At 71.3% G+C, this 56570-nt stretch carries 53 protein-coding genes and 1 pseudogene (2 of these 54 cut by a window edge); 29 read left to right on the top strand and 25 right to left on the bottom strand.

Annotated features, from left to right (window positions below; genetic code table 11):
• Positions 1–450, top strand: partial view of a VWA domain-containing protein gene (locus IPI43_33915; GenBank protein MBK7779060.1) — the 3' end only. It extends 939 nt beyond the left edge of the window; the window shows 450 of its 1389 coding nt (coding positions 940–1389); its start codon lies beyond the left edge, outside the window; it ends in the stop codon at positions 448–450.
• Between the two features lie 33 nt (positions 451–483).
• Here the strand turns inward: IPI43_33915 and IPI43_33910 are convergent, their stop codons facing one another.
• The 9 genes from IPI43_33910 to IPI43_33870 form a co-directional block, all read right to left on the bottom strand.
• On the bottom strand, positions 484–1377 hold the full coding sequence (locus IPI43_33910) for a helix-turn-helix transcriptional regulator (protein ID MBK7779059.1): 894 nt from the start codon (positions 1375–1377) through the stop codon (positions 484–486).
• Positions 1374–2111, bottom strand: coding sequence for a class I SAM-dependent methyltransferase (locus IPI43_33905; protein ID MBK7779058.1), 738 nt, complete (start codon positions 2109–2111; stop codon positions 1374–1376). The genes IPI43_33910 and IPI43_33905 overlap by 4 nt, the downstream gene beginning before the upstream one ends.
• Positions 2112–2191: 80 nt before the next feature.
• Positions 2192–3535, bottom strand: coding sequence for a hypothetical protein (locus IPI43_33900; GenBank protein ID MBK7779057.1), 1344 nt, complete (start codon positions 3533–3535; stop codon positions 2192–2194).
• Positions 3522–4334: a methyltransferase domain-containing protein gene (locus IPI43_33895; protein MBK7779056.1), complete on the bottom strand. Its 813-nt coding sequence runs from the start codon at positions 4332–4334 to the stop codon at positions 3522–3524. Before IPI43_33895 ends, IPI43_33900 begins: the two co-directional genes overlap by 14 nt.
• Positions 4331–5233 carry a hypothetical protein gene (locus IPI43_33890; protein ID MBK7779055.1) on the bottom strand — a complete coding sequence of 301 codons (903 nt, stop codon included), beginning with the start codon at positions 5231–5233 and terminating at the stop codon, positions 4331–4333. Before IPI43_33890 ends, IPI43_33895 begins: the two co-directional genes overlap by 4 nt.
• Before the next feature lie 178 nt (positions 5234–5411).
• Complete coding sequence (locus tag IPI43_33885; GenBank protein MBK7779054.1) at positions 5412–5993, bottom strand: hypothetical protein; 582 nt, start codon at positions 5991–5993, stop codon at positions 5412–5414.
• A gap of 20 nt (positions 5994–6013) precedes the next feature.
• Positions 6014–7684 carry a 2,3-bisphosphoglycerate-independent phosphoglycerate mutase gene (locus IPI43_33880; GenBank protein ID MBK7779053.1) on the bottom strand — a complete coding sequence of 557 codons (1671 nt, stop codon included), beginning with the start codon at positions 7682–7684 and terminating at the stop codon, positions 6014–6016.
• The gene (locus tag IPI43_33875; protein ID MBK7779052.1) at positions 7681–9423 is read right to left on the bottom strand and encodes a radical SAM protein; all 1743 of its coding nucleotides are present in this window, start codon (positions 9421–9423) and stop codon (positions 7681–7683) included. Before IPI43_33875 ends, IPI43_33880 begins: the two co-directional genes overlap by 4 nt.
• 2 nt (positions 9424–9425) lie before the next feature.
• Positions 9426–10574: a glycosyltransferase gene (locus IPI43_33870; protein ID MBK7779051.1), complete on the bottom strand. Its 1149-nt coding sequence runs from the start codon at positions 10572–10574 to the stop codon at positions 9426–9428.
• 695 nt (positions 10575–11269) lie between these two features.
• Between IPI43_33870 and IPI43_33865 the strand changes: the two genes are divergently transcribed.
• Positions 11270–13225, top strand: coding sequence for a 3-isopropylmalate dehydratase (locus IPI43_33865; GenBank protein MBK7779050.1), 1956 nt, complete (start codon positions 11270–11272; stop codon positions 13223–13225).
• A gap of 11 nt (positions 13226–13236) precedes the next feature.
• On the opposite strand, the gene IPI43_33860 is transcribed toward IPI43_33865, so the two are convergent.
• The gene (locus IPI43_33860) at positions 13237–14589 is read right to left on the bottom strand and encodes a cytochrome P450 (GenBank protein ID MBK7779049.1); all 1353 of its coding nucleotides are present in this window, start codon (positions 14587–14589) and stop codon (positions 13237–13239) included.
• 75 nt (positions 14590–14664) lie between these two features.
• Positions 14665–14820, bottom strand: coding sequence for a hypothetical protein (locus IPI43_33855; protein MBK7779048.1), 156 nt, complete (start codon positions 14818–14820; stop codon positions 14665–14667).
• A 1208-nt stretch (positions 14821–16028) separates the two neighbouring features.
• Here IPI43_33855 and IPI43_33850 point away from each other — a divergent pair.
• Entirely contained in the window at positions 16029–16715 is a 687-nt protein-coding gene (locus tag IPI43_33850; GenBank protein ID MBK7779047.1) for a hypothetical protein, read from the top strand.
• A 4-nt stretch (positions 16716–16719) separates the two neighbouring features.
• Here IPI43_33850 and IPI43_33845 read toward each other — a convergent pair whose 3' ends face one another.
• A complete protein-coding gene (locus tag IPI43_33845; GenBank protein ID MBK7779046.1) occupies positions 16720–17130 on the bottom strand; it encodes a hypothetical protein in 411 nt (136 codons plus the stop codon).
• 142 nt (positions 17131–17272) lie between these two features.
• On the opposite strand from IPI43_33845, the gene IPI43_33840 reads away from it, so the two are divergent.
• From IPI43_33840 to IPI43_33805, 8 genes are all read left to right on the top strand, one after another.
• Complete coding sequence (locus tag IPI43_33840; protein ID MBK7779045.1) at positions 17273–17740, top strand: hypothetical protein; 468 nt, start codon at positions 17273–17275, stop codon at positions 17738–17740.
• A gap of 100 nt (positions 17741–17840) precedes the next feature.
• A complete protein-coding gene (locus IPI43_33835; protein ID MBK7779044.1) occupies positions 17841–19016 on the top strand; it encodes a pyridoxal phosphate-dependent aminotransferase in 1176 nt (391 codons plus the stop codon).
• 74 nt (positions 19017–19090) lie between these two features.
• Positions 19091–21094: a hypothetical protein gene (locus IPI43_33830; protein ID MBK7779043.1), complete on the top strand. Its 2004-nt coding sequence runs from the start codon at positions 19091–19093 to the stop codon at positions 21092–21094.
• Positions 21095–21106: 12 nt separating this feature from the next.
• Positions 21107–22639: a glucose-6-phosphate dehydrogenase gene (zwf, locus tag IPI43_33825; protein MBK7779042.1), complete on the top strand. Its 1533-nt coding sequence runs from the start codon at positions 21107–21109 to the stop codon at positions 22637–22639.
• Positions 22636–23301 carry a 6-phosphogluconolactonase gene (locus tag IPI43_33820; protein MBK7779041.1) on the top strand — a complete coding sequence of 222 codons (666 nt, stop codon included), beginning with the start codon at positions 22636–22638 and terminating at the stop codon, positions 23299–23301. Before zwf ends, IPI43_33820 begins: the two co-directional genes overlap by 4 nt.
• Positions 23298–24734 (top strand): NADP-dependent phosphogluconate dehydrogenase, encoded by a 1437-nt coding sequence (gene gndA, locus IPI43_33815; GenBank protein ID MBK7779040.1) that lies wholly within the window; start codon positions 23298–23300, stop codon positions 24732–24734. The genes IPI43_33820 and gndA overlap by 4 nt, the downstream gene beginning before the upstream one ends.
• A gap of 59 nt (positions 24735–24793) precedes the next feature.
• The gene (locus IPI43_33810; GenBank protein ID MBK7779039.1) at positions 24794–25024 is read left to right on the top strand and encodes an AbrB/MazE/SpoVT family DNA-binding domain-containing protein; all 231 of its coding nucleotides are present in this window, start codon (positions 24794–24796) and stop codon (positions 25022–25024) included.
• Positions 25025–25033: 9 nt separating this feature from the next.
• Entirely contained in the window at positions 25034–25441 is a 408-nt protein-coding gene (locus IPI43_33805) for a PIN domain-containing protein (protein ID MBK7779038.1), read from the top strand.
• Positions 25442–25443: 2 nt separating this feature from the next.
• Here IPI43_33805 and IPI43_33800 read toward each other — a convergent pair whose 3' ends face one another.
• Positions 25444–26475, bottom strand: coding sequence for an LLM class flavin-dependent oxidoreductase (locus tag IPI43_33800; protein ID MBK7779037.1), 1032 nt, complete (start codon positions 26473–26475; stop codon positions 25444–25446).
• A 312-nt stretch (positions 26476–26787) separates the two neighbouring features.
• Between IPI43_33800 and rdgB the strand changes: the two are divergent.
• A pseudogene (gene rdgB / locus IPI43_33795) lies at positions 26788–27424 on the top strand (RdgB/HAM1 family non-canonical purine NTP pyrophosphatase).
• A gap of 31 nt (positions 27425–27455) precedes the next feature.
• On the opposite strand, the gene IPI43_33790 reads toward rdgB, so the two are convergent.
• The 5 genes from IPI43_33790 to IPI43_33770 form a co-directional block, all read right to left on the bottom strand.
• Positions 27456–28523 carry a hypothetical protein gene (locus tag IPI43_33790; GenBank protein MBK7779036.1) on the bottom strand — a complete coding sequence of 356 codons (1068 nt, stop codon included), beginning with the start codon at positions 28521–28523 and terminating at the stop codon, positions 27456–27458.
• Entirely contained in the window at positions 28520–28921 is a 402-nt protein-coding gene (locus tag IPI43_33785; protein ID MBK7779035.1) for a hypothetical protein, read from the bottom strand. The genes IPI43_33790 and IPI43_33785 overlap by 4 nt, the downstream gene beginning before the upstream one ends.
• Positions 28922–28980: 59 nt before the next feature.
• Complete coding sequence (locus IPI43_33780; GenBank protein ID MBK7779034.1) at positions 28981–29412, bottom strand: hypothetical protein; 432 nt, start codon at positions 29410–29412, stop codon at positions 28981–28983.
• A 135-nt stretch (positions 29413–29547) separates the two neighbouring features.
• Entirely contained in the window at positions 29548–29976 is a 429-nt protein-coding gene (locus tag IPI43_33775) for a MerR family transcriptional regulator (protein MBK7779033.1), read from the bottom strand.
• Positions 29977–30142: 166 nt separating this feature from the next.
• Positions 30143–30829, bottom strand: a complete 687-nt coding sequence (locus IPI43_33770) for a molybdenum cofactor biosynthesis protein MoaE (GenBank protein ID MBK7779032.1) — start codon at positions 30827–30829, stop codon at positions 30143–30145.
• Positions 30830–30856: 27 nt separating this feature from the next.
• Between IPI43_33770 and IPI43_33765 the strand changes: the two genes are divergently transcribed.
• The gene (locus tag IPI43_33765; protein MBK7779031.1) at positions 30857–32167 is read left to right on the top strand and encodes a CPBP family intramembrane metalloprotease; all 1311 of its coding nucleotides are present in this window, start codon (positions 30857–30859) and stop codon (positions 32165–32167) included.
• A 3-nt stretch (positions 32168–32170) separates the two neighbouring features.
• Here the strand turns inward: IPI43_33765 and IPI43_33760 are convergent, their stop codons facing one another.
• The 3 genes from IPI43_33760 to IPI43_33750 form a co-directional block, all read right to left on the bottom strand.
• Complete coding sequence (locus tag IPI43_33760; GenBank protein MBK7779030.1) at positions 32171–32824, bottom strand: hypothetical protein; 654 nt, start codon at positions 32822–32824, stop codon at positions 32171–32173.
• A 7-nt stretch (positions 32825–32831) separates the two neighbouring features.
• On the bottom strand, positions 32832–33971 hold the full coding sequence (locus IPI43_33755) for a hypothetical protein (GenBank protein ID MBK7779029.1): 1140 nt from the start codon (positions 33969–33971) through the stop codon (positions 32832–32834).
• A gap of 133 nt (positions 33972–34104) precedes the next feature.
• Positions 34105–34866, bottom strand: a complete 762-nt coding sequence (locus IPI43_33750) for a hypothetical protein (protein MBK7779028.1) — start codon at positions 34864–34866, stop codon at positions 34105–34107.
• A 33-nt stretch (positions 34867–34899) separates the two neighbouring features.
• Here IPI43_33750 and IPI43_33745 point away from each other — a divergent pair, with 33 nt between their 5' ends.
• From IPI43_33745 to IPI43_33710, 8 genes are all read left to right on the top strand, one after another.
• Complete coding sequence (locus IPI43_33745; protein MBK7779027.1) at positions 34900–35190, top strand: BrnT family toxin; 291 nt, start codon at positions 34900–34902, stop codon at positions 35188–35190.
• On the top strand, positions 35187–35474 hold the full coding sequence (locus tag IPI43_33740) for a helix-turn-helix domain-containing protein (protein MBK7779026.1): 288 nt from the start codon (positions 35187–35189) through the stop codon (positions 35472–35474). Before IPI43_33745 ends, IPI43_33740 begins: the two co-directional genes overlap by 4 nt.
• A gap of 58 nt (positions 35475–35532) precedes the next feature.
• Positions 35533–36735 carry a glycosyltransferase gene (locus IPI43_33735; GenBank protein ID MBK7779025.1) on the top strand — a complete coding sequence of 401 codons (1203 nt, stop codon included), beginning with the start codon at positions 35533–35535 and terminating at the stop codon, positions 36733–36735.
• A gap of 6 nt (positions 36736–36741) precedes the next feature.
• Positions 36742–38250, top strand: a complete 1509-nt coding sequence (locus IPI43_33730) for a hypothetical protein (GenBank protein MBK7779024.1) — start codon at positions 36742–36744, stop codon at positions 38248–38250.
• Positions 38247–39758 carry an oligosaccharide flippase family protein gene (locus tag IPI43_33725; GenBank protein ID MBK7779023.1) on the top strand — a complete coding sequence of 504 codons (1512 nt, stop codon included), beginning with the start codon at positions 38247–38249 and terminating at the stop codon, positions 39756–39758. The genes IPI43_33730 and IPI43_33725 overlap by 4 nt, the downstream gene beginning before the upstream one ends.
• A 2-nt stretch (positions 39759–39760) precedes the next feature.
• Entirely contained in the window at positions 39761–41638 is a 1878-nt protein-coding gene (locus tag IPI43_33720) for a glycosyltransferase family 4 protein (GenBank protein MBK7779022.1), read from the top strand.
• Between the two features lie 83 nt (positions 41639–41721).
• The gene (locus IPI43_33715) at positions 41722–43884 is read left to right on the top strand and encodes a HAMP domain-containing protein (GenBank protein ID MBK7779021.1); all 2163 of its coding nucleotides are present in this window, start codon (positions 41722–41724) and stop codon (positions 43882–43884) included.
• The gene (locus IPI43_33710; GenBank protein MBK7779020.1) at positions 43881–44264 is read left to right on the top strand and encodes a response regulator; all 384 of its coding nucleotides are present in this window, start codon (positions 43881–43883) and stop codon (positions 44262–44264) included. Before IPI43_33715 ends, IPI43_33710 begins: the two co-directional genes overlap by 4 nt.
• 64 nt (positions 44265–44328) lie before the next feature.
• Here the strand turns inward: IPI43_33710 and IPI43_33705 are convergent, their stop codons facing one another.
• Positions 44329–45141 (bottom strand): 2OG-Fe(II) oxygenase, encoded by an 813-nt coding sequence (locus tag IPI43_33705; GenBank protein MBK7779019.1) that lies wholly within the window; start codon positions 45139–45141, stop codon positions 44329–44331.
• A 129-nt stretch (positions 45142–45270) separates the two neighbouring features.
• Here IPI43_33705 and IPI43_33700 point away from each other — a divergent pair, with 129 nt between their 5' ends.
• Entirely contained in the window at positions 45271–46416 is a 1146-nt protein-coding gene (locus IPI43_33700; protein MBK7779018.1) for a hypothetical protein, read from the top strand.
• Positions 46417–46427: 11 nt separating this feature from the next.
• Positions 46428–47324 (top strand): diiron oxygenase, encoded by an 897-nt coding sequence (locus IPI43_33695; protein MBK7779017.1) that lies wholly within the window; start codon positions 46428–46430, stop codon positions 47322–47324.
• Positions 47325–47329: 5 nt separating this feature from the next.
• On the opposite strand, the gene IPI43_33690 is transcribed toward IPI43_33695, so the two are convergent.
• The 3 genes from IPI43_33690 to IPI43_33680 all read right to left on the bottom strand — a co-directional run bounded on the left by IPI43_33690 (position 47330) and on the right by IPI43_33680 (position 51085).
• On the bottom strand, positions 47330–48379 hold the full coding sequence (locus IPI43_33690; GenBank protein MBK7779016.1) for an AraC family transcriptional regulator ligand-binding domain-containing protein: 1050 nt from the start codon (positions 48377–48379) through the stop codon (positions 47330–47332).
• Positions 48380–48425: 46 nt separating this feature from the next.
• Entirely contained in the window at positions 48426–49811 is a 1386-nt protein-coding gene (locus IPI43_33685; GenBank protein ID MBK7779015.1) for a hypothetical protein, read from the bottom strand.
• Positions 49812–49915: 104 nt separating this feature from the next.
• The gene (locus IPI43_33680; GenBank protein MBK7779014.1) at positions 49916–51085 is read right to left on the bottom strand and encodes a hypothetical protein; all 1170 of its coding nucleotides are present in this window, start codon (positions 51083–51085) and stop codon (positions 49916–49918) included.
• 257 nt (positions 51086–51342) lie between these two features.
• On the opposite strand from IPI43_33680, the gene IPI43_33675 reads away from it, so the two are divergent.
• The 6 genes from IPI43_33675 to IPI43_33650 form a co-directional block, all read left to right on the top strand.
• A complete protein-coding gene (locus tag IPI43_33675; protein ID MBK7779013.1) occupies positions 51343–52197 on the top strand; it encodes an SDR family oxidoreductase in 855 nt (284 codons plus the stop codon).
• Positions 52194–52739 (top strand): carboxymuconolactone decarboxylase family protein, encoded by a 546-nt coding sequence (locus IPI43_33670; protein MBK7779012.1) that lies wholly within the window; start codon positions 52194–52196, stop codon positions 52737–52739. Before IPI43_33675 ends, IPI43_33670 begins: the two co-directional genes overlap by 4 nt.
• Positions 52740–52933: 194 nt before the next feature.
• Positions 52934–53191, top strand: a complete 258-nt coding sequence (locus IPI43_33665) for a hypothetical protein (protein ID MBK7779011.1) — start codon at positions 52934–52936, stop codon at positions 53189–53191.
• 12 nt (positions 53192–53203) lie between these two features.
• The gene (locus tag IPI43_33660) at positions 53204–54940 is read left to right on the top strand and encodes an amino acid adenylation domain-containing protein (protein MBK7779010.1); all 1737 of its coding nucleotides are present in this window, start codon (positions 53204–53206) and stop codon (positions 54938–54940) included.
• Positions 54937–55791, top strand: coding sequence for a polysaccharide deacetylase family protein (locus IPI43_33655; GenBank protein ID MBK7779009.1), 855 nt, complete (start codon positions 54937–54939; stop codon positions 55789–55791). Before IPI43_33660 ends, IPI43_33655 begins: the two co-directional genes overlap by 4 nt.
• Positions 55788–56570 carry the 5' portion of a glycosyltransferase family 2 protein gene (locus IPI43_33650; GenBank protein MBK7779008.1) on the top strand. 222 nt of this gene lie beyond the right edge of the window, so only the first 783 of its 1005 coding nucleotides appear in the window; its start codon is at positions 55788–55790; the stop codon falls past the right edge of the window. Before IPI43_33655 ends, IPI43_33650 begins: the two co-directional genes overlap by 4 nt.

The following is a 56570-nucleotide window of genomic DNA, read 5'->3' as shown; positions in this document are numbered from 1 at the left end:
GGGCGCATCGCGGCGATGTATGGCGTCCCTGGTGTCACGCCAGGCGAGGGCCCCACCAAGCTCATCGAGATCGCGACTGCATTCCCTAGCGAGCGGAGCGGCGCCATCGCGCTGCGGCTCGACGCGCCATTCGAAGGATCTCTCACGCTCAGCTATCGCGCGGAGCCGAGCTTCGGGTTCGACGACGGCGCCGAGCAGGTCTCCGTGTCGCCCGGGGTCAGCGACGAGGCGCAGTTCAGCACCGCCGGTGTGCGCAAGATCGTGGCCTTGTCCCGCTTGGCCGAGGAGCTCCGAGCGGCCCTCCGGGAGGCCCTCGTCGACCGCGTGCGGGCGCTCGAGCGGCTCGACGTCCTCTCGACCTACCTCACGGCCGAGGCCGAGGCGCTGAACGACCCGGACCTGCGAGTCGAGGTCACCTTCGTGGGGGACATCGCGGCGCTGATTCGGTAGCTCGCACGTCCGTGACCAAGGCCCACGTCGGACTCACGACGCGGCGTGGCTGCCCTGCCGTCGCCACGCTGCCGGCGTGAGCCCGTGGGTGCGCCGGAACAGCCGGATGAAGTGGGTGACGTCCGCGTAGCCCACGCGCTCGGCGATGACCTCCACGCGCTCGTCGGTGCCCCGCAGCCGCCGCCGCGCTTCGGCCATGCGGTATTCGAGGATCCACTGGCCCACCGTGCGCCCCGTCTCCTTGCGCATGACGCTGGCCACGTGGGTGGGTGAGCGGTCCACGGCCTGGGCGACTTGCGCGAGCGAGAGCGACTCGAGCGCGTTGGCCTCGATGTACGTGAGCGCTTGGCGCGCGGTGCCCTGGCCAGCGGGGTCCGGGGCGGGCTCGGGGCTGCTCATGCGCACGAGCTCGATCAGCACCAGGCGGAGCAAGGCGCTCACCGCGTCGTCCCGCGAGGGCTGCGCCTCCTCGAGCTCATGCTCGAGGAGGCGCATCCACTCCTCGAGGCGCCGGCGCTGGGTGGCGTCCGGCCGGAGGACTGGGTGGCACCCGCTGCGCACGCGCAGGAGCGGGCCGAGCTTCAGCCCAGCGTGGCTGCCCCAGCTGGTGTCGTCCTGCGGAAAGGCCTCGGGGTGGAACGCGAGCGCCCAGCCCTCCATGTCGTCGAAGTGCGCGGCGCCATGGGCATCGCCCGGCGGAATGAGGTGCACGTCTCCGGCGCGCAGCACGAGATCGCCGGTGTGCCGGATGCGCGAGAGCCCGCGCGTGATCAAGACGATGACCGCGTAGGTATGGGCGAAGGTCCCCGGTTGGGCAGCGTGGGGCTCGTGCCCACGGAAGCGCTGCACCCACACGGGGGACTGGTGACGCTCGAAAGCCTCGCGCGAGCACGAGGGCGTAGCAGTCGGGGCTTTGGCCTTGGTCATGGTTGCGCGAGCGAGTCGGGATCCCAGCGCGTGAGGAACACCTTGAACTGTAGCGAGAGAAAGATCGCCCGGGGAGCCACGAACCCGGCCTGGGCCAGCATGGCGGCGAGGGCTGCGTCCGACTCCACGGGCTTCATCTGCGCGTAGAGCGGACGTCGACGCTCGATGTCCTCGCGGGGCGCACCGAGGGCCCGTTGCCGCCGCAGCTCCACGTCCACCAGCACGGGGTCCATGCCCACGCGACAGCCCACCACCAGAGGCGCGCCGGGCTTCAGCCTGCGAGCCACCTCGCGCAGCAGCCCGCACCGCGCCTCCTGACCTTCCACGTGGTGCAGCACGCCCATCATCTGCGCCCCGTCGAACGGCTGGCCCTCCGGCAGCGTGTGAAGCTCGCCCACGTGCAGCTGCGTGCGCGCGAGCAGGCTCTCGGTCTCGAGGCGCTGGCGAGCGACCGCGAGCATCGCCTCCGAAGGGTCCACGCCCGTGAAGCGCCAGCCGGGCACGTCGAAGCGCGTGTAGGGCAGCAGCTCCGCGCCCGTGCCCACGCCCACGAACAGCAGCGATGCCGCGTCTTGGCCATCGAGCTGCGCGGTCAACGCACTGACCCCCAGCTCGTAGAGCGCCGCGGCGCCAGCGAGCGCGATGGAGGCCTGGGCGTCGTAGTGCGCGGCGCGGTCGGCGCCGAAGCCGTGCATGGGGTGCTGGTGCGGGGAGTCCGTGTGCTCGTGCGACATGAGCCACAGCATGCGGCGCCGCACCGATCCGCGGGAGAGCAAGGACTCTCGCGCGATCGGCGGATCTTCCGCCTCGCCCGCTACTCGTTCCCGTCGCCCGCGTCGCTCTTGCCCACCGCCAGCTGCACCAGGTGTTCGCGGCGCACGCCCTTGCCGGTCCAGTCCGGCCGCTGCTGCGAGGCCACGGCCACCACCTCGAGGCGCGCGCGCGGGGCCAGGCCCTCGAGCTGCCGGTCGGCGGCCACGCGCTCGTCGCCCAGCTGCCCGTCGCCCACCAAGAGCACGATGTGGCTGCCCGGACGCACCACCTTGCGCATGCCCTTGAGCATGGCCACCACCTGATCGTCCCACAGGTCGGCGGGGTCCTGGCCGTGCATGCGGGATTGGTTCAGGTCGCGCCGCGCGCCCAGCTCGTTGCGCTCGAGCTGCGTGGGGTCGATGCCCAGCCACGGGTAGCGCCGCACGTGGTGGTGCACGTAGTCGTAGGTGCCGCCATAGGGAGGCGACGAGAGCACCAGGTCCACTGGCGCGGCGCCCACGTGGTCGCGCAGCTTGCGGGCGTCGCCCTGCACCAGGCGGGGGGCGAACACCTCGGCGGGCGCGCGCTCCGTGATCTGGGCCTCCAGCTCGACCCAGCGGTCCAGCCACTCCATGCCGCGGCGCACGAAGAACTCGGTGGGCAGGCCCTTGCGGATGCGCCGCTCGGCCACGCGCTCGGTGGTCTCGGCGCGCTGGATGCTGAACTTCACCACGATGGCGCTGAAGAGCATCTCCAACAGGCGCCGGTCGTCTTCGTTTTCGAGCGCCGCGATCTCGGCGTGCAGGCCGGCAAGCTCCTTGAGCGTGTGGCCCTCGTACCACTTGGCGTCTTCGGGCGTGAGCGGGGCCTGCGTGTGGGTGCGCGTGCGCACGCGCTCTTCGGAGCGCTCGCCCAGCCCTTCGATGGTCACGGCCAAGCGCTCGCGGCGCACGGCGTCCACGCGTGTGGTCTTCACCTCGGCGATGCGGATGGCCAGCGGGTTGAGGTCCACGCCCGCGCTGCGCCGCCCGAGGGTCATGGCCTCCACCAACACGGTGCCGCTGCCGCAGAAGGGGTCCACCACGCGCGCGCCGGGCTTGGTCAGGCGCTCTATGACGTGCGTGGCGATGGCCGCGTGCATGCGCGCGGGGTAGGCGTGCATGCCGTGCGTGGCCACGTCGGGCGGGCTGTGCTCCGCCGCCTGCATGGCCTCGCCGAGGGCCGCCGCGTGGGTGGCGTCGCCGCGCGTGGTGACCGCGCCGCCCACGTTGGCGAGGGCGCTGCGCACCACCGGCGTGCGCTGCGGCTCCGCGCTGCGCGGGCTCGGTGAGCGCGGGCCCTTCGGGCCGTTCGGGCGCGGGGCCGACGGGCGGCTGGGGCGGGGAGTGCGGTCACGTGGGGGCATGGTGGGAGCTCGGGGGCAGGTCGAAGAAGGCGCGCAGGGCGTGGTAGGCGGGGGTCCGCTGGCCCTCGCGATCACGCGCGACGAAGCGGTCCTCTGCGCACACGGTGTCGGCGACATCTTGCTGGCGCGCGCATGTCCATACACTGAAGAGGGCCTCCGCGCCCTCCCGCGGGATCGCGTCCAGCCGCCGAAGGGGCAAAAGGCCTGCCTCGGCCGCCCCGCGCAGCGCCCGCTCGGGGGTGCGCGCGTCGCAGCAGACCACCCCTCGGCCTCCGGGCGCCAGGAGCGCTCCTATGGCGGCCAAGTAGGCCTCCACGCCGCCGCGCAGCTCCACGCGCGCATAGCGGCGCTGCTCGTCCGGCGAGGGCGTGGACGTGCCCACGGGCATGTAGGGCGGCGTGCCGGAGATGAGCTGCGGCCCCTCCCCGCGACCGAGCGCCTGCAGCAGCGCCGCGCGCGGCTCGGGCTGCAGTAAGTCGCGCAGGTCGCCCCGCTGCACCGTGATGCGGTCCACCTGGCCGTTGCGCTCCACGTTCTGTTGCGCCAGCTGGAAGGACACGTCTTGCGCCTCTACCCCCACGACGCGCGCGCCCGGCAGCTTGTAGGCCACCATCAGCAGCACCGAGCCCAGCCCGCAGCCGAGGTCCACATAGTGCGTGGCGTCTGGCCGCGCGCGACACGCCTCGTGGGCGGTCAGCACGTCGTCGATGGAGTAGCGGTGGCCCTGCTTGCGCTGCAGGACGCGGTAGCCGCCCGTGAGCGCGTCGTCCGTGAGTGGGCCCAGCTGCGGCTCGGTCACGGCGTGGCGGGCTGGAGCGCGCTCACCCGCACCAGGCCGCGCACGGCCACGCTGTCGTCCACCGCGATGAACACGTCGGACTGCTCGTAGGCCGCGTAGCGCCGCAGCTCGCGTGCCCAGCCGGGCTGGTTGAGGCGCGCGATGACGCGCCCTTCGAAGATGACCTCGGTGCCGGCCGGTACGCGGAAGAGCGGGTGTGCATTCTCGTCGGAGATGCGCTGGGGCAATGCGGCACCACTGCGCCCCGCACCGGAGGGGGGCACGATGGTGGCTGCCGCAGGCACCAGATCACCCTGAACGAAGCCCACCAGGTAGGGGCCGGAGCCCACGCGCACGGCGTGCCAGGGGCCCTCGTCGCGCACCAGCTCCACCGTCAGGCCCGGGTTCAGGGCCGGAAGCGTGTAGACCAGCGCCCCGCCAGGTGCCTCGTAGAGCCCCACCTCGGTGGCGGGCAGGCGGCGCGTGCTGCCCTCGGGCAGCGACTCCGTGGCCGCGCTCGTGTCGGCGCCCAGGCCCACCACGGGGAAGCTGCCCTCCCAGGTGCCGAGCCCGTCGCGCAGGCGCGGATCCGCGACCAGCGGCGTGACCGCGATGCGCGTGCGGCGCTCTTCGCTGTCGGGGCCCAGCACGCGCACCAGGTTGCCCACGCCCACCGACACCGGGGTGCCGCGCACGCGGCCACCGCGCAGCACGCGCGCAGCCAAGCGGCTGGTGGTGAAGTACAGGCCCTCGACCGTCATGGCGCCGTTGATGCGCACCGCCACGCGCTCCCCGCCCAGCGGGCCAGCGACCTCGAAGGCAGCGTCTGGCGACAGATAGCCCACCGGCGCGTCGTTCGCGTTGGGGCCCAGGTAGAGCGCTGGGCCAGTGCCCGGCCCCGCCAAGAGCATGGGTGGCACGGCTCCCGGTAGATCCGCCGCGACGGCGCCTGCCACACCGAGGCCGCTCGTCGTGTCAGCCGTTTGGCTTCCCCCACGGTTACAGCCAGACAGAGCGGCGAGCGCACCCATCACCATAAGCCAGCGCAAACTCATGCCTCCCTGGTAGCCCACTCGGGGCTTCTTTTCCAGATCCCTCTCAGAGACCGCCCAGGATCTCGAGCTCGCGCCGCTGCTCGGGGGTGAGCTGGCGCCGGCTGACGTAGGCCAGCGACACCATGCGGCGGCCTCGGCCGGCGCTGGCGGTGAGGGTGATGCGCGCAGTCTGGTCGGGGCTCGCGCCCTCGCCCTGGCGCTCGAAGGTGACGGTGCGAAGGCCCACGCCCTCGCCGTCGGTCTGGGCCGGGGCGCCGTACTTGCGCTCGAGGCGCTGGCGGGTGGCCGTGGCCGTGGCCGTGGCCGCGTCGCCCTCCAGCTGGGCAATCACGACGATGCGGCACAGGTGGTCGCCGCAGAAGTTCAGCACCACCTCGGCCCCGCTCGGGAAGCCGATGTCCGTCAGCGGGGCGGAGCAACGCTCCACCACCGAGCCGCTCACGCGCTCGATGCTGTAGCTGTGCCCCTCGCGCTCACAGGCCTCGTGTGCCTCCGCGGCCGTCCAGCCAAAGCGGAATCCGGCGAGGCCGGGGCTCGCCTGGGCGGCGGCCGGTGTTGGGCCAGCGAGCCACGGTAGGGCGAGGGAGAGTGTGAGGAAGAGCAGCGAGCGGGAGGGCGTCGGCATCAGTCGGGCTCACGATACCATCAAGCGATGGTCAAGAGGGAAGGCTCGAAGCCCTCGGGGCGCTCGAGACCGAGCAAGAAGAGGCTGGTGGCCGCCACGCTGGCGAGGCCGGCAGCGTGGACGTCCGCCATGCGCAGGCCATTCACGCGCTCGAGCACGGGGGCGTACACGTGGCAGGGCACGGGGTTCAGGGTGTGGCTGGTCTTGGCCGCGCGCTGGCCCGCGGCGTTGGTCTTGAAGGTGCCGCTCTTCTTGTCGAACTCGTACATCTCGTCGGCGTTGCCGTGGTCGGCCGTGATGATGAGCGCGCCCTCGAGCTTGCGAATGACGGGCAGCAGCCGCGCGAGGCACAGGTCCACCACCTGCACCGCGGTGATGGCCGCGTCGCGGTGGCCGGTGTGCCCCACCATGTCGCCGTTGGCGTAGTTGATGCGGCCCGCCCGCAGCTTGCCCGAGGTGAGCGCGAGAAGCGTGGCGTCCGTGATCTCGGCGGCCTTCATCCACGGGCGCTGCTCGAACGGCAGGCGGTCGCTCGGCACCTCCACGTAGTGCTCGTACTGCTCGTCGAAGTAGCCGCTGCGGTTGCCGTTCCAGAAGTAGGTCACGTGCCCGAACTTCTGCGTCTCGCTGCACGCGAACTGCGCGATTCGGTTGCGCGCCAGGTACTCGCCGAGGGTGCGATCGATGGCCGGCGGGTCCACCAGGTAGCGCTCCGGCAGATGCAGGTCGCCGTCGTACTGCATCATGCCCGCGAAGAGCAGGTCGGGCAGCGGCCCGCGCGGGAACACGCTGAACGTGGGCTCGGTCAGGGCGCGCGTGATCTCGATGGCCCGGTCGCCGCGGAAGTTGAACAGCACCACGGCCGCGCCGTCGCGCATGCGGCCCACGGGCGCGCCATCCGCGTCCACCACCACGAAGCCGGGCAGGTTCTGGTCCGTGATCCCCGGCTGCTCGTCGCGCATGCTCAGCAACGCCCCGCGCGCGCTGCGGAAGCCGCGCCCCTCGCCCAGCACGTGCAGCTGATAGCCCCGCGCCACCATGTCCCAGTCCGCCTCGTAGCGGTCCATGGTCACCGTCATGCGACCGCCGCCGCTGGCCACGCGGTAGTCGCGCTCGGGCTGCGCCGAGAGCTCGCTCAGCAGCGCCTCGAGGGGGTCCAGGTAGTCGAGCGCGCTGGTCTCGGGCACGTCACGGCCGTCGAACAGCACGTGCACCCGCACCTGCTTCACGCCCTCGGCGTGGCAGCGCTTCAGCATGGCCGTCAGGTGGTCCTGGTGGCTGTGCACGTTGCCGTCGCTCAAGAGCCCGATGAAGTGCAGCGCCTCGCCGGTCTCGCGCACGCGGCCGGTCAGCTCGCGCCACACGGCGCCCTCGAAGATCTCGCCCGAGGCGATGGCCCGCTGCACCCGCTTCGCGCCCTGGTCGAAGACGCGCCCCGCGCCGAGCGCGTTGTGGCCCACCTCGCTGTTGCCCATGTCCTCGTCGCTGGGCAGGCCCACGCTCACGCCGTGCGCGCGCAGGGTGGTGGTCCACGGCCCCTTGCCGAGCGCGTCCAGCACGGGGGTGTGTGCCAGGTGCACCGCGTTGCCCTCGTCGGACCGTCCGAGGCCCACCCCGTCCATCACGACCGTGAGGACTGGGCCAGGCACGCCGGCGAACTGGGGATGGGGCTGTAGGGTGAAGTCGGTCATGGCGCGGGTGATAGCAGACCCGGGGGGCTGCGTCCGAGCAGCACGTCCACGAAGGTCTCGGCCGTGGACATCCGTGCCGCTTCGCGGGCGCCTTGCTCCAGCTTCGCCCGGAGCTCGTGGTCCCGCTCCAGTCGCTCGATGGCCTGGGCCAGGGCGTGCGGGTCTTCGGGCTCCACCAAGAGGGCGTTGACGCCGTCGTCCAGGTGATCGCGCATGGCTGGGGTGGCGGACGCCACGACCGCGCGCCCGGCTGCGAGCGCCATGGCGGCCACGGTGATTCCGGCCGCGCAGGTGGGGTCACGCGAGAGCGGCAGGACCACGAAGCGGCTGCCCGCCAACGCCTGACAGAAGGACCGAAAATCCGCCTCGCCGCGATAGTCGAGACCTGCCGCGGGCGGTCCCGCCGGACCGTAGTGGTAGAGATGGATGGGCAGCGTCTCGGGGCTGCGTCGCAGCGCGCTGGCTATGGCCAGCGTCTCGGTGTCACGCAGGTGCTGACCCCCCGAGAACGCATAGGGCTGACTCGGGGTACCTGTTCGAGCTTCGAAGTAGCGCGGATCCACTAGGTATGGGTGCAGCAAGAGCGCCTCGGAGGGAACGCCATACCAAGCGTAGAGAGCCGCGTACCCCGGAAAGCAGGAGATGATCGCGAGCCTCTCGCTCGGCCACCACCGCGTGGTGGCTCGTTGACGCGCATCAGGCATCCAGCGCGTCCGGAACGCTCCAAAGTCGGCCAGCATGTGGAAGTCCATCACCCTCACGTCGAAGGCCTCGGCACCCGGTTCGCGCTCGAACAGGGCCGTGGCGTCCGCGTAGCTCGTGCAAAGCACCAAGTCTCCTTGGGTGAGGTCGAAGGGTCCACTCCGCGACATGCGTGCAATCGGGATCCTTCGCTGCTCCAGCGCTTCGGCGACTGGAGTCATGGTGGAGCCCGCCGTCACCGGCTCGTTCGGCCCCAGAATCACCACGCGGGCGGGGGGTCTCGGGGGGGCGGGCGCTGCGGATGCGTTGGGCCATCTTGCGCCCACCGCGAACGCAGAGCGCCGGGTGTTCGTGGCGGTGCGTTCGAAGCCGATGGTGCGGAGGTGGACGTTGGCACGTTGCGCGCGTTCGGCGGCGTCTTCGAGGGCGCGCCGCGCCGTGTCGTCGGGGACCCGCAGCGCCACGTGGCGCTCGCGGTCCGCCGTTGGAAGCACGTCGCGGATCTCGAGTTCCTCGCACGCTGACCGCTTCATGAGGTCGAACAGCGCTGGAAGCTCTTCCACGTTGGCGTTGGTCAGCACGAAGGACACAGTCCTACGCACCGGGACGGTCGCCGCTAGCGCGAGCGCCGTCAGTGTCTGACGAAACGCTCCAGGGACTCCGACCATCGCGTCGTGGGTAGCGGGCGTCGCACCGTGCAGCGAGATGCGCACCGCAGCGAGACCCCGATCGACCAAGTGCGAGAGTCGTCCGGGCTTGGCCATGGCGCGCCCGTTGGTGACCAGCACAGGCGACAGTCCACGTCGCGCCACGCTCTCGATGATCGCCGGGAGGTGTGGGCTGAGCGTGGGCTCGCCCCCCGAGAGGCGAACCTCCACGGCGTCCAGATGCGGCCCCAGCTTGGCCAGGATGCCGTCCACCGCGGCTTCCAGCTCCTCCAGCGGGACCGGGACGCCGTCCAGTGCCGCGGACTCGGAGCAGAAGCTGCAGACGTTGTTGCAGGTCCGCGTGACGCGAATCCAGTGGACCAAGGGCATGGTTAGATCTTGCCCTCGTTCGCCGCCAATTCGGCGTGGATGGCAGCCATCATCGCAGCAGCCATCTGGCGAACGTCGAAGTCGCGGAGGGCACGTTCCCGCGCGGCGCGGCCGATCCGTTCTCGTTTCGCATGGTCGGTGTGGAGGTCGAGGAGAGCCGCTCGCAGCGCCAACGCATCGCCTTCGGGGACGAGCACCACGTGCTCCCCGTCGTTCGCGTAGTGCTCGATATGCGCGTTGCGCGTGGCCACCACGGCACGCCCCATCAGCATGGCCAGCGCGAGCACGGTGAGCCCGATGGAGCGCGTGTAGCCTACCAACGGAATCGCGACGATCTCGGCCTCGGCGATCGCGTCGCAGAAGCCCGTGAGCGGGAGCCTGCCCGTATGCGTCACGTTGGGGTGAGGCGGGCCCGGATTGGACGTCACGAGGACGAGCTGGAGCTCGGTTCCTTCTACGGCCTCGAGCAAGACCCCGTGGTCGCGGCCGCTGTCCCCTCCTCCGAACACCCGACCGCACACCACGCTGCGTTCGCGCGACAGCCGGTCGAGTTCCATGGGCCAGAATTGGTAGTGCACGTTTCGTGTGTACGACTCGAGGTCGTATCCGAAGGGTGTAGCCATCACCCACATGTGCAGGTGCTTCAGACTCACCGGGGGATAACTCAGCTGGCGGAGCGTCCACTCGAGGTGCCGCGCCCAAACCACCCATGGCAAGGTTGGCGCAGCGGTCGCCAGCCACATCCACTCGGGTGGCCGCAGGTTGCCGAACACCGCCGTTGCCGAACTCGCCAAGTCAGCCAACTCGCGCACCTCACCCACGTCGCGCAACCACCACTCCGTCCCCGCGAACTCCACGTCGGGCATCTCCCCGAGCTCGGCTTCGAGGCGCAGGCGGTCCGCCGGATGCGGTCGAATCCAATCGACCGCCCACCCCGCAGACGCGGCCTCTCGCACGAGGGCGCGCGACACGGCTTCGGAGTACACGAAGTCGTCGAAGTCGAGGTCGACGCAGAGTAGGCGTGGACGTGAGTCCTTGGTGGTGGCCGCATGCAGCGCATTCCAGTGGGCCTCACCGGCCGGTGTGGGCCGAGCGCCAATGGAAAGGTCGCTGAGCGCCGCGGCGGCCTCCGCGTGGCCCCGGTCGGTCACGGCAGCGACCACTGACAGCGCCGTGCAACGGGCGAGGGCACGTCCGACCTCGATCGGATGACCAGCGCGAATCCTTCCTCGAGCCCTGATGAGCGGAGTCATCGCGTGCAGCAGTCGAACTCGGGCTTCGACAGCGGCGACCACGAGGTCATGCGACGCTGAGCTACATGCGACGCCGAGCCCAGAGGGATCGCCCACCCCACGCACATGCGCGCTCAGCTTCGGCCACGGAGCTTCGATGACGACAGGGGGCCGCGGCGGTGGGCGCCGGAGCGCGAGTGTCTCGGGAGCCGTGTCCGCGATGAGGCTCTCCAGAACCTCTGTGGTGCCCAGCGCTGCGAGCGCGCTCGCGCGGTCGCTCGCGAGTGCTCCAGATAGCCAGCGTTGCGCTCCCACGATGCCGCGCGTGGGCGGCAGCGCGCCGAGGCGGCGCGCCGCCCAAATCTGCACCCGACGTTCGACTTGCTCCGGTGTGCCTGCGTCCGGCAGCAGTAAGCTATGCACTCGTGCGTTCACGTTTTCGACTGGGGTGCGGGGCCCAGGGTCTCTTGGCCGACCCACAGCGTATTCCGCAGTACTTTGAATTGTGCGAACTTTTCGGAAGCGGTCTCAGAATGAGACACGATTTCTAGGGGCATCCGGTCGGGGGGGCGGCCTCGCGGCCGGGGAGCTTGCGCGGGCGCGGGGGTCCCGCAATGTTCGGGGCCGTGCCGCGTGACCCCGTAAAGCTCGAAGGACGTGTCCTCTACCTGACCGACGACGTCGCGTGGGTTCGCCGGCAGCTGGCCGGAGAGACGCTCCAGTGGCCGGTGGAGCAGGCGCTGCGTGCGGCCATCTCCACGGACGAGATCACGCCCGGCTGGGTGTGCTTCCACTACGACGAGACGCTCGGCCGCTACTGCCTGATCGGGCTCGCGGGCGAGGCCATCACCCAGGACGCCATCCGCGACGGGGGCTTCGACGTGATCGTCAGCGGGCGCAGCAAGGGCTGCGGGTCGTCGCGCGAGACGGCCCCCTTCTCGGAGCTGGCCGCGGGTGTGCGTGTGGTCGTGGCCGAGAGCATCGAGAAGATCTACGGCCAGAACGCGCAGAACATCGGGCTGCTGACCACCACGGACTTCACCGTGCTGGCGCGGCTCGAGGCGGGTGAGACCGTGTCCATCGACGCCTTCACCGAGGGGCTCGACGCCATCAGCGCGGACATCGTGCGGGCCGGCGGCCTGTTTGCCTACAACCGCGCGCGCCTCGCGGGGGAGCTGGCGCCGCCGCCCGTCACCACACCGGCGCGGCCCATGACCATGGTGGAGAAGATCCTGGCCCGGCACGCCGTGGTGGACGCGGCCCAGGACACGCTGGGGGTGCCGGCGGTGGCCCCCGGAGATGCGCTGTTCGTGCGCACGGACCTGCGCTTCGCGCACGAGTACGTGACCCCCATGGCCGACGCGCTCTTCCGCGCCGCCCTCGGGCAAGAGGCCGCGCTGCGCCACCCCGAGAGCGTGGTGCTGTTCCGCGACCACCTCACCTTCATTGGCGACGTGATGCCCCAGGCGCGCATCGAGATGGGGCTGCTGGACAAGGCCAACGCGCTCGCCACCACGCAGGCCGAGTTCGCCGAGAAGCACGTGCTGCGCCTGTATGGCGAGTCTCCGCGGGGCGGCTCCGAGGCCATCTGCCACAACGCGGTGGTGGAGGACCTGGCGCTGCCCGGGCAGGTGGTGGTGGGCACCGACAGCCACACCTGCATGGCCGGCGTGCTGGGCTGCTTCGCCTTCGGCGTGGGCTCTACCGACATGGCCAACGCGTGGTTCACCGAGGACGTGCGCGTGCGCGTGCCCGACAGCGTGCGCGTCACCCTGCGCGGCGCGCTGCCTGCGGGCACCACCGCCAAGGACATCATGCTGGCGCTCTTGGCGCTGCCCTTCTTCCGCACCAGCCAGGGCATCGGCAAGGTGCTGGAATTCACGGGTGACGGCGTGTTTCGCCTGCCACTCGACGAGCGCGCCACGCTGACCAACATGGCGGTCGAGGCGGGCGGCTTCACGGGCATCATCGCGGCGGACGAGCTGGTGATCGAGACGCTCGAGAAGTCGCGTGGGCTCTCGCGCGAGACCCTGCGGGCCATGACCGTGACCAGCGACGAGGGTGCGCACTACGCCCACGAGCTCGAGCTGGACCTCACCGCGCTCACGCCCATGATCGCGCGCCCCGGAGACCCGCGGAACGGCCAGGCGGTGGCCGCGCTGGACGCCGACGTGCCCATCCAGATCGCCTACGGCGGCTCCTGCACGGGCGGCAAGGCGCACGACATGGACCTCTACGCCAGCGTCTTCGCAGATGCGCTCGCCAAGGGTCAGCGCGTGGCGCCCGGGGTTTCGTGCTTCATCCAGTACGGCAGCCAGCACATCCGGGCCTACGCCGAGAGCCGCGGCTACGACGCCATCTTCCGCGACGTGGGCGCCACCGTCTTGGCTCCCAGCTGCGGCGCGTGCATCAACGCCGGCCCGGGCGCCTCGAAGGACGCGAGCACCGTCACGATCAGCGCACAGAACCGCAATTTCCCCGGCCGCAGCGGCCCGGGTGACGTGTGGCTGGCCAGCCCGCTCACGGTGGCCGCCAGCGCCATCGCGGGCCGCGTCGTGGCGCATGGCTGACCCTCCGAGCGTCAGGCGGGCACCGGCCGCACCACCATCTGCATGCCGCGCGCGCCCGGGTGGCGTGACAGCTCGGTGATGAAGTCGGGCTCGAAGCCGTCCGCCAGGTTGGGCTCGAACGCGCGCAGCATGGTGGCCAGCACCATGATCATCTCCATCATGGCGAACTGCTTGCCCAGGCACACGCGCGGTCCGGCCGCGAACGGGGTGTACGCGCCCTTCGGCAGGCTCTTCTCGAACTCGCGGGTCCAGCGCTCGGGCATGAAGCGGGTGGCGTCCGGGTAGTAGGTCTCGCTGTGGCCCATGGCCAGGTGCGAGATGGTGATGGTGGTGCCGCGCTTCAAGGTGTAGCCGGCCAAGGTGAGGTCCTCCTGCGCCTCGCGGGCATAGGCCCACACGGAGGGCAACACGCGCAGCGACTCCTTGATGACCGACTCGAGGTAGGTGAGCTCGCTCAGGTGCTCGAGCCCCACGCGCCCACCGCCGACCACACGCTGGAGCTCCTCGCGCACCCGCGCCGCCACCTCGGGGTGCTTGGCCAGCAGGTACCAGGTCCAGGTGAGCGCGTGGGCGGTGGTCTCGTGGCCCGCGAAGATCAGCGTCATGGCCTCGTCGCGCAGCTGCTTGTCGCTCATGCCGCCCTGCTCGTCGCGCGCGAACACCATGTGGGAGAACAGGTCGCCGCGGTCCTCGCCGTGGGTGCGCCGCTCCTCGAGCACGCGCGCGATGATGTCCTCGAGCGCCCGGATCGCGGCGTACTTGCGGCGGTTCGCCTCCGTGGGCCACCAGCGCGGACGGGGGATCAAGAGGTCGGAGTCCGCGACCAGCCGCTCACTCACGTCCACCATGGCGCGGTGGATGGCGCTCGCGTCGCTGGCCGCGATGTCGATGTCGAAGAGCGTCTTGGTCACGATCTCGAGCGCCAGCTCCAACAGGTCGGCGCGCACGTCGCGCTGCTCGCCCGGGACCCAGTGCCGGAGCAGCCGCTCGGTGAAGTCCACCATGGTGCTGGCGTAGGCGTCCACGCGGCGCTTGTGGAAGCCCGGCTGGATGAGCTTGTGCTGACGCTTCCACGACGGCCCGTCGTTGGGCACCAGGCCCTCTCCCAGGAAGGGCTCCCACATGAACTTGATCTGCGCGGGCTTGTAGAAGCTCGAGGCGTGCGTGACGTTGATGGCGTTGATCAGCGCGGGGTCGCGCGTGAACACGATGTCGCGCCCGAAGATGCGCACCGCGAAGGTGTCTCCATGCTCCGCGTGGCCCTCGATGAGGAAGCGTCCGCGGTCGGCCTGCATGCGGCGAAGCGGACCGATGAAAACGGGACCCGGCATCTGCGGGATGGTGCGCGGCGCAGCGGAGGACACGGGGCGGACGCTACCACGCACGCCTCGGCGCGAGACCCCCTCGAATGCGGGGCTCGTCAGGTTGCTGCCGGCCCATCAGTCCCCACGCGGCGCCGCGCGACCTTCGATGCGTGCCAACAGCGACTGAGCCTCGTGGAGCAGCTGGTCCAGCACGGTCCCGCTGTATCCGAGCGCCTTGGCCGTGGCGAGGTGGCGCTCCGCCTGTTCTCGGTCGCCGTCGACCAGGGCCAAGCGCGCGAGGTTGACGTGCGGCAGCGGGTACGCGACGTCCAGCGCGAGGGAACAACGGCCGAAAGTAGGCCCCCTGAATGCGCCCGGGCAGCAGCAAGGGCGGCGCCAAGAGCAGCGCCCCCAGCCAGACGCGCCCCGGGAAGAGCCACACCAGCACGGTCCACGCGAGCAGGCCGAGCCCGGCGAGGAGCAGCACGTAGAGGATCTTCAGTCGGCGGCCGCGCGCGCGGAGGACCCCGCCCCCATCGCCACCGCGGGGCCGGGGCCCGCGCCCCCCCCCCCCCCCCCCGCGCCCCCCGGGGCCCCACCCCCCCGCCCCCCCCCCCCCCCCCCCCCCCGGCCCCCCCGCCCGGCGGGGCGCCCGCCCAGCCCCGCGCCGCCCCGGGCAAAGGTGGCGACCGCACCGCGACCCGGCCAGGCACGCCCCACGCACGCGGCCCCCCTCCCCCCCCCCCCCCCCCCCCCCCCCCGCCCCGCCCCCCCGCCCCCCCCCCCCGCCCGCCCCGCCGGCCGCCGCCGGCCGCCCGCGCCCCGGCGCCCCGCCCCCCAGCGCGGCAGCCCCCCGCCACCGCCAGCGCGAAGCCCCCCCCCGGCGCGCCCCCCCCGGAACGCGCCCAGGCCCGGCCCCCCCCGGGGACCCGGAACGGCCACGCCGCCCACCCGCCCGCCGGAACCCCAGCCCGCCCGCCAGCCCCCCCGGCCCGCCGCCCCGCCGCGCCCGGCAAACACCCCGCGCGCTCCGGGAGAAGCCCACACCCGGGCGCCAACGAGCGCCCACCCGCGACGAACCCCGCCCCCCGCCCCCCCCCGCCACCCCCCCCCCCCCGCCCCGGCGCCCGGAACACGCGCGCCGGCCACGCCCCTTGGCCCGCCCCCCCACACCGGAGACCCCCGCCCCCCCCCGCCCCGCCCCCCCACGCCCCCAGGGCCCCGCCCCCCCCCGCGGACGCCCGCTGCGCGCCCGCGGCAGGACCCGCGCCCCGCCCTCGACGCGGGCACGCCGCCCCCCCCCGCGCCCCGGCGCGGCCCGGGCCCCGCCCCGCCCCCTGCGGTCCCGGCGCCCCGGCGAGACGCAGGCCGAGCCCCGTCGCCAGCACCGGGCCCCCCGCCCGCCCACCCGGCTGCTGGACGGGCTGGTGACGGTGCGCCCAGGCTGAGTGGGCCAGCCAGCATCGCGCCCGCTCGCCCGATGACGTATCCTGACGGTCATGGAACGTGAGCTGAGTCGAGACGCCGCCGTGCGGCTCTCGGTGTTCGTCGAGGCGGGCTTGATCCCGCAGGTGCCCACCCCGTTCCAGCTGCTCCAGGGGCAGCTGGAGATGGCGCCGTTCGTGCTGCTGCCCGACGCAGGCGACGACGACCGCTACGCCGGCGCACCGCTCGGTCACCCGCTGCTGCGCACGCCGCTGGTGCTGTGGGAGGTGGGTCCCGACCACCTGCGCATCGGCCACGGGCTGCACGCGGAGGCCGAGTCGCTCTACCGCCACCTCATGTTCGTCTACCACGAGGGCATGCCGGCCTACGACCTGCAGCTCATCCAGACGGTGCCGGGTGGCCTCGCTGCGTTTCGCCGCTACGCGCAGGACATCGAAGACGGCCGCACCCCCGAGCGCGCGCGGCAGCGTCAGCGCATCGACCTGGTGGTGCCGCAGGCCTCACGCTACCGACAGCACTTTCTCGAGCCCGGCGGCTGGATCGACCAGGCCGAGGCGCTCCGCTATCCCGGCGAGGCCGAGGTAGCGGCCTTCTTGCGCCCCGAGTTCATGAGCCTGATCCGCTTCTGCAACTATTGCGCGCGCACCTTCCCGCGGCAGCCGCTCGAGCTCCCGCTCCTGCGCTTGCCGGGCCACCTGGCCGAGCTGGCCTCGCGGCGCTTCCGGCAGCGGGCGGCCTGAGCCGTCAGGCGGGCTGCTTCAAGAACGCCAGCGCCTCGTCCAGCCCTGCGCACAACCGCCCGCGCGGGCCCAGCTTCTCGTGCAACAGCCGCTGGTACTGCATGCGCTGCATGGCCGAAGGGCCCACCTGGACGGCGACCGGGATCTTCGCGTTGGCGTACGCCTCGAACCATGCGGCGATGGTCGCCTCGGTCTTGGGGCCCGCGACCTCCGGCCCCTCGCTCACGTCCAGGAACAGCCCTTGCGGTCGGCGCGACAGCCAGCCCAGCAGCGCGTGCTCGATCTGCTGCGCGTTCGCCGCCCCCTGAGCGTTGTCCAGATCGGGCCGCTTCCAGATCGCGCCCCGCACGATTCCGTCCGTGAGGATCAAGCGATGGTTGTCCCCCTCCGTGGCGAGCGCGTCGTCGTGGGACATGTCCTCATCTTGGTAGCACCCCTCGAGGACACATTGCGCATTTTTTGTACGCAGGTGGCCTCGGTGATACTCGCGTTGGTGAACCGCGGGCGTGCGGTGTCCTCGGGTGCACGGGCTCCCGAGCACGAACCAGAGAACCACCATGATCGGGCGACTTTCTTCGCGCCCGCGCACCTGGATCACCCTGATGGGTGTCCTCGGTGCGCTCGGGCTCCATGCGTCTTCGGCTTCCGCCACCACCACCCTGCGGGTGGCCATCGGCACCCTCAGCACCGAGGCGGCGGGCGATGCCGCACTCGAGGGGCCCCTGCGGTCGGCGCTCGAGCAGGCCCTCGATGCACTGCCCACGGTGGACCGTACGGCTCCGGCGCGCGCACAGGTGCTGGTGCAGGGCTCGCTGGTGCGGCTCGAGCGGACGCCCCACGGCGTGCGCGCCGAGGTCTCACTATTGGTATCGGAGCGTCGAGGGGGCGCCGTGCGAATGCTGCTCACCGGGCGCGCCGAGGCCCGTGGGGGCCGCGACCCAGTCCCGGCCAGTATCACGGCGGCCGTGCGCAGCGCCATGCGACCCCTGGCCGACCCAGCGCGCACACGGCTGGCCGTGCGCTGATTCTCCGCCGCCGTGTTGGTTCGCCATCGCACCGAACTTGATGGCGGACGGCCAGGGAGGGTACAGATCCCAGCTCATCCCCAGCGACTGGCTCCCCACGATGCCCCGATTTCCGACCACGTCGCGCGCCGCGGACACGGTCACCGACAGCGTGTACACCACCCTCGCGCCACGTGCAGCGGCGTCCGGGCGCGTGGTGCATCCGCTTCACGTGGGGGACACCTACCTCGAGCCCCCAATGGCCGCGCGCTCCGAGTCGCTGCTCACGCAGGACCACGCCGGGCTGCATCGCTACGCACCCGTGCAGGGCCTGCCCGAGCTGCTCGAGGCCATCCGGGCACGCATCAAGGCGCGCGCCGGCTGGGACGTGGCGCTCGACGACCTGCAGGTGATGGCGGGGGCCACCGCCGGGCTCAACGTGGTGGCCCAGGTGCTCTTCGAGCCCGGTGACGAGCTGCTCCTCCCGGCGCCGTTCTGGCCTCTGGCGCGCGGGCTCGCGGCGGTGCGCGGCGCACGCGCGGTGGAGGTGCCCTTCTTCACGGAGCTCGACGACCCCGCGTTCGACCCCGAGGCGGCGCTCGAGCGCGCCGTCACCGCGCGCACCGTGGCCGTGTACGTGAACACGCCGCACAACCCCACCAGCCGCGTGCTCTCGGACGACGTGCTGGCCGCCATCGGGCGGGTGGCGAAGCGTCATGACCTCTGGGTCCTCGCGGACGAGGCCTATCAGGATCTGTGGCTCGGACAGGACGCACCGCAGCCCATCTACACCCGCCCAGACTTCGTGGGCCGCACCATCGCCAGCCACACGCTCAGCAAGAGCTATGGCTATGCCGGGGGGCGCGTGGGCTACACGCACGGGCCGAGCGAAGTCATGCGCAAGATCCGCGGCATGCAGACCTTCATGACCTACGGCGCGCCCACTCCCATGCAGATCGGCGCGGCCCGGGCGCTGCTGGAGGGTGACGACTTCCTGGCCACGTGTCGTGAGCGATACGGGCGAGCCGGGAGGGCGGCAGCCAGGACGCTGGGTGTGGCGCCTCCCGCGGGCGGCACCTTCCTGTTCGCCAACGTATCCCACTTGATAGGCACGGCCGCCGATGCCACGCCGTTGCTGGAGCGCTGTGCGGACGTGGGCGTGCTGCTCACGCCCGGGCTGGTCTGCGGGCAGGGCTACGAAAAGTGGGTGCGCCTCTGCTACACCGCGGTGGACGAAGCGGCCCTCGCAGATGCGCTCGACCGCATCGCCCCCTTCTTCGCGGAAGCGGCCACGTGAGCGCGGTGGCATGGAGGCGGCGCGGCCACCGGCTCTTCACTGCCGGGTGGCTCGTCGGCTGCCTCCTCCTGGCCATGGCCACGCCCTGCCAGGCGCAGATGCCAAGCCTCGAGGCGCACCGCGGCGAGACGCTCGCAGACGGTTGGCAGCTCGTGGACGTGGAGTCCCACGCCGAGTTCGTGCGGCTCCACTTCGCGCGGGGCGAAGAGGCGGCCCACCTCGAGATCAACGCGCGCGCGCAGCGGGATGGCCAGGCGCACAGTGAGTACTACGCCATCCAGCCGGCGCCAGAGGGCTTTGCGCCGCCGGCACTGCAGGAGGCGGTGTTGCTTCTGCTGCGGGACGCGGAGCGCACGGAGCCTGCGCCCACCTCGCCCGCGCTCCGGGTCAAGGTGTCACGCGTGGTGCTCCTGCTGCAGCTCTTGCTGGCGCTCGCCACCGCTTTCTTGCTGGTGGGGCTGGCTGTGGACCTCCACCAGCGCCGGCGACTCGGCAGTGAGCCCGTGCCGGGGCGCTCACTGCGAGCGCATGCGCTGCCCCTGGTGGTGTTCACCACGAGCGGCGCCCTGCTCCGGGTGGCGGGGGGCAATCGCGTGCCGGGCTTCGAGGGAGGCTCCGGGCACCCGCACGGCTTCGGCGACATGGCCGCCCTCCTGGGCGAGCGGCTGCCGCGACTGGACTCGCACGGAAGTGGTCCCGCCGCGCTCGCCGAGCTCCTGTTCGCGCTGGCGCCGCAGGAGGAAGCCACCTGGATCGCGCTCCAAGCCACGCTGGCCGTGCTCACCATCCCGCTGGTCTACCTGGCAGCGCTGGGCTGGCTGCGCAGCACGCGTGAGGCCACCTGGGCTGCGGCCGTCTATGCGCTGCTCCCCTGCGCGGCCTACTTCGCCATGACCGAGGTGCGCACCGTGCCAGGGGCGTTCTTCGTCATGCTGTCCGTGGCGCTCACAGGGGCGGCCGTCAGCGCCAAGCGCGCGTCGTGGCTTGCGTCTGCGGGGCTGTTCGCAGTCCTGGCCACCAGCTTTCACCCCGTGCTGGCCGCGGCGCCACTGGTCATGGCGCTCGGCCTGATCGCTCGGGACGACGCGGCCGCGTTCGTGACCACCCCGCGGGCGCTGCTGGCGCTGGCCGGCACGGGGGCTGTGTGGGCCATCATGCTGCGTCTGCTCGCGCTCCAGCTGGAGAGCCGCGGTGCGGCGCAGGTGATGGGCGACGGTGTGCTCGGCCCACTGTTCGATGCCCCCCGACTCCTGCTCCCCACACTGGGCTTTGCGCCCGAGCGGCCCTTCAACGCGTTCCTCAACACCTACTCGACCCCTCCCTTGATCGGGCTGGCGTGGGTGGCGGGGCTCGCCGCCCTGCGCTACCCGGCGCGTCGCCGCGTGCTCGTGACGCTTCTGCTCGCGGCGCTCGGGATGACGCTGCCCGGGATGGCCGGGGGGCGCCTCAATCTCGCTCGGCTCCAGTATGCCGCCACCCCGCTCCACGCCATGATCGCGGGGGTGGGCATCGTGAACCTGCTGGAGCTGCTGGCCACCAAGCTGACGGCACGGCGGGTCCAGCGCGGCATCCCTGCGGCCGTGGCCATCGCGATGGGGCTGTCGGTGGCCGTGTCACCCGGGCCCCTGTCGGAGTCCTTCGTCTACGAGAACGAACGCAGCACGGTGCTGCGCGCGCTGCCGGCGCTGACTGCGGTGTGCGACGTGTGGGTCGCGCCCACGGTCGATGACGCCTACACCGGCGCGCCGTCCTACCTCACTCGTGAGCGCCTCGAGTCAACCCGGTGGAAGGCGCTGCTGCCGACGGACGACGTCACCGCGCGTGTTGCGGCATCGCTGTCACGGGACGGCTGTGCCTACTACTACCGTCCCAGCGCGTGTTGGTCGCAGCGTCAGGACGAGCCTCCCGCGAGCCCCGATCCCACCGCGCTCCGGGCGGAGTGCGCGGCCACCGAGGCGCAGCTGGTGCTCGAGCCGCTGCACGTGGAGACCATCGCGGCCGTGCCCGCTGCGGCAGCCAGCTATCGGCGCCCGCAGATCGAGGTGGGCTTCTTTCGGATCCGCGCGCTCGCCCTCTGATACAACTGCGCCATGAGCGCGCACCCCATCCAGCTCGTCATCTTCGGTGCCACCGGAGACCTCACGCTCCGCAAGCTCATGCCGGCGCTCACGCGGCTGGCCGAGAAGGGCCTGCCGGAAGAGGGCTTCCACGTGGTGGGCGTCTCGCGCGCCGAGCGCAGCCACGACCAGTACCGCGCCGAGCTGCGCGATGCGCTCCCTTCGAAGCAGCACGCCGCGTTCGACGCCATCGCCCAGCGCGTGACCTACGTCTCGGCCGACGTCATGGTGCCCGAGCACATGCACCGCCTCGGCGAGCACCTCGACGGCCTCCCGGGCGGCAAGGACTCCACGCGCATCTTCTACCTGTCGCTCGCGCCGTCGCTGTTCGCTTCTGCGGTCACGCACCTGGCGCAGGCGGGCCTCGTGGAGATGGCCGAGAACGCGGCCCTCGGGAGGCGCCGTGTCGTGGTGGAGAAGCCCTTCGGCGTGGATCTCCAGAGCGCGCGCGCGCTCAACGCCGAGCTGCACGAGCACCTGCACGAGAAGCAGATCTACCGCATCGATCACTACCTCGGGAAAGAGACCGTGCAGAACCTGCTCGGCTTCCGCTTCCACAACGCCATCTTCGAGCCGCTCTGGAACCGCAACCACATCGAGCTGGTGCAGATCACCGTGGCCGAGCCGCTGGGCATGGAGCGCGGGCGCGGCGCCTACTACGACCAGTCCGGCGCGGTGCGCGACATGCTGCAGAACCACATGCTGCAGATCCTGGCGCTCATCGCCATGGAGCCGCCGCCCTCGCTGCAGGCTGACGCGGTGCGCGGCGAGAAGGTGGACGTGCTCGAGGCGCTGCACATCCCCGACCTCACCGACGTGAAGCACAGCGTGGTGCGCGCGCGCTACACGGGCGGCGAGCTCGACGGGGTGGCCGTGCCAGCCTACCTGCGCGAGGAGGGCGTCTCACCGCAGAGCAACACCGAGACCTACGTGGCCGTGCGCGCCGAGATCGACACGTGGCGCTGGGCGGGCGTGCCCTTCCTGTTGCGGCACGGCAAGCGGCTGCCCAGCAAGTTCACCGAGGTGCAGGTGCAGTTCCGCACGCCGCCGCTGTCGCTCTTCAACCGGCCGCCGGGCATCAGCCGGCCCGAGTTCCGCCGCCTGCTCAAGGAGCACAAGCTGGGTCGCAAGCCGCCCAACGTGCTCACGCTCAGCATCCAGCCGCGCGAGGCCATCTCGCTGTCGTTCGGCGTGAAGCGGCCCGGCGCCGACATGGAGATGGCTTCCGCCAAGCTGTCGTTCGACTACGGCGAGGTGTTCGGTGAGGAGAGCGCGCCGGCCTACGAGCGCCTGCTGCTGGACGCCATGGAGGGCGACGCCACGCTCTTCCTGCGCGCCGACGAGATCGAGGCCTGCTGGCGCTTCGCCGACGCCATCCGCAGCGCGTGGGAGAGCGACGACCCGCCGCCCATGCTGTCGTATCCCGCGGGCACCTGGGGCCCGGCCGCCGCCAACTCGCTGTTCAACGGCTGCGAGGGCAGCTGGAGCACCGGAGACGAGACGTGAGGCTGCGGCCCACGTGCGTGGTGGACCGCGACCCCGTGGCGCGTGCGGTGGCCGAGGTGGTGGCCCTGCTCACGCCCCTGCCCGAGCCGCGGCTGGCGGTGCCAGGCGGCTCGGCGGCGGCGGCGGTGGGTCCCATCCGCGAGGCGCTCGGGGACCGCTGGCGTCACGTGCTGCTCACCTACACCGACGAGCGCTGCGTCCCCTTCGACTCGGCCGAGAGCAACCGCGGGGAGCTGCACCGCTCGGGCGCGCTGTCGGACGCGCACCCGCCCGGGCACGAGCTGCCGCTGTACCTCGACGGTGAGCGCCCGCACGTGGCGGCCATGCGCGCGTCGCTCCCGTTTCGCCGTCGCTTCAACGACCGGCTGGACGTGGTGCTGCTGGGGCTCGGGCCCGACGGCCACGTGGCCTCGCTCTTCCCCGGGCACGCCCACGCGGGCAGCGACACGCTCATCGCGCACATCGAAGACAGCCCGAAGCCACCGCCCTGGCGCGTGACGCTCACGCACTCTGCGCTCATGCGCAGCACCCACAACGTGGTGCTGGCCTTTGGGCCCAGCAAGCGGCCCGCGCTCGAGCGAGCGCTGCGCGGCGAGCCGGGGCTGCCCACCAGCGGCCTGCCCGGGCTCGTCTTCATCACCGACCAGGAGCTCCCGTCATGACCAAGCCTTCTTCTCCGGCGCAGCCGCTCAACGACGTGGCGGTGGTGGGCCTCGGTGTCATGGGCCGCAACCTGGCCCGCAACTTCGCGCGGAACGGCCTGCGCGTGGGCGGCTTCGACGTGAACCCAGCCGCCGGCGCGCAGCTGGCGGAGCTCGAGCCCGAGCACACCTTCCACATCTCACCCACGCTCGAAGACATGGTGGCGGGCCTCGAGCGGCCGCGGCGCATCGTGCTGCTGGTGAACGCCGGCCGGCCCGTGGACTCGGTGCTGGACGGCCTCGCGCCTTTCCTCGAAGAAGACGACATCGTGGTGGACGGTGGCAACAGCCTCTACACCGACACCGACCGGCGCAGCGCGCGGGCCGCACAGACCCCCTGGCGCTTCGTGGGCATGGGCATCAGCGGCGGCAGCGAGGGCGCGCTCCTGGGCCCCAGCATGATGCCGGGCGGCGACCACGAGGCCTGGCTGCGGCTCGAGCCCGTGCTCACGGCCATCTCGGCCAAGAGCGCGAGCGGCCCGTGCGTGGCCTACTGCGGCCGCGGCAGCGCGGGGCACTTCGTGAAGATGACGCACAACGGCATCGAGTACGGGGACATGCAGCTCATCGCCGAGGCGGCCACGCTGCTGCGGCAGGGACTCGGGCAGACGGCGCGCGAGGTGGGCGCCACGTTCGCGGCCTGGAACGAGGGCGAGCTCGACAGCTACCTGATCGACATCACGGCGGACATCTTCCACACCGAGGACCCCGAGCGCCCCGGCGAGATGTTGGTGGACGCCATCATGGACCAGGCGGGCCAGAAGGGCACCGGCCGCTGGACCGTCATCGCCGCCATCGAGCTGGGCGTGCCCGTGCCCACCATCGCGGCGGCGCTGGACGCCCGCTCGCTCTCCAGCACGCTCGGCCTGCGCGTCACGGCGGGCAGCACGCTGCGCGCGCCGGGGGACACCTTCGCGGGCGTGGACGTGGAGACGCTGAGGCAGGCGCTCTTTGCCGCCAAGGTGGCCAGCTACACGCAGGGCTTCGCCATGCTCCGCGCCGCCAGCGAGGAGCGCGACTACGGCATCGACCTGGCCGAGGTGGCCCGCATCTGGACCGCGGGATGTATCATTCGCGCTGGGTTCTTGGGTGTCATTCGTGATGTCTATAAGCAGGACCCCGAGCTGCCACTCTTGGCGCTGGCCCCCGCTCTTGCGCCACGCCTCCAGGCGGCCACGCCGGCCCTGCGCCGGGTGGTAGCGGCCGCCGCGCTCGCGGGGCTGCCGGTGCCCGCGCTGTCGGCGTCGCTTAGCTGGCTGGACACGCTGACCACGGTGCAGGGCAGCGCCAACGTCATCCAGGCGCAGCGCGACTACTTCGGCAGTCACACGTATCGCCGGCGAGACGCGCCCGAGCTACCGGTGCACACCGAGTGGCCGCGCCGGCCGAGCTAGACGCCCAGGGTATCTGGATATACAATCGTGTGTTGTATATCCAACCGCAGGGCTCGAACATGCAAGTCTCCCGATGGGGCAACAGCCTCGCCATCCGCATCCCCGCCTCGGTCGTCGAAGCCTTGAAGCTCGAGGAAGGCGACGACGTAGAGGTTCACGTCATCGATGCGCGTAGCGTCGCCCTCAAGAAGAAGCCGGGGGCGGACGCCCTACTAGAACGACTGCGCGCCTTCCGAGGCCGCCTGCCTGCGGACTTCCACTTCGATCGCGATGAGTCCAACACCCGCTGAGTGCCCGGCATGAGCTCTGGCTTCCTCGACAGCAACGTGTTGCTCTACCTACTGTCGGCGGATCCAGCCCGCGCGGACCGCGCCCAAGACCTGCTGCGCGCCGGCGTCACCATCAGCGTTCAGGTGCTCAACGAAGTCACGAACGTGGCACGTCGAAAGCTCGGGATGGACTGGCGCGAGATCGAAGAGTTCCTGTCTCTCGTGCGCCACTTCTGCACGATTGCCCCACTGACCGAGGGCACCCACGATGAGGCCCGTAGACTGGCGGAGCGCTACCAACTGTCGTTCTACGACGCTCTCATCTGTGCGGCCGCCCTGCAGACCGAGTGCAGCACGCTGTTCAGCGAAGACATGCAGGATGGTCTCTTGATCGACCAGCGACTACGCGTCCGCAACCCGTTCGTCCCCGAACGCTGAGGTCAGCCCAGGGTCGGGTTCCCGAACACCTCGAGGATACGCGCGCGATACGCCTCGTGGGCGTCCGGCGGGCAGAAGTGGCGCGGCGGGCTCACGCCCTTGATGTCCAAGAGGCCGTCGTACTCGGCCACCTTGCGCAGCACGTCGTCGGGCGTGCCCGCGGCGCAGTAGGTGTCCACCATCGCGTCGGTCACCAGCGTCACTGCGCGCTTCTTGTCGCCGCCGTGGAAGGCCTCGCGAATGGCGGCCACCTCGGCGCTGAAGCCGTCGGCTGCGAAGAGCGGCTCGTACGTGCGCACCGTGGCGTAGAACGCCAGCGGCCCGCGCGCGTGGTGGCGTGCGGTCTCGCGGTCGCTGTCGATGGCGCAGGTGATGCCCGCGCCCAGCGTGAAGTCCTCGCGCGCGCGGCCGGCCTTCGCTAGCCCGCGTCCGATGGCCGGCAGCACCTCGTCGCGCAGCTGGCGGGGCGAGACGAACACGTGCCCCAGCACGCCGTCGGCCACCTCACCGGCCAGCTCCAGCATCTTCTCGCGGTTGGCGCCCAGGTGAATGGGGATGCGCTCGCGCTGGGGCGCCGTGGGCCGCTGGTAGCCGTCCATCTTCACCTTCACGAACTGCCCCTCGAAGTGGATGGGCTTGCCCAGGTGGCAGGCCGCGTTGAACAGCCGCAAAAACGCCACCACCTCGCGCATGTGCAGCACCGGCGGGCCGAAGTTGGTGACCCCGTGCCACTGCTCGTTGAGCGTCTTCACGCCCGTCCCGAGCCCCAGCGTGAAGCGCCCGCTGGTCAGCGCGTCGAGGTCCAGCGCCTCGAGCGCCAGCGACAGCGGGCTGCGTACGAACGCGAGCGCGATGCCGGTGCCGAGCCCGATGCGCGACGTGCTGGAAGCCACGGCGGCCAGCGGTACGAACGGGTTGGTGTACAGCTCGGACGCGATGAGCGAGTGGACGCCAGCGTCCTCGCAGGCGCGCGCGGCGCGAATCAGGTCCGCAGCCGAGCTACCCGTCAGATGGAGCGAGATACGGTGACGCATGGCGGCACTTCAAAGCACGTGGGCTCCCCCGTCAAGCTCCGAACGGGGGCGAAGCCCAATGCCCGCAGGTACGTTGCCCCCACGTGAGCGTGGGCGTGGGCGTTGTCGGCGACGGGAGCGCCATCGATAGCGATGCGAGGCTGACCAAGCCCTGACGTTGTCGCGGAGGGGGCGTCTCCGTCGCCGTCGCCGTCGCCGACAACGACAACGACAACGACAACGACAACGACAACGACAACGACAACGACAACGATGCAGTGGGCCTCGCTGGCGCTTGTTTCGATCCACTCCTTGCGACAGGCTCCCCGCGCGATGGACACCGCCCCCACCCTCACCGAGATCCTGCTGGCCACCGGCAACCCCAACAAGGTGCGCGAGGTGCGCGAGGTCCTCCAACCACTCGGAGTGCACGTCCTGAGCCTGGCGGACCTCTACCCGGACGGCGCGCTGCCGCCCGGAGCCCGAAGAGGACGGCCTGACGTTCGAGGAGAACGCCCGCAAGAAGGCCGTGGGGTACGCCCAGCTCACCGGGCGCGCGTGCGTGGCCGAGGACTCGGGCCTCGAGGTGGACGCCCTTGGTGGCGCCCCTGGCGTGTACTCCGCGCGGTACGCAGGCGTGGACGGTACGCGCGAGCAGCGCGACGCGGCCAACAACGAGAAGCTGCTGGCCGCCCTGGCGAGCGTGCCCCCCGCGGCGCGCACGGCCCGCTTCGTGGCCGCGCTGTGCCTGGTGAACGCGAGCGGCGATGTGCTCTTCGAGACGCGCGGCACCTACGAGGGCATCGTGGCGGACGCCCCTCGCGGCGAGAACGGCTTCGGCTACGACCCGCTGCTGTTCCTGCCGGACGTGGGCCGCACCAGCGCCGAGCTCAGCCCCGCCGAGAAGAACGCGCGCTCGCATCGGGGGGCCGCCGTGCGCGCGCTGGCCGCGTATCTCTCTGCGCCTTGAGGGGTGGTGGCGGGCGCAGGGGTCGCGCCCCTCAGCGGTCCACCACGAACGTCCCCGGCACCTGCAGCTCCACCGGCGAGATGGCCTGCTGCCCGAACGGGTGCTGCGCGCCCACCCAGTGCGTGCCCGCGGGCAGGTTCTCGATGGCGAACGTGGTGCCCGACTCCACCCAGGCCACGGCCACGGCGTCCACGACGATGACCATCTTGCGTGGGGTGCGGTTCTCCACCATCAGCGTGCCGTGCTCGCGCGGCAGCGGGCCCGGGTCGTACGTGGGCGTGGTGGCCGGCCACAGCCGCTCACGCATGACCGTGGAGATCATGGTGCGGCCCTCCACCGGCGGCTGGCGCAGCGGGGGCTCGCGCTCGTCGGCGCGCAGGGACGACTGCGGCAGGTCCATGGTGACGTCCGCCGAGAGGGTCCCGAACCATGTGCCCACGCGAAACCACGGCGGTGCGCCGTCGCGGCAGCGGCTGGACACCGAGCTGTAGCGACCGTTGCCCCACTCGGCCAATAGCCGGCAGATCATGGGCGCAGGCCCAATGGACGGAACCCGCGGCGCACGCACGCGGATGAAGGGCTCGCGCGTGACTGGCTCGCCCACGAACCAGCCGCTCAGCTCGCCGGGCCCCATGTGCCGGCCGCCCTGCGCATCGAACACGTAGGTGCCGGGGGCGCCGCGCCGCACGCGCACCTCGGCGCCGGGCTGCAGGGGCCAGGTGTCGCCCAGGAAGCGCGCGCGCAGGCGGTCGGCCGTCATGTCCAGGTTGAGCTCGGCGCCGGCGGCCGGCGTGCCCGGCGGGGGCGTGCCGAACGTGCCGTGCACCATCAGGCGCATGCGGTACACCAAGCGGCGCGCGGGGACGGGCGTGCGTGCCGTGTACTCGTCATCGGGGCGCGGCGGGACACGCACCCGGAAGGTGGGGTCGCGCTCGCCCCGGGCCGCCGGGGCGTACACCTGGTCCAGCGAAGGGCGCGGCCGCGCCATGCGGTCCACGTCGGCGGGTGGCGCGCGATCGCTGCGCTCCGAGCAGGCGGGGAGCACCCCGAGCAGGGCGCAGGTGAGCAGCGCCCCCAGCCGTGCCCAGCCTCGGCTCATGTCCGGCTGAGGTCGCTCGTCAGCTCTTGCAGGGACGGGTCTTCCGCCAGCATGGTGCGCAGGTGCTGCTCGAGCTCGGCCCGCGCGGCCGGCTCGAGGCGCTGTGCGTCGGGCGCCTGGAGGGCCTGCGCCACCAGTGCGTCCAGCGCCTGCGCGGGGCTCAGCTCACCGGTGCGGAGCGCGGCGGTCAGCGCCTGAACGCCAGACGCCTCGGCCGCGCCAGTGGCCGCCGACGCGCGGCCAGCCACGCCATCCACGCCATCCGCGCCATCCATGGCGTCCAAGCTGGCTTTGAACTCTTCGCCGGCCGAGCTGCCGGGGCGCGCGGCGGCGCCTTGGGATGGGCCCGCGAGGGGCGCAACCGGGGGACCCGAGGGCGGTTTGATGGGGCTCGTCATGGTCTCTGCTCTTGTAGCCGCTCCCCGCAGCGCGCGCCACGGCGCACCACGGGCAAGCGTCAGCGGATGTTGCCCACCACCGACTTGGCGGTGTCGTGGCGCGCCTTGAGCACGTTGGAGAGCGTGGAGAAGTGCACCTGCTCGGCGCCGATGCGCCGCTGCATCTCGAGCAGCTCCATGGTGTCGTCCGGCACCCCGGTGGCGCTGCTCCCGGCCGACGAACCGCTGCTGCTACCGACCTCGGGGGCCAGGTCCGGCAGGCCCGAGTCGCCCGCCTCACTCAGCGCGGCCCGCCCGGGCGCCACGCGCGACGCGGTGGTGGACTGTGAGAGGGGCGACACGCCCGTGAGCGAGGCGGCGCTGGCCACGATGCGCTGGGCACCCTCATCGAGGGCCTCCCGAAAGCGCCGCGAGGCGGGCAGGGGGGTCTGGCGCTCGGAGGGCAAGCGGACGGAGACGCTCTGCTGGGGATCGATGCGGGAGCTGGTCATGCTGGGCCTTTCTGCACCCGGCAGGGGTGCGAACGGCTCCTTGTCGGCCCGGCCCGGCCCGCTTTGCGTCCCCGCGGCGCTTTTCTTCCGGCGGCCGCCACTCCCGGTCCAGGGACACCCGCCCCCGGCTGCGCGTCAGTCCTGCAGCAGCACCCGCAAGCTGCGCGGCGCGGCCTCGGCCGCCAGCACGTCACAGCCCTCGCAGGTCCCCTGCGGACACCCCTCGCACTCGGTCAGCGACGACGCCATGGCAGTGAGCTCTTCACGCAGCCGGCGCAGCCTCAGGATCTTCTCCTGCACTTCGCCGATTCGCTCGCTGAGCAGCGCCGTCATGGCCGCGCTGGCGCCCCCACGCTCCGTGCAGGCGTGGCGCAGGCTGAACATGTGCTTGATGTCCGGCAGGCTCAGCCCGGCCTCGCGCAAGTCCAGCGCCAGCCGCAGCTTTTCCAGCTCCGAGGCCCCAAATTGACGATGCCCCCCGTCCTTTCGGTCGAGGGGCTGAATGAGGCCTTCTTGTTCGTAGAAACGTACGGTCCGGAGGGTGCTGCCCGTGAGGCGCGCCATGTCGCCGGTGGTCAGCGGGCCATTGGCCGGGCCCGGTACGTCCCCGTTCGACGGCTGCGAATGCGGCGGCTGGGACGCGCGCGATGCATGCGGCCGTGCGGCCTCGCCTTCGTGGTGAACGGTCTCTGGCACAGGAGAACAGACTATGGAGCGGGCCTCCCGGGTGTCAACCGTGGTCGTCGAGGTTCACCCAGTGGGCGGCGCCGCCGGGCTCCCACTCCTTCTTCCAGATGGGCACCCGCTCCTTGATGCGGTCGATGGCCAGCCGGCAGCCGCGAAACGCCGCGTCCCGGTGCGGGGCCGAGGCGCCCACCACCACGGCTAGGTCACCCACGGCGAGCTCCCCGATGCGGTGGGTAGCGGCCAGCCGGACCCCTTCGCTGGCCAGCTCGTCCATGACCTCGCGCAGCACGGCGCGTAGCTCGGCGATGGCGAGAGCCGGGTGGTGCTCGTAGTCGAGGCGCGCCACCGGGCGCCCGTCGGCCGTGTCGCGGACCACACCCACGAAGAGCGTGACGCCCCCCGCCGACGGATGTGCCACGGCGGCATAGACCTCGTCCATGGACAGCGGCGTGGTGCGGATCTCGGCCAGCGGCAGCGAGCCCCCGGCCACGGGCGGCAGCACGTCCACCACGTCGCCCGCGCGGGGCTGATACGAGGCGTCCACGAAGGCGTCGTTCACGGCCAGGCGCATGCAGCCCAGCAGCGGGGCGAGCCCCGGGTGCCGCGCCCCGAGGGCCGCGCGCAGCTCCGCGTGGGTGCCGATGGTGCCGAGCGCGAGGTGCTCTTCGGGGACGCCCGCCAGCTCGCGCGCGCCGGCAAAGTACCGAACCGTGATCTCTTGATCCGTCACGCCCCCGAACATGACAGGATTTGCGCCATGCGTCGCGCGCTGCTCGTCCTCGGAGCGCTCCTCGGTGTGGCAGGGCTGCTGCTCACGCTGTCGGAGGTGTCCACGCTGGCCGTGGACGAGCGCGACTACCGCGGGCCGCTGCAGGCGCTCGGCGAGCTGCGGGAGCCCACCGCCACGCTCGGCCGGCTGTCGCTCGCGCGCGGGCAGAGCGTGTCGTTCAGCGTGTGCGCCACCGACGGGTTCGAGCCCGCCACGTGGAAGCGCGCGTCCTTCGTCATCTATCACCACGAGCCCACTGAGGAGGTGCTGCGCGTGACGCTGGACGAGACCCGGCTGGCCACGCGCCGCTCCGGGCCCGAGGGCGCCTGCGTGGACCTGGCGCGCACCAACGGCCTCACGGGCGAGGGCGACTTCAGCGTGGTGCTGGAGATGCCGCCCGCGGCGCGCGAGGGCGAGGCCCGCGCCCCGGTGAGCAGCGTGGGGGCCGCCGACACGCGGCTGTGGACGCACGTCACGGCGCTGCGCCCGCTGGGCAAGGCCCACATGACGGGCCCGCTGCTGGCGTGGCTGGGCATCCTGGTGCTCACCGGCGCCTGGCTCGTGCGCTCCCCGAAGCCCAGCGCGTTCGAGGAGCTGGCGGCCGCGGAACTCTTGGCCGAGGACGCGGCCGAGGAGCTCACCGCGCTCGATGCGCCCACCCCGCCGAAGCCTCTCCGCGTGGTGGCCATCGCGCTGGCTGGCTTGCTGCTGGCGTTCCTGCTCAGCGCGGTGCTCCCGCCCAGCCCGCTCACCCCCATGGGCGGCGCGCTGGTGCTCTTCGTGGTCCAGCTGCTACTCGCGTTCCTGCTCACCCGCGACGGCGGCCGCCTGGCGCTGGTGACTCCCCGCAAGTGGCCCTGGCTGCTGCTGGCCATGCCCGTGCTCGGGGTGCTGCTGCGCATCGGGCTCGCGCCGCTCTCACGCCTGGTGCCCAGCACGGGGGTCGCGCCCATCGAGCAGCTGGTCAGCGCGCCGAGCGGCATGCTCACCATGTTGGCCATCGGGTTGGTGGCCCCCTTCGCCGAGGAGCTGTTCTTCCGCGGCCTGCTCTTCCGCGCGCTCGAGGACTGGCGGGGGCGTGCGTTCGCCACGGGCCTCAGCGCCGCGCTGTTCGCGCTGGTGCATGCGCCGCAGGCGTTCGGGGCCTGGCCCTCGTTCGTCAGCATCGCTTGCGCGGGGCTCGTGTTCTCGCTAGTGCGCGCGTTCACCGGCTCCACGCTGGCCAGCATCCTTGCGCACCTCGGCTACAACGGGGTGATCGCGCTGCCCGTGGTCTACGCGCTGCTGCTGCGCGGCTGAGCGTCAGCGCACCCGCACCACCACCGCCGCGGCGCCCGCGCCGCTGGCCTTGGCGGGCTCGGTCATGAGCGTGGCCAGGATGCTCACCGGGGTCTCCGGATCGGCCTGCATGACCGAGGCGATCTTGGCTACGGCCGCCGGCGAGAAGGCCGTGGTGGAGCCCATCATCAGCACGTCGCGCGGCTCGAGGGCCACCTGCGAGTGGGCCGGCTCCGCGCGCAGCACGCCGTTGGCGCTCTCGGGGTCTTGCTCGTTGTCGGGCGTCAGGCGGCGGTGCTCGCCCATGCGCCACAGGTAGGCCCGCACGCGGCCCGCGGCGATGACGTGCGCGGTGTCGTCTAGCAGCACCAGCGCCGCGAGCGACGCATCGGGCACGCGCTGCTCGATGAGCGCGTTGCAGCACGTGACCAGGCGCCCGCGAGCCACCCCGAAGGCGTGCCGCACGCGCTCCTTGGCGGGCATGGCTTCGCCCTCCACGAGCCCCGCCGCAAAGCCCGCCTGGAGCGGTGTGCGCGTGAAGCCCCACGTGCGTGGCTGCCCGATGCCCGTGGTCAGCACGAACGCGTAGCCGCCCGCGAGCTTCTCGATGCCGTGGCGCGCCAGCGCGTGGTCGTGCACCGACGCGAGCTGCAGGCTGGAGTGGGACTCGACGCGCACCGTGGCCTCAGTTGCCCTGCGTGAGCAGGCAGATGAGCATGACCACCATCAGCACGAAGACGCTGAAGAAGAAGATCTTCACCCAGCTGTAGGGGGCTTCACCCTGCACCTGGCCGTTCTGACCGTTGATCAGGAAGCGGAAGACCTTGTCGTTGTAGCGATACGACGCGATCCAGATGGGCAAGAGGATGTGCTTGAACTTCTCTTGCCCGAACTGGTTCATCACGTTCAGGTTCTGCACGCGGTCGGCGCGCACGTCGTTGTGACAGCGCTGCTGCTGCGTGGCCTCGATCTTCTTGAGCCCCTTGCCCCAGGCCTCGTTGAGGTCCACGGCGTACTCCTCCGCGCGCCAGCCCGACAAGAAGCCCGGGTCATAGGGCCGCAGCTGGTTGAGCTCGAAGCCGTGCAGCTGCTGCACCAGCGCCTCGGGCAAGCCGCGCCCGGCGCACACCAGCACGTCGTCGTGGTGGTCCTGGCGCGAGCCCCACGCCGGCTGCCAGCGCGTCTTGGTCACCGTGCGCGTCATCTGCACGTTGTTGCCGTTCGCGTCCTTACCCCAGTAGTGCTCCTGCTCCTGGTAGTCGTGGCCGGCCTGCGCCGTCCAGCTGGAGTTCACCCACGCGTCGAACGTCCAGTACGGGATGTAGACCCCGTTGATCTCGCCCACGCTGGCCCGCTTCTTGAGGTCCGACGGGCGAAACCACAGGCCGCCGATCCACTCCGAGAACATGTTCTTCGCGCGGTTCTGGTCCACGCCGAAGGGCACGATGGACTCGGGCCGGATGAGGTTGCGGTTGCTCTCCTGCTCGAGCACGTGCGGTGACCCGCAGAAGTCGCAGCGGGTGCTGATGCTCTGGCCGCCGAAGGCCACCGTGGCGCCGCAGGTCTTGCAGTTGATGGTGCGCGTGGTGGCGCCGAAGCCGCGCTGCGTGGCCATGGTGAGGCCGGACTGCAGGTCGTGCTCCACGATGTCCTGCGAGCCCGCCGCCGCCGCGATCTCGTGCACGTGGTGGCAGTACGGGCACTTGAGCGACTGCGTGGTGGCGTCCCACGCCATCTCGGGCGCACCGCACGAAGGACACGGGAACTTGTGGCCCGCAGCAGGCGCGGCAGACGGGGCGCTAGGGTCGGTGGGCGGCGGTTGCATGGGCGGCGATGGTATCGCGTCGTACGGTCGGTCCGTCGGAAAATTCCACGCCCTTTGGAGAAGCGGGAGCCCCGGACCCCAAGACCCCGCCCCTGCCGAGGCGGCGGCTACACCTGCGGGAGATTCCACTCGATCAGTTCGAGGTCACGTGGCCGCCCACGTACCACCACTCGGATTGACGCTGCCGGAGCTCATAGCTCGAGAAGACGTTGTCCGTCAGCCCCGCGCTGGTGCGCGAGTGATCGCGATGAATCAGGTCGATCGTGGCGGCACGACCTCGCCGTTCTTCGACGCGAACCCACCAGTGGGGTCCCTCCGGGCGATCGCTAGACATGCGAGCGAGACCGTCGAGCCGGCAGCTGGAGGCGGGGGCCACGAGGGGGTCCGCGCGTCGCACGAAGGCGAAGTGCAGCAGTAGGGCAACCTGGACGGGATCATCGAAGCATGCACTGTCGATGTCCGCGTACTCGCGCCGCAGCGCCGAAGCTTCCAGCACTCGGCGCGCTTCCGAGTCGTGCAGACGGTGGCTCTTCCGTAGTGCCTCGCGGCCGAGGAACCTCCAGGCACAAGCCTCCCGCGTCGAGTCATCGCAGACGGGGTCTGGCTCGCGTGTCGATGGCAGGTTGAGCATCAGGTCGTGCAGAACGGCGCGCAGCGCAGTGCGGCTGTTCGCTCGCTCGATCCGGCGGCCAACCGCAGCAGGGGCATCGACAGCGTCGCGTTGGGACGCAATGGGCTCGGGCCGAAGCATCACTACCCCTGCAACGATCCCCAGCGCGACCGCGCGCCCAAGCTCTCTCCACGAGGGAGTCATGCCCACCACGCTACCGCTCTGTCCGTAGTCCAGCCACACGTATCCGCCGCGGTCACCGTGTTCGTCGGGGTGGTAGTCCATTGACGTAGTCAGTCATTGGCGTATACTTTGTTGATGAAGTTCGAGTGGGACGCTCGTAAGGAGCGCCAGAACATCGCGAAGCACGGGGTCAGCTTCAAAGAAGCGGAAGAGCTCTTCGCTTCCGACGTCGACTTCCTCGAGATCTACGACGCGGATCACTCCGCCACAGAGGAACGGTTCATCGCGATCGGTCCGATCCGACGCGGGGTCGTCCTGGTGGTCTTCACGGAGCGTGTCGAGGACACCATCCGGTTCATCAGCGCTCGCTGGGCAACCAAGGCAGAGCACGCTCTCTACACCGAGCACATGGAGCAACACAGATGAAGAGCACACGTGAGCTCACCAAGTCCGAGTTCGCTCGGGCACTTCGCCGAACTCAGCGGGACCGCATCATGCGCGGGGAGCTCCAGCCGGGTGATGTGGCCGCCCTGCGGCGCTTCATCGGGCTGACGCAGACTCAGTTCGCTGACGCGCTCGGGATCAGCGTGCACACGCTGCGGAACTGGGAGCAGGATCGAAGGTCGCCCGAGGGGCCTGCGCTCGCGCTCCTTCGCATCGCGGCCCGTCATCCGAGTGTGGTTCGCGAGAACGTCCGCACCGCCGCCTGACGCGCGTCGACCCCCGCCGGGGGGCTCGCGGGCCCAGGGGCTGCTACGGCAAGGCCCTATGCGCATCGCATACCTCGTCAATCAGTACCCCAAGGTCAGCCACACCTTCATCCGGCGCGAGCTGCAGGCGCTCGAGACGCTGGGCTTCGACGTGCTGCGCTGCTCGGTGCGCCGGGTGGCCGAGCCGCTGACGGACCCGGCGGATCTTCGCGAGGCCGAGCTCACGCGCGTGGTGCTGGACGGCGGCCCGCAGGGGCTGGCGGCGGCCATGGCGCGCGTGGCGGCGAAGCGGCCCAAGGAGTTCGCGCGCGCCTCGGCGATGGCGGCGCGCGTGGGCTACGGCTCGGAGCGCGGCCTGGTGATCCACGGGGCGTATCTGGGGGAGGCCTGCGTGCTGCTCGAGTGGCTGGAAGAAGCCGGCGTGCAGCACGTGCACGCGCACTTCGGCACCAACTCCACCACGGTGGCCATGCTGGTCGCGGCGCTGGGCGGGCCCGGCTACAGCTTCCACGTGCACGGCCCCGAGGAGTTCGACAAGCCTGCGGCCATCGCGCTCGGCGAGAAGGTGGAGCGCAGCCGCTTCGTGTGCGCCATCAGCCACTTCGGCCGCAGCCAGCTCTACCGGCAGATCGCGTACGAGCACTGGCCCAAGGTGCAGATCGTGCGCTGTGGCGTGGAGGCTGCTTTCCTCGAAGGGGATGGCCGCCCCTTCCCAACGGCCCCACGTCTGGTGAGCGTGGGCCGGCTGAGCGAACAAAAAGGGCAGATCCTGCTGATCGAGGCGCTGGGCCAGCTGGCCCGCGAGGGCGTGGCCTTCGAGCTCACGCTGGTGGGCGACGGCGAGATGCGGCCCGAGATCGAGGCGGCCATCGCGCAGCACGGGCTCACCGGGCGCGTGCACATTACGGGCTGGGCCAGCGGCGATGAAGTGCGCGAGCAGCTGCTGGCGGCGCGCGCCATGATCTTGCCCAGCTTCGCCGAGGGCCTGCCGGTGGTCATCATGGAGGCGCTGGGCCTCGGGCGGCCGGTGCTCTCCACGTATGTGGCTGGCATCCCCGAGCTGGTGGTGCCCGGTGAGAACGGCTGGCTGGTACCCGCGGGCAGCGTGGACCACCTGGTGGCAGCCCTGCGCCAGGTGCTGGCCACGCCCACCGAGAAGCTGGTGGCCATGGGCGAGGCCGGTCGCCGCGCGGTGCTCGAGCGCCACGACGTGCGCGTCACCGCCGCGAGCCTGGCCAGCCTGCTGCGAGCGCACGCCTAGGGCCCCATGTTCTTCGGGCACCCGAACCCCCTGGCCTACGCGGCGCTGTTCCTCTTCATCCCGCTGACGCTGTGGTTCTACTCCCGCATGCCGGCCACGAAGGCCACGCTGATGACGGTGCTGGGGGGCGTGCTGTTCCTGCCCGAGGTGCTGGCCATCGACCCGCCGCTGCTGCCGCCCATGGACAAGACGTCCATCACGGCGTTCTGGGCCTTCGTGGGCTGCCTGTGGAAGGCGCGCGCCGACGTGCGCCGCGCGCGCCCCTTCCGCGGCATCGACCTCTTCTTCGTGCTGCTCTTGCTGTGCAACGTGGGCACCGCCCTCACCAACCAATTCCCGCTCATCTCGGGGCCCGTCGTGCGCCAGGGCCTCACGCTGTACGACTCGTTCGCGCTGGGCATCAAGGACACGCTGGCCATCTACCTGCCCTTCCTGCTGGGCCGCGCCATGTTCACCAGCCGGGGTGACCTGCGCACCCTGCTGAACGGCATCGTGGTGGGCGGCGTGGTGTATGCGTTCCTCGCCCTGATCGAGATCCGCTTCAGCCCGCAGCTGCACAACTGGATCTACGGCTACCACCAGATGGACTTCTCCATGGCCATGCGCTTCGGCGGCTACCGGCCCATGATCTTCATGCAGACCGGCCTGGCGGTAGGCATGTTCATGCTGGTCGCCACCATCGCTGCCATCGTGCTGCACCGCACGGGGCGCGTGCGCGCACGCACGGTGTACTTTCTGGGCGTGGTGCTGGTGCTCTGCAAGAGCACGGGCGCCATCATCTATGCGCTGGTGGTGCTGCCCGTGGTGGCGCTGGTGAAGCTGCCGCGCGCGCGGCTGCCGGCGTTCCTGGCGCTGCTCACGCTGCTGTACCCCGCGCTGCGCACCACGGACACGTTCCCCACCGATGAGCTCGTGGCGCAGGCCGAGAAGATCAACGAGGAGCGCGCGCTGTCGCTCTGGTTCCGCTTCGACCAAGAGTACCAGCTCTTGCAGCGCGCCCTCGAGCAGCCGCTCTTCGGGTGGGGCGGCTACAACCGCAACCGGCTCTTCGACCCGGTGACGGGCGAGGACCTCTCGGTCACGGACGGCGACTGGGCCATCCAGATCGGCTCGCGCGGGCTCGTGGGCTTCGTCGCCGTGTACGGGCTCATGACCGTGCCGGTGGTGCTCACCTGGCGGCGCATCAAGCGCGTGAAGAGGCGTCAAGACCGCCAGCGGCTCGCCGCCCTCGCGCTCATCACGTCGCTGCTGGTGGTGGACCTCCTGCCCAACGGGCTCTTCCACTGCCTACCGTTCTTCCTGGCGGGCGCGCTCTTCGGCTTGCTGCATGGGCTCTCGGATGCGCGCCAGGGCTCGCCCCAGGCACCGCGGCGGCGCAGGCGAGGCGGGCGTGAGCGGGCCGTCGACGACGTGGACCAGCTCGATGACCGTGACGACCACGAGGAGCATGAAGAAGAGCGCTACCGGCCCGCGCATGGAGCGCGGGGTATCGGGCTGCTAGAAGGCGCCTCGTGAGTGACAGCGTGACGGACACCGCTCCCCCTGCAGAAGAGCACCCGTTCGAAGGGCGCGCCGAGCGTGGTGCCCTCTGGGTGGTGGTGGGCTACGGCGGCGCGCAGCTCATCCGGCTGCTGGGCAACCTGATCCTCACGCGCCTGCTGTTCGAAGAGGCCTTCGGCGTCATGGCGCTGATGTCCACGGTGCTGCAGGGCCTCGAGCTCTTCAGCGACATCGGCATCGGCCCGAGCCTCATCCAGAACGAGCGCCAGGACGACTCGTTCGTGAACACCGCCTGGACCATGCAGGCGGCTCGCGGCGTGGCCATCTGGCTGGTGGCCTGCGCCGTGGCGCTGCCGTTCGCGTCGTTCTACGGCGAGGCGCAGCTGGCGTGGCTGCTGCCGCTGGTGTCCACCACCGCGCTCTTCGCGGGCTTCAACTCCACCAAGCTGTTCACGCTCAACCGCCAGCTGGACGTGCGCCGCATCGAGATCTCGCTGATCATCGCGCAGGTCGCGGGGCTCGTGGTCATGGTGGCCTGGGCGCTGGTGGACCGGTCGGTGCTGGCGTTGGTGGCCGGCGCGCTCACCACCAACGTGGTGCGCATGGTGCTCAGCCACACCTACCTGCCGGGCATCCGCAACCGCTTCACCTGGGAGCGGCCCGCTGCGCAGACGCTGGTGCGCTTCGGCCGCTGGATCTTCGTGAGCACGCTGCTCACCTTCCTGGCCGGGCAGGCGGACCGGCTGGTGTTCGGGCGCTTGGTGCCGCTCGACCGCCTGGGCGTCTACTACATCGGCGTGGTCATCGCGACCCTCCCGAGCGAGGCGCTCAGCCGGCTGTCCATGCAGATCATCTTCCCGGTCTACAGCCGCGTGCGCGAGCGCGACGGGCACTTCCGCGACGTGTTCGAGAGCATCCGCACGCCGCTCATGATCCTGGCCGCCTGGGCCTTTGCCGGGCTCATCGCAGGAGGCCCCACGGCGGTGGACCTGCTCTACGACGACCGCTACCAAGAGGCCGGCTGGGCCGTGCAGCTCTTGGCCGCCGGCGGCTTTCTGCTGGTGCTCGGCAACACCTACGGCGCGGCGCTGCTGGCCGCCGACATGCCGCGAGGCGTGGCCGCCGGGTCGTTCGCCAAGGTGCTGGCCATGGCGGTGCTCATCCCGCTCGGGTTCTACGTGGGCGAAGCGCAGCAGGTGGGGCTCGGCTTCCCCGGCGCGGTGCTGGGCTACGCGGCATCGGAGGCGGTGCGCTATGTGGTGTGCACGGCCGCGTGTCGCTCGCTGGGCGTGACGGGCGTGCGCAACGACGTGCGCCTCACGTTGGTGGTCGCAACGGTGGGAGGCCTCGGCGCGGTGTTCGAGTGGTGGCTGCGCGATGTGGGTGTGCACGTGGTGCTGCGCTCGGGGTTGATCGCGCTCGTGGTCTCGCTGGCGTTCGTGCCCCTCGCTGGCCCCCTGCTGCGCGAGCGCCTGGCGCGGCGACGTGCGCATCGCGCCGCTCCGGCGGAGGTCCGAGGTTAGCCATGCGCGTCACCTTCGTGCACAAGACCGCCAACTTCTCGGGGGGCAACCGCGTGGTGGCCACGTACGCGGAGCGCTTGGCCCAGCGCGGCCACCAGGTGTGCGTCGTGACCGGCCCGGGCGAGCGCCCGCGTCCGCTGCGCAAGGTCATCAACCGCTGGAAGGGGCGCTCGTTCTCGGCGAGCGACGGGCGCAGCTGGCTGGACGAGCTGCAGCTCGAGCATCGTGTGCTCACGAGCGCCGGGCCACCGCGCGCCGAGGACGTGCCCGATGCCGATGTGATCGTGGCCACGTGGTGGGAGACGGCCGAGTGGATCGCCGCGCTGCCGGCCAGCAAGGGCGCGAAGGCGTACTTCCTGCAGGGTGTCGAGTGGACCATCGACGACATGCCGCGCGAGCGCGTGCGCCAGACCTGGCGCCTGCCGCTGCACAAGATCGTGATCGCGGAGTTCATGGCGGACATCGCGCGGGTGGACTTCGGCGACAGCGACCTCTCGCACGTGCCCAACGCCGTGGACACGCAGCTGTTCCACGCGCCTCCGCGAGAGCGCAACGCGGTGCCCACGGTGGGGCTCATGGACGTGGGGCCGCTGGCCATCAAGGGTGGCGACATCACACGGGCGGCGCTCTTGCTCGCCAAGCAACAGCTGCCCGAGCTGCGTGGCGTGTGCTTCGGGCGCTCGCACCCGCCACCCGAGCGGGCGCTTCCCAGCTGGGTGAGCATGCAGCTGTCGCCCACGCCCGAGGCCCTGCGCGCGCTGTATGCGAGCTGCGACGTGTTCATCCATGCTTCGCGCGCGGAGGGCTTTGGCCTGCCGCTGCTGGAGGCCATGGCCTGTCGCACCCCAGTGGCCGCTACCCCCGCAGGCGCCGCGCCCGAGCTGCTGCCCAGCGGCGGCGGGCTGTTGGTGCCACACGATGACCCCGCCGCGCTGGCGAGCGCCCTGGTGCGTGTCTGCACGCTCCCGCGCGACGAATGGCGTGCGCGCTCCGACGCCGCATTCACACGCGCCACTACCTACACGCTGGATGATGCCACGCAGCGCATGGAGGCGGCCCTCGAGCGCGCCATCACGAAGACGCAGCGCGGCGAGCACGCGCGAGCCAGCGCACGTGGCGACGCGGGCCCCGTGCCGCCGCTGGCGAGCCAAGTGCACCAGCTGGCACAAGGCATGGGCTCACGGCAGACCGACGTGGGGGAGCACCGCCTGCTCCCCGCGCTGCTCGCGGCTCCACACGTGGCCGAGCTAGCGCACGAGGTCGCGCAGTGCCCCGGCTCGGCGTGGACGCAACTGACGCCCGCCGACCAGCACACGCCCTGGCTCCGTGGCGAGCACCTCCCCACCCACACCCGCGCGCTGCTGGACGCGCTGACGCACCCGGCCACGCTCGCGGCGCTGGAAGACTTCGCGGGCACCTCGCGGCTGCTGCTGGACCCGCACGGGCGCGAGCAGGGCGTGTTGCGCGGCGACGTGTCGCGTGGCCCCCGGCGCAGCTTTCACGTGCGCTATCAGGATCCACCGCTCGAGCGCCGCTGGACGCTGCTGGTGCCGCTGACCGAGCACTCGCTCGCGCTCGACGACACACGCACGGGCGCCCGTGAGCGCGTGACGCTGCTGCCTGGCGATGTGCTGCTGGTGGCCGCAGGGCTCACGCGCGTGATCGACACGGCGGGACTCACCGCGCTGGTGCTGCCCCTCCATCAGGCGGGCCCCATCCCGGACGGGCTGCCGAGCCTCGACGAGCAGGTGCTGCCCGCGGACGCACCGGACACTCTCGGCCGCCTGCGTCAGCAGTTCGCGCGGCACGCCACCCAGGCTCGCGCGCGGCAGCAACGCGAACTCGCGCGCCTGCGCGAGCGCTTCCTGGGCCTCTACTGAAGAGGCGCTGCGCGGGGCACTCGCGGGCGTCTCGCCATTTTGTGTCCCGGGATGGGAGCGGAGAGTGATATAATACAACGCTGGTGGAAACCCCGATCAAGCGCTCCTTCCCCTTGGCCGCCAAGCTCGTGCTCGGCATGGCCATCGTGTTGGCTGCGGCAGCCCTCGTGGCCTCCTCGGTCATCTCCGAGCGTGAGTGGGCCCGCCTGGTGGACGCCAAGGTGCACACCGTGGAGCAGATCGCGGCCCTCTTCGCCGAGTTCGAGGCAGCCGCCGTCTACTTCGGGGACGCCGACACGTTGACCACCGACGTTCAACGCCTGCGCGAGACCGAGGGCGTGGTGTATGGGGCGGTCTGGATCGGCGACGAGGTCGCCCCAGCCGCCGAGCTGCGCGTGGCCAACGACGGGCCCCGCGCACCGGCGCCCCCCCGCGAGCAAGGCGTCACCGTGAGTGAAGACCTGGTGACCGTCGCGCGGCTGGTGCGGAACCCGGACGGTGAGGTCATCGGGGTGGTGCGCATCGACGTCACCCTCGAGGCCGAGCGCGCGTCCCACCAAGCCGCGACAGACACCATCGCGCTCTTTGCGTCCATCCTCGGGCTGTCGGTGGCCCTGCTGCTGTGGACCATGCTGGGACGCATGGTGACGGGCCCGCTCGGCGTGCTGGCCAGCGCCTCGGGAGACCTCGCGCAGGGCAAGCTCACGCAAGTCGCGGTGCGCGGCAACGACGAGGTCGCGCGGCTCGGGCGTGCCTTCAACGACATGGCCGCTGCCATCCGCGACCGCGAGACGCGCATCGCCGAGACCTCGGCGCGCCTGCAGACGCTGCTGGACCACATGGGCCAGGTCATCCTGTTGTTCGGTCCGGACGGCGCGGTGGACGCCAGCCGCTCACGGCAGGCCGACGCCTTCATCGGCACGGCGCGGGCCTCCGACATCAGCCCGCTGCTGTACCCCGAGGGCAGCCTCGACATCGAGCGCGACGCGTTCGAGATGTGGAAGGACGCCGTGTTCCGCGGCGGCCGCGCCGACTGGGAAGAGCTGCTGGAGCTCGCCCCCGAGGAGCTGGCGCACACCACGGACGGACGCGAGCGCAGCTACAGCCTGCTGTTTCGGCCCGTGTTCGAGGGCGAGCAGCTGCAGCGCGTGCTCTTGATCGCCACCGACATCACGGCGCAGCGCGACCTCGAGCGCTCGGTGCGCGAGAACGAGCGCGTGCACCAGAACGCGGTGGCCGCCATGCGGCGCCTGGTGGCGGGCGGCGGGCAGGTCTTCGTGCGCTTCCTCGAGCAGACGCGCACGCGCCTGCGCCGCATCGAGTCGGGCATCGCGGAGTCCACCGACGTGCCGCGCTCCATGGTGGGCGAGATCTTCCGCACGATGCACACGCTGCGCGCGGAGGCCCGCTGCTTCGACCTCGAGGCCGTCGGGCGGCACGCGCAGAGCATCGAGACACGCCTCAACGACCTGCGCAGCGCGAAGTCGGGCGTGGTCATCCCCGTCACCGAGATGAACCAGCGCATCGCGGACCTCCGCGCCGCGCTCGACAACGCGGAGCAGCTGTTCGTGGCGCAGAGCCCCGTGGGTGAGGCCATCCTCGATCAGATCACGGTGCGCCGCGGCGACCTCAACACGGTGATGTCGCTGATCCCGACCGCCGCGCCCGCGCTGCGCAGCCACCTCGAGCGCCTGGCCGCGCGCCCCTTCGGCGAGCTGGTCTTCCTGGTGCAAGAGGCCGCGCCGCGCTGGTGCGAGCGAGCAGGCGTGAAGGCCCAGATCGCCATCGAGGGCCGCGAGTGTGCCGTGCCCGCGTCGCTCAGCGATGTGCTGGGCGGTGTGCTCAGCCACCTGGTGCGCAACGCGATCGCGCACGGCATCGAGCTGCCCGCGGAGCGCGTCGCGGCGGGCAAGCCCGAGACGGGCACCATCCACGTGCGCTGCGAAGCGGATGACGCAGGGGTGCGCATCGTGGTGGAGGACGACGGCGCGGGCATCGACGAAGCCGGCCTGCGCGCTTCGGCCGCGGCCAAGGGCATCGCCGCCGAGGGCGCGGACTTGGTCCAGCTGGTGGCGCTGGCCGGCCTCACCAGCCGCGAGGAAGTCGATGAGCTGAGCGGGCAGGGCGTGGGACTAGACGCCGTCACGGGTGACCTGGAGGCTGCGGGCTACCGACTGTCGGTGACAACGCAGGCCGGCCGTGGTACCCAATTTCGGATCATCAAGTCCGTGAAAGGCAGTCCATGAGCACCAAAGGGACCATAGTCGTCATCGACGACAGCGAGATCGTCCTGGAGCAAATCCGTGCCGAGCTCGAGCCTCTCGGCTACGCCATCAAGACCACCACGCAGACGGTGGGAACCGCGCGGCTGTTGGTGGGTGCGGACCTCGTCATCCTGGACATGCACATGCCCGGCCTGCACGGCGGACAGGTGCTCGAGAACCTGCGCGCGGCGGTCGAGGGCATGAGCACCCCGCCGCTCTTCTACATGTACACCTCGGACCCGGCCGAAGAGGCGCGCTACCGGGAGTACGGCTTCGATGGAGCGTTCACGCAGAAGGGCAACATCGGCTCTCTGACCCGCCAGCTGGGTGCAGCCATGCGCCTGATCAAGCTGAAGCGCTGAGTCGGGCGGGCCTGGACACCGCCGCCATCGAGCAGTGGAGGTGTGCAACGGATGGCTGCTCGCCTCAGCGGGAGACGAGGCGCGAGAGCCGCTCTTTGACGCGTCGCGCGCGGTCGCCTTGGGCCTTGACCTGCTTCAGCGCCTTCTCGGCGGGCATCAGCACCAACCGCTTGAGCGACTCGTCGGGCCGCGCGCGGAAGATGGTGGTGTGATCCACGCCGCGGTAGTCCTTGGGCGGCGCCTCCGTGTAGTAGTAGACGGCGAACGACTGGCGCACCATGCCGGGCGGGCAGCGCACCTCCTCCACGCCGTGGAAGCTGCGCTCGCTGGTCTCGAAGATCACGCAGCGGTTCAGCAGCGGGGTGAGGCGCTGCTCGCAGCGCGTGACGCCCTCGTCCCAGAACTCGACGCCGCCGCCCCAGCCCTCTTGCCACGTGGGGTTCAGGTACAGCAGCAGGTTGAGCCGCCGGTACAGCTTCTGCGACTCGAGGTAGTTGAAGTCCACGTGCACATCGAGGCGCCCGCGCGGGCCGGTGACGTGAATGCCACCGCCGGCCAGGCTCGGGTCGTACCGCAGCTCCGGAATGCCGGTGATGTAGGCCAGGTCTGCCAGGAACCCCTCCGAGCCGAGCGCTGCGTTGAGCGCCTGCACCTTCTGCGGGAAGCGTGAGGCGTCCGTGATCTGGATCTTGCCGTGCTCGTTGACCCCCTTGAACTCGTCCCCCAGCTCTCGCGCGCGCTGGAAGGTGGGGTAGGCGCTCGCCACGTCGGCGGCCTGCGCTGGGTCCAGGAAGTTATCGAGGACGACGTGGGGGAAGGGCTTGGCGGCCCGGAACTGCGCGCGCAGGCGCTCGCGGTCGAGAGGGAGGATCATCATGAGAGCTCCGAAGACATAGGGCCGGGTGGATCTTTCGGCCACTGGCGTACGAATCACGTTGGGCCATACTGACCTTTCCCTACACTGTCGTCGACCCTACTCCCTCCACTTCTTTCCGCAGCGTCGTCCATGGCCACCGCGATCGTCCCCCACAGCGTCGAGCGAAAGCCTCTCGTCGAGGCCTTCAACGCGCAGCTGCGTGCCGCGGACTCACCGTGGGGCTTCTACGTGGACCCGACGCCAGCGTGGATTCCCAAGGCCCGGCCCGACCAGCCGGTGTGGCGCGAGCTGCACCTGGCCATCGAGCAGGCTGGGCAGCCGGACGAGCGCTGCGTGGGCGCCTATGGCTTGAAGCCGCAGGTCTGGCGCCTGCACGGGCAAGAGCACGTGGTGGCCGACTGGCAGGGGCCGGTGTCGCTCGGTGCCATCGACAACCGCTACGCCGCGCTCGGGCTGCGTCTCCTGCGCGACATGAAGAAGAAGCAGCCGCTGCTCTACAGCTGGGGCCACGGGGGCGATGGCGAGCCCATCGTGCAGCTGCTCACCAAGATGGGCTGGCGGCTGTACGCCACGCCCTTCGTGTTCCGGGTGTGCAACCCGAGCGCCTTCCTGCGCAAGAACGCCTACCTGCGGAAGGACCCGCGGCGCGCGCTCGGGCAAGACGTGCTGGCGGCCACCGGCCTCGGCACGCTGGGCTTCACCGCGTTGCATGCGGGGCTGCGGCTGCGTTCGGGCAAGCGCTTCCACAGCACGGCGCAGGTGGTCACGGAGTTCGGCCCCTGGGCAGACGAGCTGTGGCTGCGCGCGCGCGACCGCTACGACGCCATCGCGGTCCGTGACGCCGACGCCATGAACACGCTGGTCCCCGCCGAGCACCGCACGCTCGAGTGGCCGGCGCCCATCCGCCTGCGCGTCACGCGCGCGGGAGAGACGCTGGGCTGGGCCGTGGTGGTGCACAAGCAGCTGTCCGGCGACCCGCGCTTCGGGGACCTGCACGTGGGGCAGATCGCGGACAGCTTCGGGCTGCCCGAGCACGCCGGTGAGATCCTGCACGCTGCGTTCGAGCACCTGCGTGGGCTCGGGGTGGACCTCGTGACCGCCAACCAGTCGCACCCCGGCTGGGTGGCTGGCTATGCTGACAACGGCTTCGTGGTCTTGAAGGACCGCCGCCTGTTCTGTGCGTCGCCCGAGCTGGAGGCGCTGCTGCAGCCCTTCGAGCAGACGCGCCGCAGCTTGTTCCTCACCAACCTGGACGGCCACGGGCCCATGCTCTGAGCGAGATTCCCATGACCACCACCGAAGCCACCTCCGAACGCACCCCGAAGTCCGCCTCCGACGTCGCCGTGCGCCTGACCAAGCTCTCGCGCGAGCGCTCGTGGAACGTGTACACCGACATCGCCTGGCCCGAGGCGCTGAGCGGCGAGCGGTACTGCATGGCGCCCGAGCTGATGAGCATCTGGGGCACCGAGCACTGGGACACGCTCACCGAAGAGCAGCGCGTGCGGCTGTCACTCTACGAGTGCGCCAACTTCTTCAGCCTCACGCTGCAGGGCGAGCGCCCGCTGGTGGCCGGGCTCAGCGACCGGCTGTACTCGAAGCGCGTCACGGCCGACGCCACGGAGTACCTGCACCACTTCTTGGATGAAGAGAACAAGCACATGGTGATGTTCGGGATGTTCCTGAACCGCTACGTGGGCAAGGTCTATCCCGAGAAGAAGGTGGCGCTCGATCGCACCTACGCCAAGGGCGAAGAAGAGGTCATGTTCTTCTGCAAGGCGCTCGTGGTGGAGGAGCTGGGCGACTACTACAACATGCAGATGATGGGCGACCAGCGCATCGAGCCCATCGTGCGCGAGCTGAACGACCTGCATCACCGCGACGAGTCACGGCACATCGCGTTCGGGCGGCTGCACCTGCGCGAGCTGTCGGAGCGCTGGCTGGCCGAGTGGCCCGACGAGGTGCGCGTGCGCGTGCAGACCTGGCTCGCGCAGTACCTGAAGGCCAGCTGGGCCGACTTCTACAACCCCAGCATGTACCGCGACGCGGGCATCCCGGACGCGTTCAACGTGCGCAACGCCATCCTGGCGCACCCGGCCAGCGCCACCCTGCGCAACACGGCCAGCGCCAAGTTGGTGCGGCTGTTCGTGGACTGCGGGCTGCTGACGGAAGTGCCCGCGCTCTAGGACGGTCAGGTCGGCGCGCGCGGGGTGGTGCCCAGCAGCTCGGCGCGCGCTTCGTTGGGGGTGCGACCGCGCGCGGCGCGGAAGGCGCGCGAGAAGTTGGCGGCGTCGGAGTAGCCCAGCTCGAGGCCGATGTCGGTGATGGAGCGGTGCGGGTCCGCGAGCCACTGATCGGCCATGGCCAGGCGCGCGTGGCTCTGCAGCTCACGGAACGAGACGCCCTCTTCCTGCAGGCGGCGCCGCAGCGAGCGGCTGGACAGCCCGAGCGCGCGCGAGACGCCCTCGAGGTCCGGGAACGGGGGCCCGTGTTCGGCGAGCGCGTGCGTCACCATGCTGGCCACCCGTGCCGGGTCGGGGCGCGCGGCCAAGAGCTCGAGGCAGCGCCGCCGGGCGGTCTCGTGCGCGCGCTTGTCCGCGAGCGGCAGCGCCACGCTGAGCAGCGCGGTGGGCATGCGCAGCTCGTAGTGCGGCTGGTCGAAGCGCAGCGCGATGTCGATGGTGTCCACCCATGCGGGCAGGCCGGGCGGGCGCGGGTGTCGCGCGTCCAGCTCCACGTCCTTGGGCAGCACGCCGCCCAGCAGGAAGCGCAGCTGCGCATACAGGCTGCCGCTCATGGTGGCGGTGTGAAAGCGCTCCACCTCGGGGTCGAGCGGCCAGCGCACGCCGAGGCGCACGCCCGTGGAGACCCCACGCGGGTGCACGCTCAGCGCGAAGAGCGGCATCAGCAGCGCGAAGCACTCCACGATCAATTCCACCGCGTCGGCGATGGTGGGTGACGTCAGCGCGGCCACGCTGAGCGAGCCGTGGCTCATCAGCTGGAGCCGCTGGCCCACCTGCAGCCCGAGCTCGTCGGTGTTTTCCAGCTCGCAGGCGCGCCCCACCAGCGCCTCCACCTGCGCGAGCGTCAGGTAGCTCTCGTCGCCCACGAACGCGTCTGTTGGGATGCCGGCCAGGCGTAGCAGCCCGGGGCGGTCGTGGCCCCGCTCGCCCAGCACGTCCAGCAGGATGGCGTAGTAGCGCGGCGGGATGAACGCCTGGACGGGACGCGTGGCGACCATGGTGGGGAAGTGTCGCCGGAGTGGCGACGTGCCGCTAGACCGCATGTCACGGAATGACGCTGGTCCAGCTCGCATCGTCGTTCAGCTGTGCCGAGAGGAAGTCCGCGAGGCCCGGCGTGGCCGAGAAGGGCGCGGCGGTGAGCGCGCCGTGGCGCTCGCCGACGTAGTAGAAGCTGCGGTGCGCGCCCTGCGTGGGGACGCCCTGCACGAAGGTGTTCAGCTGGATCAGCCCCGCACGCATGCTGATGCGCACGAACGGGAAGAACGGAATCAGCTCGGTGGTGAAGTGCTGTGGGTTCCCGAGCGGATCGAACAGCGAGTAGAGGCCCATCACCACTTGGTCGCCGTACGCGCACACCATGGCGCTGCGCACACCGGGGTGCAGCGCGTGGATGGAGCGCCAGGTCTCGTGGTTGCCGAACTCCGCGCAGCCGGTGCACCACTGCTCCACGGTGTCGGCCAGGCCCCAGCCGCTGCGCACCGCGTTGTGGCTGGCGGCCGAGTAGTAGGGGCGCGTCTGCACGGGGCCGCCGTCGTTGATCAGGTAGGGCGAGGGCTGCCCGAACGACTCGAACACCTGGGCGATCTGGTGGTAGTTGCCGAGCGTGCCCACGCCGCCCGCGCTGAAGCCCGCCACGACCACACGGCCCGCGTGCTCGAACGTGGGCGCCACGGCGCTGATGGCGTGCTGCACGTTGCGGTAGCCCACCTGCTCGAGGGGCGCGAAGCCCGAATAGGTGGACACCTTGTTGGCCAAGTGGAAGTCGAGCGTGCAGTGCGGCAGCACCACGTAGCTGGCGTCGCGCAGCGGGTTCTCGGTGGCGTTGCGGTCGAAGATGGCGGTGCGGCCCTCGGCGTTGCCCTGCCACCACGCGAGCGGGTCGGCGCCCATCGCGTTCAGGATCGCGTCGCGGTGCGGCGGCAGGTTGCAGCTGATGTCGTCGTAGCAGATGCCTCCGCCCATCAAGAACACCAGCAGGTCGTCGCTCCGGTCGGTGATGTTCACGAACACGCCGCTGTCCGTGCCATTGGCGCAGCGCATGCCCGCGATGGGCAGGTAGCGCCAGGTCTCGAGCTGCGCGGGCTCGGTGACGATGGGCGCGCCGGGCTCGTACCAGTCCGGTGGCGGCGGAAGCGTGGGGCCCATGTCCACGCCCGCGTCGTGGGCCATGCCGAGATCATCCGCGCCGAGGTCCTGCGGCCTGCCGAGATCCACGTTCGAGCCCAGGTCTTCGTGGTCTGCGTCGGGCAGGGCCACGCTGCCGTCCAGGTCGACCGATGGGCCTCCCGCCGCGTCGCCGCAGCCGAGCACCAACACACCGGAGACGATGAGCCCGGCGCAGGCGGCCCGGACATCGAAGCGAGTGGCGTGCCCCAACCCGCGGAGAAGGAGTGGCGAGGCGCCCAATGGCGAGACTGAGGTCGCGTTCATGCCCGCCAGAGTCGCCGCGCGCCGCCGGTCGTGCCTGTCACGGCAGGACAATGCCCTGTCATCTCTGGCCAGGCTGTCTGGAGCGCGAGCGAACTCGCGACGGCTTACAGCAGCGCCTGCGCGCGTCGGAGCGACTCGTTGCGCACGTCGACATGCACGCGCGCCACATCGTCTTGGTCGAGGTAGCCGAAGCGTGTGGCCTCGCCGGCATCCACCTCGGCGGTGATGGCCAGCGGGATCTCCAGCACCTCGCGCAGCGCACGCCGCACGGGCGCGCCACCCACGCTCAGTGTCCAGCTGAGCACGTCCCACGCGAGCTCGGCGTGCCGGCGTTCGTCGGCGGCGATGATGCGCTGCGCGCGGCACGCGTCGGGGTCATCGAGCCGCTCGGACTCGAGGCGGGCACGCTCGGCCGCCGCGCCCTCGCCCAGGCATCCATCCAGCCAGCTCTCGACCGCGAGCCGAGCGAGGAGCTGGTCGCCCTCCAGTCCCGCGCGACTCTCGAGGGAGTCGAGTGCTCCGCCCAGCTGCACCTCGGGCGTCTGTCCAGCGAGCGCGGCGGCGAGGTGCGCGTGCAGGACCTCGTCGTCGCCCGCGGCCACCGCGCGCCGCAAGAGCGAGCGCGGAGCGCGTGCGCGTCTTAGGTCGTGCGCCAGGAGGTCGAACGCAGGCACGGACTCCGCCTCCATGATGGCGCTCCTGTGCCACAGCGCGGTTTCGTCCGCGCGCGCCCCTCCGGACGGTGCCGATGCCGCAGCCCCGAGCAGCGTGACGCGGTCGCCGTGGCCATCGCGCATGGGTCGGCCAATCGCGCAGCCGTAGCGACCGAAGCCGCCGACGGGGGGCAAGAGGACGCCCTGGTCGATGGCCCCGCTGCGCCCCGTGCGCAGGTCCAGCTCGAAGTAGATCGCCGCCGCGACGGCGCGTCCGTCGAGGAGCAGCGGGATGCGCAGCGGACGCGGGGCGCCGTGCTGATAGCCCAGGCCCACCTGCGCGCCCACGCTCAGGTAGTCCGCCTGGTGAGTGACCCCCGCCAGAAACTCCACGAAGAAGTCACGATCCACGGCGCCCATGCGGGCGGTCATGACGCCGGAGTTGTACGTGGGGTCCCAGCTGCAGCCGTCGTAGACGTTTTCGTCGTAGATCCTCGTGCGCAGCTCGAAGCCCCAGTGAAACCCGCGCGGCGCGCCGAACGCGTGCCCGAAGAAGATGCCCCCTTCCACGGCGGCGTCGGCTCCCGCGTGGACAGCGGTCGGGGCGCTCGCGAGGGTCACGCCTCCCAACGCAGCGAGCGTGGCCGCCCCGTTCCATCGCTCGGTGAGCGACGGCGAGCGCGGTCGGCTGGAAACGGGAACGCGAGGGTGACGAGTGGGCATGGGGTTCCCTGAAGGAGCGTGGCACAGGTCGGCACACGGGTGGTCGTTACGAGGAGCCATGCAGCAAGGTCCGTGCCGGGAGGCTTGGCCTGAAGTGACAGACCGCTGACCACTCCGGACAGGCGCCCGTGCGCGTGATCGGGCAGCATCGGGCCATGACACAGCTCGCAGGCAAGAAGACGCTCATCACGGGAGCCGGCAGCGGCATCGGCAAGGCGCTGGCGTTGCTGGCGGCGCAGAAGGGCGCACGCCTGATCCTGACTGACGTGAACCGCGCCACGCTCGACGCCGTGGCCGCGGAGGTCCGGCAGCGCGGTGGCCAGGTGCTGCTCGCACGCGCCTTCGACATCGCCGACTACGAGGCCGTGCGCGCCTTCGCCGAGGAGGTCTCGCGCGAGCACGGCAGCGCCGACGTGCTGGTGAACAACGCGGGCATCGCCATCTGGGGCCGCGTGGAGAGCATGGCGCACGCCGACTGGCGCAAGGTGGTGGACGTGAACCTGATGGGGCCCATCCACGTCATCGAGGCGTTCGTGCCGGGCATGATCGCGGCCGGGCGCGGTGGCCACATCGTGAACGTGTCGTCGGCTGCGGGCCTGTTCGGGCTGCCGTGGCACGCGGCCTACTCGGCCAGCAAGTTCGGGCTGCGCGGGGTGTCCGAGGTGCTGCGCTTCGACCTCGAGCGTCACGGCATCGAGGTGAGCCTGGTGTGCCCCGGTGGCGTGAACACGGGCCTGGTCAGCACGGTGAAGGTGGCCGGCGCCGACCCCAGCAGCCCGGCCTTCCAGCGCTTGCGCGCGCGCTTCGAGAAGCACGCCGTCACCCCGGAGCACGCCGCCGCGTGTATCGTGCGAGGCGTGGAGCGCAACCAGTACATGGTCTACACGTCCGTCGACATCCGCGTGGGGCAGTGGTGGAAGGAAAAGTTCCCGTGGCCCTACGAGCAGGTCATGCGCCGGCTGAACCGCGAGTTCGACGGCGTGGCCGCGAAGCCAGGGGCAGCACCGTGAGCGCGCGTCCCCCACGCATCCGGCCCGGCAACCTGCGTGACCTGGGCCTGGTCAATGGGCTGCTGGCGCGCGCGCTCGGCGCGGCCAGCGGTGGACCGCCACCCAACATCTTCCTCACGCTGGGCCGGCACCGCTCGCTGTTCCGCAAGTGGCTGCTGTTCGCGGGTGGTCTCATGCCGGGCGGCACGCTGCGCCGGAGCGAGAGCGAGCTGGTGATCCTGTGCGTGGCCACCAGCATGCGCTGCCCCTACGAATGGGACCACCACGAGCGCCTGGCCAAGCGCGCTGGCGTGTCCGACGAAGCCATCGAGTGCGTGCGGCAGGGGGAGCTGGACGCCGACTGCTTCACGTCGCGCGAGCGGGCGTTCCTGCGCGCCTGCCAAGACCTCTACGAGCGGCGCGAGATCCTGGAGGACACGTGGCGCGAGCTGGCCGAGCTGGCGAGCGAGGTGGAGATCATCGAGCTGTGCCTGCTGGTGGGGCACTACCAGATGCTGGCCATGACGCTCAACACGCTGCGCGTGCCGCTGGACGCCCGCTGAGGGGGGGCCGGAGGGGCCGCGTCCGCGCGCTTCGGGGAATCGGTGCGGTCGCGAATCGGCGAGCCGGCGTGGTCGAGCTCGGGCCTTGACCACAGGCCTGAAGCGACCCTAAACCTCCGTTTACCCACCTTGCAGCACCTCAGCGCACATGCAAGATTGCAGCCTCACTCCGCCTTCTCCCAGGCCGCAGACCCATGCCCGACCAAGAGACGATTCGCCCTCAGCTCAAGCGCTGGCTGCTGGACCACGCCAGCGCCGCGCCGCCCGTGGAGTTCACGGACCAGCTGCCCATCTTGGAGGTGGGGCTCTTGAACTCGCTCGACATCGTGGAGTTCGTGCTGTTCATCGAGGAGCTGCGCGGGGTGGAGGTGGACACCGACGAGATCGAGCCGGACGTGTTCACCAGCATCGACACGCTGTGGGCGGCCTTCTTCGCGCCCTTGGCGGCGTGAGGTGAGCACGCCATGAGCGACCAGCCGACACTGCGCAGTGGGTTCTTGCGGTCGCTCGCGCGCTTCCCGGAGCGCCCGTGTCTCGCCATCGGCGATGAGACGCTGACGTACGCCCAGCTGGCCGAGCGCGCGCGGGCCATCGCGGCCACGCTGGATGTTCACACGGGCGACGCTGACGCGGGCCATCCACCCAGCCGGCTGACGGCGGTCTTCGGTCATCGGCACCCCACGGCCTTCGCCGGGCTGCTGGGCGCGCTTTTGCACGGGCATGGCTACGTGCCGCTCAACCCCACGTTCCCGCTGCCGCGCAGCGCCGCCATGCTGGAGCGCTCGGGCTGCGAGGCCCTGGTGGTGGACGCCACGGCCAGCGCCAAGCTGCCCGAGCTGCTCAGCGGCTTCCCGCGCGCGCTCCTGGTCCTGTTGCCCGACATGGTCGATGTGGCGGAGCTGGCCGTGCTGCGGGCCGCGCTCCCGCTGCATCGGGTGCTGGGGGCCACCGAGCTCGAGCCGGCGCGCGACCACGTGCTGGGAGACGCCTCGCCCGACGACGTGGCCTATCTGCTCTTCACCAGCGGCTCCACCGGTCAGCCCAAGGGCGTGATGGTGGCGCACCGCAACGTGACGGCGTTCCTGGACGTCATGGTGGAGCGCTACGCCATCACCGAGGCGGACAAGTTCAGCCAGACGTTCGACCTCACGTTCGACCTGAGCGTGTTCGACACGTTCTGCGCGTGGGAGCGCGGCGCCTGTGTGTGCGTGCCCACGGCGCAGCAGAAGCTGTTCCCCAGCAAATACCTGAAGCAGCACGAGCTCACGGTGTGGTTCAGCGTGCCGTCCACGGGCGTGCTCATGAGCCGCCTGCGCATGCTGAAGCCGGACAGCTACCCCAGCCTGCGCTGGACGCTCTTCTGTGGCGAGGCGCTCCCGGCCGACATCGTCACGCAGTTCGCGGCGGCGGCGCCCGCGTCGGTGGTGGAGAACCTCTACGGGCCCACCGAGCTGACCATCGCCTGCACGCTCTATCGCTGGCGCGGGGAGGCGTCGCTGGCCGAGTGCGCGCACGGGGTGGTGCCCATCGGCGAGCCGTATCCGGGCATGCGCGCCATCGTGGTGGACGAGGCGCTCGCGGCAGTGCCACGCGGCGAAGCGGGCGAGCTGCTGCTAGCGGGCGCGCAGGTGACCCCCGGCTACTGGCAGGACGCCGAGCGCACCGCGAAGGCCTTCGTGGTGCCGCCGGGCGAGACCGAGGTGTTCTACCGCACGGGCGACCGCGTGCGCTGGCCGGATGGCGGCCCGCTGCTGTACCTGGGGCGCGTGGACAACCAGGTGAAGATCCAGGGCTACCGCGTGGAGCTCGGCGAGATCGAGGCCGTGCTGCGCGAGGTGGGCCGCACCGAGGTGGCCATCGCGCTGGGCTGGCCGCTGTCCACGAGCGGCGCCGATGGCGTGGTGGGCTTCGTGCAGGCGCCCCACGGTGCGAGCGCCGAGGCACGTGAGGCGCTGGGCCGCACGCTGGTGGAGGCCAGCAAGGCGCGGCTGCCCAACTACATGCAGCCCTCGCGCGTGCTGCTGGTGGACGAGTGGCCGCTCAACGCCAACGGCAAGGTGGACCGAAACGCGCTGCGCGCCGTGGTGGACGCCGAGGCCGCCGCGACGGTTGCCGCGAAGCTGGGCGCGAGCGCTCCCGTGAGCGCTGGCGCGGCTGCCGAGGCGAGCGCTCCGGCCACCCGCACGGGAGGCGCCGCGTGAACCGCCGCTGGGTCATCAAGAAGGCCGCGCGCGGGGCGGTCACCTTCGGCTCGCTGGCCAGCGGCTCTCTGGCGCTGCGCGGGGCCATAGCGCGCGGGCCGCGCGTGCGCGTGCTCACCTACCACCGCGTGGGGGACGCCTGCCCGGAGGACCCGTTCTGCGTCACGCGCGACGCGTTCGACGCGCAGATGCGGCTCTTGGCCGAAGAGGGCCGCGCCGTGTCGCTCCAGCAGGTGCAGCGCTTCGTGGCGGGTCGCGAAGTGCTGCCCGACGGCGCGTGCCTGGTGACCATCGACGACGGCTGCCTCAGCACGCTCACCGAGGTGCTTCCCACGCTGCGCCGCTGGGGCGTGCCGGCGGTGGCGTTCGTGAGCGCGTCCATCGTGGGCGCCGACTACGACGGACTGCCCGAGCGCTTCCTCACGTGGGACGAGCTGCGCACGCTGGACGAGAGCCCGCTGGTCACCATCGGGTCGCACGCGCACACGCACCGCTCGCTGGGGCTCATGGCGCCCAGCGACGCACGCGAAGAGGCGCAGCGCTCGCGCGAGACGCTGGAACGCGAGCTGGGCCACGAGGTGCGCTGCTTCGCGTATCCCTTTGGCACGCGCGCGGACTTCAACCCCGTCACCGAACGTGCGCTGGCCGACGCGGGCTACCACGTGGCGTTCAACTCGATGCACGGCAGCATCCGTCCTGGGATGGACCCCATCAGCCTGCCGCGCGTGAAGATCGAGGGCGGCGAGCCGCTCCCCATGTTCGCGCTGCAGAGCCGCGGCGCGCTCGATGCGTGGCGCGTGGTGGACCAGAACCTGTACCGGCTGCAGCGCGTGCGTCAGGAGATCGTGTGACCGGGGCTGGCCTGCGCGTGGGCGTGGTGCTCATCGGTCGCAACGAGGGCGCGCGCTTGGTGCGCTGCCTCGAGTCCGTGTGCGACGGGCAGCGCCCCGTGGTGTACGTGGACTCGGGCTCCACGGATAGCAGCGTGGCCGAGGCCCGGCAGCGTGGCGCCGCAGTGGTGGCGCTCGACATGTCGCGGCCCTTCAGCGCGGCGCGTGCGCGCAACGAGGGCTGGCGCGCGCTCTTGGCGGCGCACCCTGGGCTCGACGCGGTGCAGTTCATCGACGGCGACTGCGAGGTGGTCCCGGGCTGGCTCGAGGCGGCTGGGGCGGCCCTGGCCGGCGACGCGAGCGTGGTGGCGGTGTGTGGCTACCGGCGCGAGCGCTACCCGGAGGCCAGCGTCTACAACCGCGTCTGCGACGTGGAGTGGCGCAGCGGCCCAGCGGGCGACGTGCGCTGCTTCGGCGGCGACGTGATGATCCGCGCGAGCGCGCTCACCGCCGTGGGCGGCTACGACCCGAGCGTCATCGCCGCCGAGGACGACGAGCTGGGCGTTCGGCTGCGCGCGCACACCGGCGGGCGGTTCGTGCGCTTGCCGCAGGACAGCACGCTGCACGACGCAGACATGCACCGCGCCGGCCAGTGGTGGCAGCGGGCCAAGCGCTGCGGGCACGGCTACGCCCAGGTGCACCACCTGCACGGCGCGCCCCCCGAGCGCTACTTCGAGCAGAACCTGCGGCGCACCGTGCTGTGGGGCGCCGTGGCCCCCGCTGCGGCCCTGGGGCTGGCG

Source organism: Sandaracinaceae bacterium, from assembly GCA_016706685.1.
Classification (GTDB): domain Bacteria; phylum Myxococcota_A; class Polyangia; order Polyangiales; family Houyiibacteriaceae; genus JADJJE01.
This window is presented reverse-complemented; position numbering and strand designations above follow the sequence as displayed.

Coding starts and splice junctions, on each gene's coding strand:
- IPI43_33910 (MBK7779059.1), bottom strand. CDS start 1,377: ATGACCAAGGCCAAAGCCCCGACTGCTACGCCCTCGTGCTCGCGCGAG.
- IPI43_33905 (MBK7779058.1), bottom strand. CDS start 2,111: ATGTCGCACGAGCACACGGACTCCCCGCACCAGCACCCCATGCACGGC.
- IPI43_33900 (MBK7779057.1), bottom strand. CDS start 3,535: ATGCCCCCACGTGACCGCACTCCCCGCCCCAGCCGCCCGTCGGCCCCG.
- IPI43_33885 (MBK7779054.1), bottom strand. CDS start 5,993: ATGCCGACGCCCTCCCGCTCGCTGCTCTTCCTCACACTCTCCCTCGCC.
- IPI43_33880 (MBK7779053.1), bottom strand. CDS start 7,684: ATGACCGACTTCACCCTACAGCCCCATCCCCAGTTCGCCGGCGTGCCT.
- IPI43_33875 (MBK7779052.1), bottom strand. CDS start 9,423: ATGCCCTTGGTCCACTGGATTCGCGTCACGCGGACCTGCAACAACGTC.
- IPI43_33865 (MBK7779050.1), top strand. CDS start 11,270: ATGTTCGGGGCCGTGCCGCGTGACCCCGTAAAGCTCGAAGGACGTGTC.
- IPI43_33850 (MBK7779047.1), top strand. CDS start 16,029: ATGGAACGTGAGCTGAGTCGAGACGCCGCCGTGCGGCTCTCGGTGTTC.
- IPI43_33845 (MBK7779046.1), bottom strand. CDS start 17,130: ATGTCCCACGACGACGCGCTCGCCACGGAGGGGGACAACCATCGCTTG.
- IPI43_33840 (MBK7779045.1), top strand. CDS start 17,273: ATGATCGGGCGACTTTCTTCGCGCCCGCGCACCTGGATCACCCTGATG.
- IPI43_33835 (MBK7779044.1), top strand. CDS start 17,841: ATGCCCCGATTTCCGACCACGTCGCGCGCCGCGGACACGGTCACCGAC.
- IPI43_33830 (MBK7779043.1), top strand. CDS start 19,091: ATGGCCACGCCCTGCCAGGCGCAGATGCCAAGCCTCGAGGCGCACCGC.
- zwf (MBK7779042.1), top strand. CDS start 21,107: ATGAGCGCGCACCCCATCCAGCTCGTCATCTTCGGTGCCACCGGAGAC.
- gndA (MBK7779040.1), top strand. CDS start 23,298: ATGACCAAGCCTTCTTCTCCGGCGCAGCCGCTCAACGACGTGGCGGTG.
- IPI43_33810 (MBK7779039.1), top strand. CDS start 24,794: ATGCAAGTCTCCCGATGGGGCAACAGCCTCGCCATCCGCATCCCCGCC.
- IPI43_33805 (MBK7779038.1), top strand. CDS start 25,034: ATGAGCTCTGGCTTCCTCGACAGCAACGTGTTGCTCTACCTACTGTCG.
- IPI43_33800 (MBK7779037.1), bottom strand. CDS start 26,475: ATGCGTCACCGTATCTCGCTCCATCTGACGGGTAGCTCGGCTGCGGAC.
- IPI43_33790 (MBK7779036.1), bottom strand. CDS start 28,523: ATGAGCCGAGGCTGGGCACGGCTGGGGGCGCTGCTCACCTGCGCCCTG.
- IPI43_33785 (MBK7779035.1), bottom strand. CDS start 28,921: ATGACGAGCCCCATCAAACCGCCCTCGGGTCCCCCGGTTGCGCCCCTC.
- IPI43_33780 (MBK7779034.1), bottom strand. CDS start 29,412: ATGACCAGCTCCCGCATCGATCCCCAGCAGAGCGTCTCCGTCCGCTTG.
- IPI43_33775 (MBK7779033.1), bottom strand. CDS start 29,976: ATGGCGCGCCTCACGGGCAGCACCCTCCGGACCGTACGTTTCTACGAA.
- IPI43_33765 (MBK7779031.1), top strand. CDS start 30,857: ATGCGTCGCGCGCTGCTCGTCCTCGGAGCGCTCCTCGGTGTGGCAGGG.
- IPI43_33755 (MBK7779029.1), bottom strand. CDS start 33,971: ATGCAACCGCCGCCCACCGACCCTAGCGCCCCGTCTGCCGCGCCTGCT.
- IPI43_33750 (MBK7779028.1), bottom strand. CDS start 34,866: ATGGACTACCACCCCGACGAACACGGTGACCGCGGCGGATACGTGTGG.
- IPI43_33745 (MBK7779027.1), top strand. CDS start 34,900: ATGAAGTTCGAGTGGGACGCTCGTAAGGAGCGCCAGAACATCGCGAAG.
- IPI43_33740 (MBK7779026.1), top strand. CDS start 35,187: ATGAAGAGCACACGTGAGCTCACCAAGTCCGAGTTCGCTCGGGCACTT.
- IPI43_33735 (MBK7779025.1), top strand. CDS start 35,533: ATGCGCATCGCATACCTCGTCAATCAGTACCCCAAGGTCAGCCACACC.
- IPI43_33730 (MBK7779024.1), top strand. CDS start 36,742: ATGTTCTTCGGGCACCCGAACCCCCTGGCCTACGCGGCGCTGTTCCTC.
- IPI43_33720 (MBK7779022.1), top strand. CDS start 39,761: ATGCGCGTCACCTTCGTGCACAAGACCGCCAACTTCTCGGGGGGCAAC.
- IPI43_33710 (MBK7779020.1), top strand. CDS start 43,881: ATGAGCACCAAAGGGACCATAGTCGTCATCGACGACAGCGAGATCGTC.
- IPI43_33705 (MBK7779019.1), bottom strand. CDS start 45,141: ATGATGATCCTCCCTCTCGACCGCGAGCGCCTGCGCGCGCAGTTCCGG.
- IPI43_33700 (MBK7779018.1), top strand. CDS start 45,271: ATGGCCACCGCGATCGTCCCCCACAGCGTCGAGCGAAAGCCTCTCGTC.
- IPI43_33695 (MBK7779017.1), top strand. CDS start 46,428: ATGACCACCACCGAAGCCACCTCCGAACGCACCCCGAAGTCCGCCTCC.
- IPI43_33690 (MBK7779016.1), bottom strand. CDS start 48,379: ATGGTCGCCACGCGTCCCGTCCAGGCGTTCATCCCGCCGCGCTACTAC.
- IPI43_33685 (MBK7779015.1), bottom strand. CDS start 49,811: ATGAACGCGACCTCAGTCTCGCCATTGGGCGCCTCGCCACTCCTTCTC.
- IPI43_33675 (MBK7779013.1), top strand. CDS start 51,343: ATGACACAGCTCGCAGGCAAGAAGACGCTCATCACGGGAGCCGGCAGC.
- IPI43_33665 (MBK7779011.1), top strand. CDS start 52,934: ATGCCCGACCAAGAGACGATTCGCCCTCAGCTCAAGCGCTGGCTGCTG.
- IPI43_33660 (MBK7779010.1), top strand. CDS start 53,204: ATGAGCGACCAGCCGACACTGCGCAGTGGGTTCTTGCGGTCGCTCGCG.